This window comes from Streptomyces sp. NPDC044033 (genome assembly GCF_056434425.1).
Window position 1 is genome coordinate 57672 of the sequence record NZ_JBWKFF010000006.1, and the last position, 56575, is coordinate 114246.

General features: G+C 69.7%; 52 protein-coding genes and 1 pseudogene (2 of these 53 only partly in view). 29 read left to right on the forward strand and 24 right to left on the reverse strand.

Going from position 1 to position 56575, the window contains the following annotated elements; all coding sequences use genetic code 11:
- Window positions 1-1814: pseudogene (locus AC07AB_RS13325) on the forward strand (RHS repeat-associated core domain-containing protein) (it extends 1452 nt beyond the left edge of the window).
- 447 nt (window positions 1815-2261) lie between these two features.
- Window positions 2262-3179, forward strand: coding sequence for a recombinase family protein (locus tag AC07AB_RS13330; RefSeq protein WP_478564816.1), 918 nt, complete (start codon window positions 2262-2264; stop codon window positions 3177-3179).
- A 150-nt stretch (window positions 3180-3329) separates the two neighbouring features.
- Here the strand turns inward: AC07AB_RS13330 and AC07AB_RS13335 are convergent, their stop codons facing one another.
- Window positions 3330-4139 (reverse strand): SGNH/GDSL hydrolase family protein, encoded by an 810-nt coding sequence (locus tag AC07AB_RS13335; RefSeq protein WP_478564819.1) that lies wholly within the window; start codon window positions 4137-4139, stop codon window positions 3330-3332.
- Between the two features lie 221 nt (window positions 4140-4360).
- Window positions 4361-5782 (reverse strand): tetratricopeptide repeat protein, encoded by a 1422-nt coding sequence (locus AC07AB_RS13340; protein WP_478564822.1) that lies wholly within the window; start codon window positions 5780-5782, stop codon window positions 4361-4363.
- Window positions 5783-5935: 153 nt separating this feature from the next.
- On the opposite strand from AC07AB_RS13340, the gene AC07AB_RS13345 reads away from it, so the two are divergent.
- From AC07AB_RS13345 to AC07AB_RS13375, 7 genes are all read left to right on the forward strand, one after another.
- Window positions 5936-7936 (forward strand): M6 family metalloprotease domain-containing protein, encoded by a 2001-nt coding sequence (locus tag AC07AB_RS13345; protein WP_478564825.1) that lies wholly within the window; start codon window positions 5936-5938, stop codon window positions 7934-7936.
- Between the two features lie 387 nt (window positions 7937-8323).
- A complete protein-coding gene (locus AC07AB_RS13350; RefSeq protein WP_478564828.1) occupies window positions 8324-9085 on the forward strand; it encodes a DeoR/GlpR family DNA-binding transcription regulator in 762 nt (253 codons plus the stop codon).
- 64 nt (window positions 9086-9149) lie between these two features.
- Window positions 9150-10514, forward strand: coding sequence for an ABC transporter substrate-binding protein (locus tag AC07AB_RS13355; RefSeq protein ID WP_478564831.1), 1365 nt, complete (start codon window positions 9150-9152; stop codon window positions 10512-10514).
- An 8-nt stretch (window positions 10515-10522) separates the two neighbouring features.
- The gene (locus tag AC07AB_RS13360) at window positions 10523-11479 is read left to right on the forward strand and encodes a carbohydrate ABC transporter permease (RefSeq protein WP_478565433.1); all 957 of its coding nucleotides are present in this window, start codon (window positions 10523-10525) and stop codon (window positions 11477-11479) included.
- Complete coding sequence (locus tag AC07AB_RS13365; protein WP_478564834.1) at window positions 11476-12339, forward strand: carbohydrate ABC transporter permease; 864 nt, start codon at window positions 11476-11478, stop codon at window positions 12337-12339. The genes AC07AB_RS13360 and AC07AB_RS13365 overlap by 4 nt, the downstream gene beginning before the upstream one ends.
- Window positions 12336-13325 carry a zinc-dependent alcohol dehydrogenase family protein gene (locus AC07AB_RS13370; RefSeq protein ID WP_478564837.1) on the forward strand — a complete coding sequence of 330 codons (990 nt, stop codon included), beginning with the start codon at window positions 12336-12338 and terminating at the stop codon, window positions 13323-13325. The genes AC07AB_RS13365 and AC07AB_RS13370 overlap by 4 nt, the downstream gene beginning before the upstream one ends.
- A 391-nt stretch (window positions 13326-13716) precedes the next feature.
- Entirely contained in the window at window positions 13717-14196 is a 480-nt protein-coding gene (locus tag AC07AB_RS13375; RefSeq protein ID WP_478564840.1) for a lamin tail domain-containing protein, read from the forward strand.
- A 78-nt stretch (window positions 14197-14274) separates the two neighbouring features.
- On the opposite strand, the gene AC07AB_RS13380 is transcribed toward AC07AB_RS13375, so the two are convergent.
- Window positions 14275-14655: a hypothetical protein gene (locus tag AC07AB_RS13380; RefSeq protein ID WP_478564841.1), complete on the reverse strand. Its 381-nt coding sequence runs from the start codon at window positions 14653-14655 to the stop codon at window positions 14275-14277.
- 468 nt (window positions 14656-15123) lie between these two features.
- On the opposite strand from AC07AB_RS13380, the gene AC07AB_RS13385 reads away from it, so the two are divergent.
- Window positions 15124-15702 carry a TetR family transcriptional regulator C-terminal domain-containing protein gene (locus AC07AB_RS13385; protein WP_478564844.1) on the forward strand — a complete coding sequence of 193 codons (579 nt, stop codon included), beginning with the start codon at window positions 15124-15126 and terminating at the stop codon, window positions 15700-15702.
- A gap of 62 nt (window positions 15703-15764) precedes the next feature.
- Here the strand turns inward: AC07AB_RS13385 and AC07AB_RS13390 are convergent, their stop codons facing one another.
- The 3 genes from AC07AB_RS13390 to AC07AB_RS13400 all read right to left on the reverse strand — a co-directional run bounded on the left by AC07AB_RS13390 (window position 15765) and on the right by AC07AB_RS13400 (window position 18641).
- Window positions 15765-16271: a DUF1877 family protein gene (locus tag AC07AB_RS13390; protein WP_478564847.1), complete on the reverse strand. Its 507-nt coding sequence runs from the start codon at window positions 16269-16271 to the stop codon at window positions 15765-15767.
- A gap of 43 nt (window positions 16272-16314) precedes the next feature.
- Entirely contained in the window at window positions 16315-17850 is a 1536-nt protein-coding gene (locus AC07AB_RS13395) for a N,N-dimethylformamidase beta subunit family domain-containing protein (protein WP_478564850.1), read from the reverse strand.
- A gap of 215 nt (window positions 17851-18065) precedes the next feature.
- Window positions 18066-18641 carry a DinB family protein gene (locus AC07AB_RS13400; protein ID WP_478564853.1) on the reverse strand — a complete coding sequence of 192 codons (576 nt, stop codon included), beginning with the start codon at window positions 18639-18641 and terminating at the stop codon, window positions 18066-18068.
- A gap of 717 nt (window positions 18642-19358) precedes the next feature.
- Between AC07AB_RS13400 and AC07AB_RS13405 the strand changes: the two genes are divergently transcribed.
- The 7 genes from AC07AB_RS13405 to AC07AB_RS13435 all read left to right on the forward strand — a co-directional run bounded on the left by AC07AB_RS13405 (window position 19359) and on the right by AC07AB_RS13435 (window position 26442).
- Window positions 19359-20651, forward strand: coding sequence for a KamA family radical SAM protein (locus tag AC07AB_RS13405; protein WP_478564856.1), 1293 nt, complete (start codon window positions 19359-19361; stop codon window positions 20649-20651).
- A gap of 5 nt (window positions 20652-20656) precedes the next feature.
- Window positions 20657-21517, forward strand: coding sequence for an N-acyl homoserine lactonase family protein (locus tag AC07AB_RS13410; protein ID WP_478564859.1), 861 nt, complete (start codon window positions 20657-20659; stop codon window positions 21515-21517).
- Window positions 21514-23448: an FAD/NAD(P)-binding protein gene (locus tag AC07AB_RS13415; RefSeq protein ID WP_478564862.1), complete on the forward strand. Its 1935-nt coding sequence runs from the start codon at window positions 21514-21516 to the stop codon at window positions 23446-23448. Before AC07AB_RS13410 ends, AC07AB_RS13415 begins: the two co-directional genes overlap by 4 nt.
- A gap of 16 nt (window positions 23449-23464) precedes the next feature.
- Window positions 23465-23917 carry a cupin domain-containing protein gene (locus AC07AB_RS13420; RefSeq protein WP_478564865.1) on the forward strand — a complete coding sequence of 151 codons (453 nt, stop codon included), beginning with the start codon at window positions 23465-23467 and terminating at the stop codon, window positions 23915-23917.
- A gap of 55 nt (window positions 23918-23972) precedes the next feature.
- Window positions 23973-24374 (forward strand): VOC family protein, encoded by a 402-nt coding sequence (locus AC07AB_RS13425; protein ID WP_478564868.1) that lies wholly within the window; start codon window positions 23973-23975, stop codon window positions 24372-24374.
- Window positions 24375-24627: 253 nt separating this feature from the next.
- Window positions 24628-25959, forward strand: a complete 1332-nt coding sequence (locus tag AC07AB_RS13430; protein WP_478564871.1) for an MFS transporter — start codon at window positions 24628-24630, stop codon at window positions 25957-25959.
- A gap of 108 nt (window positions 25960-26067) precedes the next feature.
- The gene (locus tag AC07AB_RS13435; RefSeq protein WP_478564874.1) at window positions 26068-26442 is read left to right on the forward strand and encodes a cupin domain-containing protein; all 375 of its coding nucleotides are present in this window, start codon (window positions 26068-26070) and stop codon (window positions 26440-26442) included.
- Between the two features lie 288 nt (window positions 26443-26730).
- On the opposite strand, the gene AC07AB_RS13440 is transcribed toward AC07AB_RS13435, so the two are convergent.
- Window positions 26731-27090: a hypothetical protein gene (locus tag AC07AB_RS13440; protein ID WP_478564877.1), complete on the reverse strand. Its 360-nt coding sequence runs from the start codon at window positions 27088-27090 to the stop codon at window positions 26731-26733.
- 167 nt (window positions 27091-27257) lie between these two features.
- Window positions 27258-27710, reverse strand: a complete 453-nt coding sequence (locus AC07AB_RS13445) for a MarR family winged helix-turn-helix transcriptional regulator (RefSeq protein ID WP_478564879.1) — start codon at window positions 27708-27710, stop codon at window positions 27258-27260.
- 108 nt (window positions 27711-27818) lie between these two features.
- Here AC07AB_RS13445 and AC07AB_RS13450 point away from each other — a divergent pair, with 108 nt between their 5' ends.
- Complete coding sequence (locus tag AC07AB_RS13450) at window positions 27819-28439, forward strand: UbiX family flavin prenyltransferase (protein WP_478565436.1); 621 nt, start codon at window positions 27819-27821, stop codon at window positions 28437-28439.
- The gene (locus tag AC07AB_RS13455) at window positions 28436-29959 is read left to right on the forward strand and encodes a UbiD family decarboxylase (protein ID WP_478564882.1); all 1524 of its coding nucleotides are present in this window, start codon (window positions 28436-28438) and stop codon (window positions 29957-29959) included. Before AC07AB_RS13450 ends, AC07AB_RS13455 begins: the two co-directional genes overlap by 4 nt.
- 92 nt (window positions 29960-30051) lie before the next feature.
- Here AC07AB_RS13455 and AC07AB_RS13460 read toward each other — a convergent pair whose 3' ends face one another.
- From AC07AB_RS13460 to AC07AB_RS13475, 4 genes are all read right to left on the reverse strand, one after another.
- Complete coding sequence (locus AC07AB_RS13460; RefSeq protein WP_478564885.1) at window positions 30052-32238, reverse strand: protein kinase family protein; 2187 nt, start codon at window positions 32236-32238, stop codon at window positions 30052-30054.
- A gap of 2 nt (window positions 32239-32240) precedes the next feature.
- Window positions 32241-33098: a hypothetical protein gene (locus AC07AB_RS13465; protein ID WP_478564888.1), complete on the reverse strand. Its 858-nt coding sequence runs from the start codon at window positions 33096-33098 to the stop codon at window positions 32241-32243.
- On the reverse strand, window positions 33095-33979 hold the full coding sequence (locus AC07AB_RS13470) for a vWA domain-containing protein (protein WP_478564891.1): 885 nt from the start codon (window positions 33977-33979) through the stop codon (window positions 33095-33097). Before AC07AB_RS13470 ends, AC07AB_RS13465 begins: the two co-directional genes overlap by 4 nt.
- A 268-nt stretch (window positions 33980-34247) precedes the next feature.
- Window positions 34248-35093, reverse strand: coding sequence for a recombinase family protein (locus AC07AB_RS13475; protein WP_478564894.1), 846 nt, complete (start codon window positions 35091-35093; stop codon window positions 34248-34250).
- 197 nt (window positions 35094-35290) lie between these two features.
- Here AC07AB_RS13475 and AC07AB_RS13480 point away from each other — a divergent pair, with 197 nt between their 5' ends.
- The gene (locus AC07AB_RS13480) at window positions 35291-36586 is read left to right on the forward strand and encodes a GNAT family N-acetyltransferase (protein ID WP_478564897.1); all 1296 of its coding nucleotides are present in this window, start codon (window positions 35291-35293) and stop codon (window positions 36584-36586) included.
- 247 nt (window positions 36587-36833) lie between these two features.
- On the opposite strand, the gene AC07AB_RS13485 is transcribed toward AC07AB_RS13480, so the two are convergent.
- The 4 genes from AC07AB_RS13485 to AC07AB_RS13500 all read right to left on the reverse strand — a co-directional run bounded on the left by AC07AB_RS13485 (window position 36834) and on the right by AC07AB_RS13500 (window position 39537).
- Window positions 36834-37472, reverse strand: coding sequence for a glyoxalase (locus tag AC07AB_RS13485; protein ID WP_478564900.1), 639 nt, complete (start codon window positions 37470-37472; stop codon window positions 36834-36836).
- 5 nt (window positions 37473-37477) lie between these two features.
- Entirely contained in the window at window positions 37478-37999 is a 522-nt protein-coding gene (locus tag AC07AB_RS13490) for a helix-turn-helix transcriptional regulator (protein WP_478564902.1), read from the reverse strand.
- 309 nt (window positions 38000-38308) lie between these two features.
- Window positions 38309-38719: a VOC family protein gene (locus AC07AB_RS13495; protein ID WP_478564905.1), complete on the reverse strand. Its 411-nt coding sequence runs from the start codon at window positions 38717-38719 to the stop codon at window positions 38309-38311.
- Window positions 38720-38997: 278 nt separating this feature from the next.
- Window positions 38998-39537 carry a CGNR zinc finger domain-containing protein gene (locus AC07AB_RS13500; RefSeq protein WP_478564908.1) on the reverse strand — a complete coding sequence of 180 codons (540 nt, stop codon included), beginning with the start codon at window positions 39535-39537 and terminating at the stop codon, window positions 38998-39000.
- A 43-nt stretch (window positions 39538-39580) separates the two neighbouring features.
- On the opposite strand from AC07AB_RS13500, the gene AC07AB_RS13505 reads away from it, so the two are divergent.
- Complete coding sequence (locus AC07AB_RS13505) at window positions 39581-40462, forward strand: alpha/beta fold hydrolase (protein ID WP_478564911.1); 882 nt, start codon at window positions 39581-39583, stop codon at window positions 40460-40462.
- 276 nt (window positions 40463-40738) lie between these two features.
- Here AC07AB_RS13505 and AC07AB_RS13510 read toward each other — a convergent pair whose 3' ends face one another.
- Window positions 40739-41215, reverse strand: a complete 477-nt coding sequence (locus tag AC07AB_RS13510) for a MarR family winged helix-turn-helix transcriptional regulator (RefSeq protein ID WP_478564914.1) — start codon at window positions 41213-41215, stop codon at window positions 40739-40741.
- A 68-nt stretch (window positions 41216-41283) separates the two neighbouring features.
- Here AC07AB_RS13510 and AC07AB_RS13515 point away from each other — a divergent pair, with 68 nt between their 5' ends.
- On the forward strand, window positions 41284-42207 hold the full coding sequence (locus tag AC07AB_RS13515; protein ID WP_478564917.1) for an alpha/beta hydrolase: 924 nt from the start codon (window positions 41284-41286) through the stop codon (window positions 42205-42207).
- 687 nt (window positions 42208-42894) lie between these two features.
- The gene (locus AC07AB_RS13520) at window positions 42895-43641 is read left to right on the forward strand and encodes an alpha/beta fold hydrolase (RefSeq protein WP_478564920.1); all 747 of its coding nucleotides are present in this window, start codon (window positions 42895-42897) and stop codon (window positions 43639-43641) included.
- 79 nt (window positions 43642-43720) lie between these two features.
- Here AC07AB_RS13520 and AC07AB_RS13525 read toward each other — a convergent pair whose 3' ends face one another.
- Window positions 43721-43981 (reverse strand): DUF5133 domain-containing protein, encoded by a 261-nt coding sequence (locus AC07AB_RS13525; RefSeq protein WP_478564923.1) that lies wholly within the window; start codon window positions 43979-43981, stop codon window positions 43721-43723.
- 344 nt (window positions 43982-44325) lie between these two features.
- Here AC07AB_RS13525 and AC07AB_RS13530 point away from each other — a divergent pair, with 344 nt between their 5' ends.
- On the forward strand, window positions 44326-44541 hold the full coding sequence (locus AC07AB_RS13530; protein ID WP_478564926.1) for a hypothetical protein: 216 nt from the start codon (window positions 44326-44328) through the stop codon (window positions 44539-44541).
- A 44-nt stretch (window positions 44542-44585) separates the two neighbouring features.
- On the opposite strand, the gene AC07AB_RS13535 is transcribed toward AC07AB_RS13530, so the two are convergent.
- Window positions 44586-45596, reverse strand: a complete 1011-nt coding sequence (locus AC07AB_RS13535) for an alpha/beta hydrolase family protein (RefSeq protein ID WP_478564929.1) — start codon at window positions 45594-45596, stop codon at window positions 44586-44588.
- Window positions 45597-45926: 330 nt separating this feature from the next.
- Between AC07AB_RS13535 and AC07AB_RS13540 the strand changes: the two genes are divergently transcribed.
- Both AC07AB_RS13540 and AC07AB_RS13545 read left to right on the forward strand, forming a co-directional pair.
- Window positions 45927-46454, forward strand: a complete 528-nt coding sequence (locus tag AC07AB_RS13540; RefSeq protein WP_478564932.1) for a hypothetical protein — start codon at window positions 45927-45929, stop codon at window positions 46452-46454.
- Window positions 46451-50212, forward strand: coding sequence for a caspase, EACC1-associated type (locus AC07AB_RS13545; RefSeq protein WP_478564934.1), 3762 nt, complete (start codon window positions 46451-46453; stop codon window positions 50210-50212). Before AC07AB_RS13540 ends, AC07AB_RS13545 begins: the two co-directional genes overlap by 4 nt.
- A 29-nt stretch (window positions 50213-50241) precedes the next feature.
- Here the strand turns inward: AC07AB_RS13545 and AC07AB_RS13550 are convergent, their stop codons facing one another.
- Together AC07AB_RS13550 and AC07AB_RS13555 are read right to left on the reverse strand one after the other, a co-directional pair.
- Window positions 50242-51096: an oxidoreductase gene (locus tag AC07AB_RS13550; RefSeq protein WP_478564936.1), complete on the reverse strand. Its 855-nt coding sequence runs from the start codon at window positions 51094-51096 to the stop codon at window positions 50242-50244.
- Window positions 51093-51314 (reverse strand): Atu4866 domain-containing protein, encoded by a 222-nt coding sequence (locus tag AC07AB_RS13555; protein ID WP_478565439.1) that lies wholly within the window; start codon window positions 51312-51314, stop codon window positions 51093-51095. Before AC07AB_RS13555 ends, AC07AB_RS13550 begins: the two co-directional genes overlap by 4 nt.
- Window positions 51315-51542: 228 nt before the next feature.
- Between AC07AB_RS13555 and AC07AB_RS13560 the strand changes: the two genes are divergently transcribed.
- Window positions 51543-52385, forward strand: a complete 843-nt coding sequence (locus tag AC07AB_RS13560; RefSeq protein WP_478564939.1) for a helix-turn-helix transcriptional regulator — start codon at window positions 51543-51545, stop codon at window positions 52383-52385.
- Between the two features lie 272 nt (window positions 52386-52657).
- Here the strand turns inward: AC07AB_RS13560 and AC07AB_RS13565 are convergent, their stop codons facing one another.
- The 3 genes from AC07AB_RS13565 to AC07AB_RS13575 all read right to left on the reverse strand — a co-directional run bounded on the left by AC07AB_RS13565 (window position 52658) and on the right by AC07AB_RS13575 (window position 54478).
- On the reverse strand, window positions 52658-53140 hold the full coding sequence (locus AC07AB_RS13565; protein WP_478564942.1) for a nucleoside deaminase: 483 nt from the start codon (window positions 53138-53140) through the stop codon (window positions 52658-52660).
- A 121-nt stretch (window positions 53141-53261) separates the two neighbouring features.
- Window positions 53262-53732 carry a cyanase gene (gene cynS, locus AC07AB_RS13570; protein ID WP_478564944.1) on the reverse strand — a complete coding sequence of 157 codons (471 nt, stop codon included), beginning with the start codon at window positions 53730-53732 and terminating at the stop codon, window positions 53262-53264.
- A gap of 146 nt (window positions 53733-53878) precedes the next feature.
- Window positions 53879-54478: a carbonic anhydrase gene (locus AC07AB_RS13575; RefSeq protein WP_478564946.1), complete on the reverse strand. Its 600-nt coding sequence runs from the start codon at window positions 54476-54478 to the stop codon at window positions 53879-53881.
- A gap of 125 nt (window positions 54479-54603) precedes the next feature.
- Between AC07AB_RS13575 and cynR the strand changes: the two genes are divergently transcribed.
- Together cynR and AC07AB_RS13585 are read left to right on the forward strand one after the other, a co-directional pair.
- Complete coding sequence (gene cynR, locus AC07AB_RS13580; RefSeq protein ID WP_478564949.1) at window positions 54604-55512, forward strand: transcriptional regulator CynR; 909 nt, start codon at window positions 54604-54606, stop codon at window positions 55510-55512.
- A gap of 742 nt (window positions 55513-56254) precedes the next feature.
- On the forward strand, window positions 56255-56575 hold the 5' portion of the coding sequence (locus AC07AB_RS13585) for a hypothetical protein (RefSeq protein ID WP_478564952.1). The gene runs 120 nt beyond the window's last position; 321 of the gene's 441 nt are visible here — the first part of the coding sequence; it begins with the start codon at window positions 56255-56257; its stop codon lies beyond the right edge, outside the window.

Genomic DNA, 56575 nt, shown 5'->3' on the forward strand with positions numbered 1-56575 from the left:
CCGAGTCCGTGGCGGTGACCGGCACGGGCGGCGGCACGCAGACGTTCACGTACAACAAGGCGACCCCGACCTGCGGTGGGTTCGAGGGCCAGCGCTGCACGGCCAAGGACGCCCGCGGCAAGGTGGCGTCGTTGCACTACGACACCAAGGGCAACCTCGACAAGGTCACCCCGCCCGCCCCGCTGGGTGTCACCACTTTCACCTATGACGACCTGGGTCGGCCCAAGACCGTCACCGACGGCCGCGGCACCCTCGTCGAGACCACCTACGACAACCGTGACCGGGTCAAGCAGGTCAAGACCGGCACCACGACCGTCACCTATCACTACGACGGTGACGGCAACCTGCGCCAGCGCGACGACGCGACGGGCACCATCAAGTACGAGTTCGACCCGCTGTCGCGCGAGACGGTCCGCACCCTGCAAAACGGCGCGCAGACCCAGCTCACCTACACACCCGCGGGCAACGTCGACACCTACCGCGACCCCGCCGGCCTGGTCGACTACACCTACGACGCCGCGAACAACCTCAAGGAACTCAAGGACCAGCAAGGCCGGGTGACGAAGTACGAGTACAACAACAACGACACCCGCAAGAAGACCACCTACCCCGGCAACATCATCCAGGAAGTCACGCTCGACAAGTCCGACCGGCCCACCGCGATCAAGGCGACTTCGGCCAAGGGCACCCTGGTCAACCTCACCTACAGCTACGCCTACACGGTCTCCGGAACCACCAAGGACGGATCGAAGATCCGCTCCCGCACGGACGCCGTCGCCGGTCTGAAGACCGCCTACAGCTACGACAGCGCTGGCCGCTTCTCCTACGCGGAGGAGACGAAGGGCACCACAGTCAACGACTCGTGGCAGTACTGCTACGACGCTGCCGGGAACCTGACCTCGCAGGGCGTGGAGAAGGGCTGCCCGCGCGGCACCACCTACACCATCAACGACGCCAGCCAGATCACCGCGAAGAACAGCTCGTCGACGAACTGGTCCTACGACAAGGCCGGCCACGAAACCGCCGGAGCATCCACTGTCGAGGGCACACGCACGGGCGAGACGTGGAACGGCTTCTCCCAGCTCACCTCCCTCACCGTCGGCGGCAAGACCTATGCCGGCCAGTACGGCTCGACCGACCAGTCCGAGCGCATCAAGCTCGGCGACACGTCCTTCCACAACGGCCCGCTCGGCCTGTCCGCGCAGTCCACGGGGGGCGTCGACATGGGGTTCAACCGGGAAGCCGGGGGCACTCTGAATTCCATGACGACTGGGGGCAAGGCGTACTTCTACCTCACCGACGCCATCGGCTCCGTCGTCGCGCTCGCCGACGAAGCGGGCACGAAGGTAAACACCTACGCCTATAGCCCGCGCGGCGTCACCCGCTCCATCTCCGCGGAGCAGGTGAAGCAGCCCTACCGTTTCGCCGGAGGACACCAAGACCCCACCGGCCTCTACCACTTCGCGGCCCGCTACTACGACCCCAACATCGGCCGCTTCAACAGCCCCGACCCCTCCGGCCAGGAAAAGAACCCCTACCTCTACGCCGAAGGCGACCCCGTCAACCGCATCGACCCCACCGGGCTCTTCAGCTTCAAGGACCTCGGTATCGACACCCTGATCGGAGCGGTTTCCGGTGCTGTGACAGGCTGCGTCGGCGGTGCGGTGACAGCCGCCATCGTCGGGACTGCAGCAGGCCCCGGCGGCACGGCGGTTGGTGCTCTTGGAGGCTGCCTGATCGGAGCAGCCGGGGCCGGTGCTGCCGGTGTGGCTGGCGGGGCAGTCACGTCCACCATGACCCAGCTGCTCAAGTGATCACAGAATCGGAAGCGGAGACTCTGAAATGAGCGCTGGCACTGTGGCTCTGATCGGTGCAGTCATCGGACTCGTCGTCGGTCCTCTGACCGTGATGCTCGTGATCAGGGCCCGGCGACGCCGCTGAAGCAGTGGAGTTGGCAAGGGGTGGGGGAGAACCTGCGGTTCTCCCCCACCCCTGTCGTCGCTCAGTGCGCGACGAGCATGGCAGCAGCCGTGCGTAGCAGTCCCCCACAACCGGCCGGTCGTCCAGACGGGCATCGTTGAACCTGACTCCGTCAGCGCCTGTCGTCAAACGATCGTTTGCCGACAGGCGGTCGACGCGTCCAATGAAGCCCCGCAATCCGGGGGTTCGCGGCGCCGTGAATCCAATCAGATCCGATGGTGATTGCTGACAGGGTTTGACGACAGGTAGGGTCCGATCCTCCGTACGGAAGGGGCCCCTCGGTGGCGAACCTGGTCTACAAGCGAGTCTCGACCGACCAGCAGTCCACCGCCCGGCAGAACCTCGTCCTGGACGAGGCCGGGATCGAGGACCCGGTCGTCTTCGAGGAGGACCCGGGAACCTCCAGCCGCCTCCACCCCCTCCAGCGCCCGAAGTTCCGCGAGCTGCTGACGTACGCACGGCCGGGCGACACCGTGCACATCTCCGAGATGTTCCGCCTCGTACGCGGCACCGGCCACATCCTCGACGTGCTCGATGTCCTCCACCGCGACCAGGTCGCGCTGCGCATCCACGACGGCGCGTTCTCCGCGATGGACCTCACCGCCCGCCACCCGCGCACCGGAGAACTGCTGTCCACCGTGAAGTTCATGGTGCAGACCCTCGCCGCCGCCGGCGAACTTCAGCGCGACCTCCAGCGCGAGCTGACGTACGACGGGCTGCGCGCCGCCGAGGCCAAGGGCAGCAAGGGAGGGTGCCGCCCCGCGGTGGCGGCCGCGAAAACCGACGACGTACGCACCGCGTACCTGGAAGGGCGCTCCATCGCCGCCCTCACCCGCGAGCACCGGGTCAGCCGCGGCGCCATCCGCACGGCCGTCGCCGACCTCCTGCCCGACCACGCCGCCAGCGAGGAGGACGCGCCCGCCCCGGAGCTGCCGGTCACCCTCGACATGCCGGGCAAGGTCGCCGACTACCTCCGCACCACCGATCTGGAGCCCGCCGAGCGTGCCGCGCTCGACCAGGGGACGACCGTACGGCGCGGCCAGGGCTACACCCTGCGCGTCAGCGCCGTCCCCGCCGTGCACCGAGGGCTCCTCGCCCGCTGCCAGCCGCTCGACGGCAGCCAGGACCTTCCCGCGGTCCCGGCCCAGCGCAAGGCCCGCCGCGAGTACGAGAACAGGGTCAGCGCCCTCACACCCTGAACAAGATCGTTCTCACCGCTAACCGCTGTACCGATGTTCCCCGAGGCCGTAGCCGTGGCCGTGGCCGTAGCCGTGGCCAGGGCCGGATCGAAGGCGGCCGCCAATAGCGGCGGGCGCCCTCCCAGTCGACCGGCTATCCGGGCACCGGCCTCATCCGGTGATGCGGTTGAGGGCCGCGAAGTATCCGTCCCGGTGCCCATCGGCATTCGGGTGGTAGGACTCGTTCAGCTTGTTCCACTCAAGGCTGGTCACCCACTCCGACGCGCCGGAGCAGAGCGTGTGCGGGTCGAACACCGGGCGTGCGTCGAGGAAGGTGAAACCGGCTTCCTTGGCGCGCGCCGCGGTGATGTCGGCCAGGGTGTCGGCCGCCGAGTTCAGGGCTTTGCGCTCGGTGTCGCTCAGTCCGAGAATGCCGCAGTCGCCGCCGATCGTGTAGAGGCGCGGGTATCCGACGACAACGACCTTCGCGGCCGGGGCGGCCTTGCGCACGGCGGCGTAGGTATGGGCGAGGGCGGGCGACAGCTTGCCCGTGGCGGCCTGCTTCGCGGCCTCGACCCCGGCCAGGCAGTCCTTGTCGTCCACGGTGAGGATGCAGTGCGTCAGGACGTCGACGAACCCGACGTCGTTCCCGCCGACCTGTAGTGTCACCAGGCTTGTGTCCGAAGTCAGCGATCCGGTCTGCGACTTGTCGACGTCGGCCGTGGTCGCGCCGGAGCACGACGCCTCCACGAATGCGACGGAAGGGTGCGCGGCGTGCCACAGCCGCGAGTAGGCGAGCGGTCCGCGGCGGCAGGCGTCATCGGGGTTGTCGTACTTCCGCGTGCCGACGGCCACCGCGTAGGAATCGCCCAGGGCGACGTACTTCCCCGCCGCGGTGTGTCTCTGCGGGGCGGCGTGCGCCTGGGATGTGGCGGCGGCCATGGCGACGAACGCCAGGAGTGCGGCGAACAGTAACCTCATCGAACGCATGGGAGTGCCTTCTCCGGTGGTGGGGGGATGGGACACCACAGGGATAGCAGCCGACTCGCTCCATGAGTACTCATGTACATGACTAACGGGTCACGATTCGGTCGAGGCGCAGAGGCGGGTGGGGCGGGCAGGAGAGGCGGGGCGCCCGTAACGCATGAGACATACGGCGCGTACGGGGCGCGCGCGGGAGCCGCCTCGAACCGCCCCGCTCCTCAGCCCGCCAACGCCGCCGCCCCCGAAGAAGCCTGTTCCGCCGCCCGTACGCGGGCGGCTGCCGCCTCCGCGGCCCTGCCCATCCGGTCGGCGAGGCGGGCCTGGGCCAGCCAGTTGTACGGGCAGACCGGGCGCAGGTGGATGCGCTCGCTGACCAGGGTGCGGGCCATGCCCGCGCGCCCGGCGCGCAGGGCCGCCTCCAGCAGGGTCTTCTGCACCGCGTCCCGCTGCGCGTGGCTGCCGCCGAAGTCGTTCAGGCGGTGGCGGACGGGGGACAGCAGGTCGACCGCGTGCCCGTACCGCCGCTGCCCGTAGGCGATCAGGGCCCGGCACACGGGCAGTCCGATCCGCTCGGTCATGGCGTGGTTGGTCACGCCGGGCCGTGCGTCGGCGAGCCAGGCTTCCCGGTCCCGTACGAGGCGTTCGGCGTCGGCTACGCGGTCCGCGCCGACGTACGCCATGACGGCGTGCACGTCGTTGAAGGCGTAGTGGGGCGCGTCTTGGCGGGCCGCCCAGGCGTCGGCGAGCGCCGCCCAGCGGGGGCCGGCGTCGTGGTCGGCCAGCAGCAGCCGCCACAGCAGGGCGGAGGCGTCGAGGAGCTCCATCGCCAGCCCCTGCGAACGGTCGTTGTGCAGCACGGCGTCGTAGACCTCCAGCACCCGCCGGGTGTCGCCGGACTCCAGGGCGAAGAGGCAGTAGTGCCACCAGTTGTGCACGTTCAGGTAGTTGCCGGCCGCCCAGTCGTCGGTACGGGCGTCCAGATAGCGGATGCCCTCCGCGAACTGGCCCTGCATCTCGTAGGTGTGCACGACCGCGTGGATGCCCCATACGTCGCGCGGGTCGCGCTCGACGGCCGCGAGGGCGGTCTGCTGCGCGCGGCTGTAGTGGCCGGTCTCCTCCAGCCCGAACGCGTACATGCCCAGCACCTGCCCGTACTGCGGGTCGCCCTCGGACCACGCGGACAGCGCGCCGCCGACGCGGTCGCGCAGCCGGGCCGCGTCGCCGGTGAAGAAGTCGATCTGGTGGCCGGCGGCCAGCGCGAGGACGTCCAGCGGGTATTCCACGGTGATCTCGCCGAGCAGCGCTCCGGCCCGGTGCAGGTCACCGGCCAGCCAGGCGGTGGCGGCGGCGAGGTGCATGCGCTCGCGCGCGGTCGCCGCGTCGGGGCGGGCGGCCTCCTGATACCGGGCGAAGGCGTCCCGGGAGGCGGCGGCGTCCTTCTCCTCGGTGCCCAGCAGCCCGAGGTAGGCCGCGAGGACGTTGCCCATGACGGAGTGGGGCGAGGCGTCCAGGAGCGCCCGCGACTCGTCGGCCACTTCGCCGCGGAAGAGGAGCAGCGCCCCCAGCGCGTTCTCGTAGTGGGCCAGGGCCCGCGGGCCGGTGTGCGACATCGCGTGGCCGTGCCGGTCGGTGTCCGTCATGGTCCCCTTCGACTCCTCGCGACCCTCTGGTGTCCCCTCCGCCCCCGCCTTACCTTGGCAGCGGCAGGAATCGCCGTCCGTTCGCTTGTCATGTCCTTGTTGAAGATTACCGACAAGAGGTGTGTCTTGTTCCTCCCCCGCAGACGGGCCCGTATGCGCGGCGGCCCCATCCGCCGCCCGGGCATCGTCTTCCTCCTCCTCGGGCTCCTGGCAGCGCTCGCCGCCGGCCCCGCGCGAGCCCACCCCGACCCCGCTCCCCCGGACCGGTCGCCGCTCGCCCGCCCCATCGACCCCCAGAACTGGCGCAACCCCGACGACATGACCTGGGCCGACTACCGGGCAGTCCCGGGCGCCCACTGGGCCGATCCGGGCGCCGCGCCGACCCGGCGCACGTTCAAGGGCGCTCTCGTCCTGCTGGACTACCCCGACGAGGAGTTCACGGTCAGCAAGCCGGCCGGGTCGACCCTGTTCGGCAATCCGCAGCGCACCGCCTCCAACGTGCCGCGCGCCCAACTGCCGCGCTTCTACCAGGACTTCCTCAACAAGCCCGGCAAGCTCAACCACGGCCACACCATCAACGAGTACTGGATGGAGGACTCCGGCGGCCGCATCGGCGTCGACCTGACCGGCTTCGGCACGTACCGGATGCCGTTCAAGTCCTACCAGTACGGCATCGAGAAGTCGATGAACCCCGGCGCCTGCCCGGTGGGCGACGCCTGCGGCAAGGACATCCGGGCCGACGGCAAGAGCGCCTGGACCGCCGACGTGGGCGCCGACCGCACCAAGGAGTTCGACTTCGTCTTCTACCTCACCGCCGGCCAGGACGAGTCCGCGGCCTGGCAGGAGTTCGGCCAGATGAAGTTCGCGGACCCCAAGGACGTACCGGCCGCCTGGGGACCGCCGTCGCCGATCGCCGGCGGCGGCAACGCGGCCGCCACCCGCTACGTGCCGTGGACCTCCTGGCAGGCCGCCGCCCGCATCTGGCCCAACGCCGAGGACGGCTCCTCCACCCAGGCCGAGAGCTCCGGAATGGCCGTGTACGCGCATGAGTTCAGCCATATCCTCGGCATCGCGGACAACTACAACAACCCCTACGGCTCGCCGCCCCGACGCGCGTACACCGGCATCTGGAGCATGCTCTCGCGGGGCTCCTTCAACGGCCCCGGCGGCCCGCACACCCGCTGGCGGATCCCGGCGACCGAGGGCGCGACGATGGGCTCCCAGCACGTGCTGCGCGACAAACTCAAGCTCGGCATCGTCGACGAGAAGAACGTCCTGCGCCTGGACCGGGACGCCCTGGCGGCCTCCGGCCCCGCCGTCGCCCGGGTCACCGCGCGCTCCGCGCCGCCCGGCGACGAGGGGCTGTCCGGCGTCAACATCACCATGGGCGGCGACCGCGCGCCGGCCTGCTCCCCGGCGACGGACCCGCTGTGCGACGGCGGCGGCTACGACAACTACACCGTCGAGGTCGTCGACCGGATGGGCATGGACTCCTTCACCCCGGACCACGGCGTCCTGCTCTCCAAGACCAAGGACAAGGACCGGGCCCCCTTCGCGTGGGTGATCGACGCCCACCCCGAGGACATCGGCATGGTGGACTTCAAGCGCCCCGACGGCACCCAGCAGAAGATCACCATCGGCGACTACCGGCAGCTGAGCGACGCCCTCTTCCACGCCGGCGCGGACTCCGGCAGCAGCTACGAGTACGTGGACAAGGCCAACCGGCTGCACTTCTACGTCCTCGACCTCAAGCGCGACGCGTCCGGCGTGCTCAGCTACACCGTGGCCGTCAAGTCCCTGGACGGCGCGGGCCCGCAGCGCCGCGGCCTGGGTCTGCGCCGGGGCACCGCGCACGGCTCCCCCGCCAAGGGCCGCGCCGTGTGCACGTTCCCGCTGACCAACACCGGCGGCGCGGGCAGCGCCCCGCACCTGTCCTCCGACGTCTACCGGCTCTCGGCCACCAGCGCCGCCCGCGGCTGGTCCGCCTGGCTGCCCAACCGCCTCACCACCGCCGAGGCGGGGAAGACCGTCACCGTCCCGGTCTCCGTGGCCGCCCGGCCGGACGCCGCGCGGCACGGCCGCGTCATTCTCGACGCCCGCTCGGAGAGCGACCCGAAGAAGAGGGTACGGGCTGACTGCGCCCTCACCCGGTAGGGCCCGGCGAGGGGCCCGGAGCCCGGACGGGCTCGCCACCGCACCTCCCGCCCGTCCGCCTCCGACGACCCCGCACCCCGCACTCCACAGCACGAGAAGACGGCGCCCCGGAACCGGACACCACGGCCCCGGGGCGCCGGCACGCCGGGCAGCCGCGCATGCCCGAACGGGCGGCAAACGGGCTCACGTTGGCTCAAGCGGGGCCGCCGCTTCACTCGCCGGAACCATCGCCGCACCGCTGACCAGTGGTGATGCCCACCGGAAAACGGGCGCAAGCGGGCCCCATCATCCTCACGGACACCCTGTTCACGGTCCCCCCGGCGCTTGTACAAACAAGCCAGGTGCCCGATCGGGCACCGCTCACAGCAGATCGCAGGGAAGAGTGCCGTGAACACCGAGGAACGCCGACGAGGGATCCTCCAACTCGCTCGGCGGACCGGAGGCGTCGATGTCACCGGTCTGGCCGCCGACTTCAAGGTGGCCAAGGAGACGATCCGCCGGGACCTGCACGTACTGGAGGAACACGGGCTGGTCCGGCGTACGCACGGCGGGGCCTATCCGGTCGAGAGCTCCGGCTTCGAGACCACCCTCGCCGTCCGCACCACCCAGCTCGTGCCGCAGAAGACCCGGATAGCCGCTGCCGCCGCCCGGCTCCTCAGCGACGCGGAGACCGTGTTCATCGACGAGGGCTTCACCCCTCAGCTGATCGCCGGGGCGCTGCCCCGCGACCGGCCGCTGACCGTGGTCACCGCTTCGCTGGCCGTCGCACAGGCCCTGGCCGACGCCGACAAGGCCACGGTCCTGCTGCTCGGCGGCCGGCTGCGCGGCGGCACGATGGCGACCGTCGATCACTGGGCCACCCGGATGCTCGCCGGATTCGTCATCGACCTGGCCTACATCGGCGCCAACGGGATCTCGCGGGAGCACGGCCTGACCACGCCCGACCCGGCCGTCAGCGAGGTGAAGGCGCAGGCGGTGCGCGGCTCCCGGCGACGGGTGTTCGCGGGTGTGCACACCAAGTTCGGCGCCGTCAGCTTCTGCCGGTTCGCCGACGTCGGCGACGTCGAGGCCATCGTGACCGACAGCGGTCTGCCGCCGGCCGAGGCCCAGCGCTACACCCTGCTGGGCCCTCAGGTCATCCGGGTGTGACCACCCACCGTCCACAGCACCGCCCTTCACCTCTCCTACCCGCGCCCGAATGCCAGGAGGCTCCATGCCCCTTCAGCACCGACGCCGGGGCCGCGGCACACGCATACGCGTGGCCGCCGTCACGGCCGCCCTCCTCGCCACGAGCACCGCGTGCGCCGGAGCGGGCGGCACCGGCTCCGGCGGCGACACCATCAACGTGCTCATGGTGAACAACCCGCAGATGATCGAGTTGCAGAAGCTCACCGCGGCCCATTTCACGAAGGAGACCGGCATCAAGGTCAACTTCACGGTGCTGCCGGAGAACGACGTACGCGACAAGATCAGCCAGGACTTCTCCAACCAGGCCGGCCAGTACGACGTCGCCACCATCAGCAACTACGAGGTCCCGTTCTTCGCGAAGAACGACTGGCTGCACCCCCTCGACAGCTACGTCGCCAAGGACGCCGCCTTCGACCAGAAGGACATCCTCCGCCCCCTCACCCAGTCCCTCACCGCCGAGGACGGCAAGCTCTACGCCGAGCCCTTCTACGGCGAATCGTCGTTCCTCATGTACCGCAAGGACGTCTTCGCCCAGAAGGGGCTGAAGATGCCCGGCCACCCGACGTGGCAGCAGGTCGCCGACCTGGCGGCCCGCGCCGACGGCGCCCGCAGCGGCATGAAGGGCATCTGCCTGCGCGGCCTGCCCGGCTGGGGCGAGGTCATCGCCCCGCTGACCACCGTCGTCAACACCATGGGCGGCACCTGGTTCGACAAGGACTGGAAGGCGCGGCTGTCCTCCCCGGAGTTCAAGAAGGCGACGAAGTTCTATGTGGACCTGGTGCGCTCCCACGGCGAGGCCGGCGCCGCGCAGTCCGGCTTCGCCGAGTGCCTCAACAACCTCACCCAGGGCAAGACGGCCATGTGGTACGACGCCACCTCCGCCGCCGGTTCCCTGGAGGCCGCCGACTCCCCCGTGAAGGGGAAGATCGGCTACGTACCGGCGCCGGTCGACCGTACGAAGAGCTCGGGCTGGCTCTACACCTGGGCCTGGGGCATGGAAAAGGCGTCCAGGAACACCGACCGCGCCTGGAAGTTCATCTCCTGGGCCTCCGGCAAGAAGTACGAGGAGCTGGTCGGCGCCAAGAGCGGCTGGGCCAACGTACCGGCGGGCCGGCGCGCCTCCACCTACGCGCGACCCCCGTACGTCAAGGCCGCGTCGGCCTTCTCGGACGTCACGCTGCAAGCCATCCGCTCCGCCCGGCCGAACGACCCCGGCGTCCAGCCGCGGCCCGCGCCCGGCATCCAGTTCGTCGGCATCCCCCAGTTCACCGACCTCGGCATGAAGGTCTCGCAGGAGATCAGCGCCGCCATCGCCGGCCGCAAGTCCGTCGACGAGGCCCTCAAGAAGTCGCAGGCGCTGGCCGAGAAGACCGGAGGGAAATACCGGTGACCACTGCCGTGAACGACTCCCCGCGGACCGTCGGCGACCCGCCGCGCCCGCCCGCCCCCGTCCGCCGCGGCGGACGGCGCGCCTGGGCGAGGCGCGCCCCGCTGCTGCCCGCCCTGGTGTTCCTGATCGTGGTCACCCAGCTGCCGTTCGTGGCGACCCTGGTGATCTCGCTCTTCAACTGGAACGCGCTCGCCCCCGACGCCCGGCGCTTCGCCGGGTTCGACAACTACGTGACCGCCGCGACCGACGCCGATCTGCGCCAGTCGGTCCTCACCACGATCCTGCTGACCGCGACCGTGGTCATCGTCTCCGTGGTGGTCGGGCTGCTGCTCGCGCTGCTGCTGGACCGCAAGTTCCGCGGCCGGGGCTTCGTGCGCACCATGCTCATCACCCCGTTCCTGCTCGTGCCCGTCTCCGCCGCCCTGCTGTGGAAGCACGCGCTCTACAACCCCGAGTACGGGCTGCTGAACGGCGCCTGGACCTGGGTCGCCGGGCTCTTCGGGGACTCCTCGCCGGCGCAGCCCGACTGGGTGTCCAGCATGCCGCTGGTCGCCGTCGAGACCGCGCTGGTGTGGCAGTGGACACCGTTCATGATGCTGATCCTGCTGGCCGGGCTGCAGAGCCGGCCCGCCGAGATGATGGAGGCGGCCCGGCTGGACGGCGCGAACGCCTGGCAGATGTTCCGCTATCTGACCCTGCCGCATCTGCGCCGCTACCTGGAGCTCGGCATCCTCCTCGGCTCCGTCTACGTCGTGCAGAACTTCGACGCGGTGTTCACCATCACCTCCGGGGGGCTGGGCACCGCCAACCTCCCGTACACCATCTACCAGACCTTCTACGGAGCCCACGAGTACGGGATGGCCTCCGCCGCCGGGGTGTTCGTCGTGATCGGCACGATCGTGATCGCGACCTTCGCGCTGCGCGTGGTCTCGTCCCTCTTCCGCGAAGGAGGGAACCAGGCATGACCACCCTCGCCACGTCCCTGCCGCCCATGGCCCGCCGCGCCCGGCGCCGCTCCGCAGCGCTCGGCCTGCTGGCCTGGCTGGCGGGCATCATGTTCTGCCTGCCCGTCCTGTGGATGCTGCTCACCTCGCTGCACTCCGAGCCGGACGCGGCCACCAACCCGCCGTCGCTCACGGCGTCGCTCACCCTGGACGGCTACCGGAAGTTCTTCGGCGCCGGAGGCGGCGCCGACCCCGCGCCCGCCCTGCTCAACTCGGCCACGGCGAGCCTGATGTCGACCCTCCTCGTCCTCGTCCTGGCGCTTCCCGCCGCGTACGCCCTCTCCATCCGCCCGGTCCGCAAGTGGACGGACGCGATGTTCTTCTTCCTGTCCACCAAGATGCTGCCGGTGGTGGCCGGGCTGCTGCCGATCTACCTGTTCGCGAAGAACGCCGGGCTGCTGGACAACGTCTGGCTGCTCGTCATCCTCTACACCTCGATGAACCTGCCCATCGCCGTCTGGATGCTGCAGTCCTTCCTCGCCGACATTCCCGTCTCGGTCATCGAGGCGGCCCATATGGACGGGGCCGGGCTGCCGACGGTCCTCGTGCGCATCGTCGCCCCGCTGGCCGGTCCCGGCATCGCGGCGACCTCGCTGATCTGCTTCATCTTCAGCTGGAACGAGATGCTCTTCGCCCGGGTCCTGACCGGGGTGGTCGCCCAGACGTCCCCGGTATTCCTGACCAGTCTCGTCACGAGCCAGGGCCTCTTCCTCGCCCAGCTCTGTGCCGCGTCGGTCGTCGTGTCCCTGCCGGTGCTCGTCGCCGGCTTCGCCGCCCAGGACAAGCTCGTCCAGGGCCTTTCGCTAGGAGCGGTCAAATGAAAGCTGCGCTCATCGAGGCGCCCGGCAAGGTATCCATCACGCAGCTCCCCGACCCCGCTCCGGGGCCGCGCGAGGTGGTCGTCGACGTCGCCGCGTGCGGGCTGTGCGGCACCGATCTGCACATCCTCCAGGGCGAGTTCGCCCCGGTGCTGCCCGTGGTGCCCGGTCACGAGTTCGCGGGCGAGGTGGTCGGCCTCGGTAGCGAGGTGACGGAGCTGTCCCTCGGCGACCGGGTGGCAGTGGACCCGTCGCTGTACTGCCACGAGTGCAAGTACTGCCGGGCCGGGCGCGGGAACCTCTGCGACCGGTGGGGAGCGATCGGCGTCACGGTCGCGGGCGGCGCCGCCGAGTACGCGGTCGCCCCCGTCGCGAACTGCGTGAAGCTGCCCGACCATGTGGACGTACGGGACGCCCCCCTCATCGAGCCGCTGTCCTGCGCGGTGCGCGGCTACGACGTGCTGCGCAGCACCCTCGGCGCGGAGGTGCTGATCTACGGCTCCGGCACCATGGGGCTGATGATGCTGGAGCTGGCCAAGCGGACCGGGGCCGTCAGCGTCGACGTCCTCGACGTCAACCCCGAGCGGCTGGCCACCGCGCGGTCGCTGGGCGTCTCGGCGGCGGCCGCGCACGCCGACGAGCTGGACCGGCCGCGGGGCTGGAACCTCGTGGTCGACGCCACCGGCAACGCCGCCGCGATCCAGGACGGGCTGGGCCGCGTCGCGAAGGGCGGCACCTTCCTCCAGTTCGGGGTCGCCGACTACGCGACGACCGCGGTCATCGAGCCGTACAAGATCTACAACCAGGAGATCACCATCACCGGTTCGATGGCCGTCCTGCACAGTTACGAGCGCGCGGCGGCCCTCTTCGCCGGCGGCGTCCTGGACCCGTCCGTCTTCATCAGCGACCGGCTGCCGCTGGAGGAGTACGCGCAGGCCCTGGACCGTTTCAAGGCGGGGCAGGGCCGGAAGATCGTCGTGGTGCCGTAGCCCTGAGCGGTTCCGTTCGCCGGGCTCCCGCCGCCCCCTGCTCCGGCAAGTGCCTCGCCCCCGCCGTCACCCCCACCCCGTCGTCGCCACGGGACGTACCGGTTCAGCAGCGTCGCGCCGCTGGAGCGGCCGGGGCGTGGGCGGGGCGTGGGCGGGGCGCCGGCGGGGCAAGCGGGCCGTGGACGGGGATGGTGAGCGCGAGGCGGCCGGGTGCGCGCCGAGGCGTGTACGCCCGGCGCGCAACGGGTGTGCAAATGTCCGCATTTCGTAAAGAGCAACAGCTTCTTCAACCACGGCACTCACGGTGCGCCACAGTGAAGCTCGCCCGGCGACAGGCCAGGCATCAGGTAACAGCAGCCCCAGGACAAAGGGCTGTTCGCAGGAGGTTCACGTGATCCGTTTCGCACCGCGTCTCGCCACCGCTGTACTGGGTTCGGCCGCCATGGCCGCCGCCATGGCACTGCCGGCCTCGGCCACCGGCCATCACACGCCGGGGAAGCACCGTTCGCCGATCATGCTGGGCGCCGTCCAGGCCGACAGCCCCGGGCACGACGACCACTCCGACCGCAGCCTGAACGCGGAATGGGTCACCGTCAAAAACACCGGCAAGCGTCCGGTCGACCTCAAGGGCTGGACCCTCACGAGCGACTGCACCCACAAGGTCTACCACTTCCGCCACCTGATGCTGGGCGGCCACAAGAGCGTCCGCGTCCACACCGGCCGCGGTCACGACACCGCACGCGACGTCTTCCAGAACAGCCGCGAGTACGCGTGGGACGACCACAACGACACCGCCACCCTGCGCAACAACCACCACCACACCGTTGACACCAAGCGCTGGGGCCACAGCCACCACCACAACCACCGCTGACCCGGGGCCCCGACGCCCCGCGACGGTGCGCCACAACCGCCGGGTTGTGGCGCACCGCCATGTTTCCGCCCGGGCGGCTCAGGACACCAGCCACGCCTGGTTCTGCTTGCGGTTGCACGGAGCGGTGTGGACGTCCGGCGTACCCGTGTCGTTCTGCAGGCAGTACGCCTGCGCATAACCCAACCTGATCGTCCCGTTGGGGCTGCCGGTCGCCGACACCAGCCACGCCTGATTCTGCTTGCCGTTACACGGAGCGGTATGGACATTCGGCGTACCCGTGTCGTTCTGCAGGCAGTACGCCTGCGCATAACCCAACCTGATCGTCCCGTTGCGATCTCCCGCCTCCGCCGAGGCGTTGCCGGGCGCGAGGGCGGCGCAGGTCAGGCCGACGGCGGCCAGCGCCGATGCCACGACGCGGATCTTCGGGAACGAACGCGGAACGCGGATACCGTCGAACACAAGCGACTCCTCGGGATGTGTGCTGGGGCCGCGCGGCTCTGTCAGCCTCGGCCTCGACGCCGGCGCGGACGCCGACGGCGGGACCGTGCCCACCCGGCCTCCCCCATAGGCACACTTCCCTCTCAAACCACCCCTGCGGGTAGCAACCGCTACCGCTCCGCGCTCGGGGGCCGGTCGGCCCCATGGCGCTTCCCCGCCTCCCGCAGGGCGTCGACCGCCTCGCGGCCGATCCGCTCGGCGAGCTGCTCTCCCAGGCGTTCGAGGTCCGCGCCGGCCTGAGGTGCACGCGTTCGCCCTCGCGGGTTCGATCCGCCCGTAGAGCCGGTCGTCCCGGAGCCCCACGCGTTCGCCACCGTCCCCGACCGGTACGACGTACGTACGCTTCCTCCCCGATCACCAGTGGCGGACTCGGTGGCGGGCCCGAGCGCCGCCATTCCCGGTGTAACGAATGGTAGGTACACTTGCTCCATGAGCAAGAAGGAGGCACTGACCCAGGCCACCGCCGAACTGCTGCGGGAGAGGGGATACACCGGCACGAGCCCGGCCATGATCCTTGAACGCGCGCACGCGGGCCAGGGCAGCATGTACCACCACTTCTCCGGCAAGGCGGAGCTGGCGGCAGCGGCCATGACGCACATGAGCGACCAGATCCGCTCCGGCGTCGAGAAGGCCCTGACCGGCGAGGAATCGGCCGTCGCCCGCGTCAACGCCTTCCTCGACCTGGAACGCGACCCGCTGGCGGGCTGCCCCATCGGGCGCCAGGTGCAGGACTACGACGTCGTCTCCGACGCCGACCTGCGCGCGCCGACCTCGAACTTCTTCACCTGGCTCGACGAACACCTCTCAGCGGTGCTCGCGGACGGCGTACGCACGGGTGAACTGCGCCCCGACACCGACCCGGAGGCGATGGCCTCGCTGATCATCGCGTCGGTACAGGGCGGCTACATCCTGGCCCGCGCCCACCAGAACCCGGAGGCGTTCCACCGCGCGATCACCGGCGCCAAGCGAGTCGTAGCCGACCTCGCAACCACCTCCGTCCAGGGCTGACGGACTCGCCGGGCCACTGCCCGACGGCCGTCGGACTCTTCCAGCGACCCTCCTGCCCGCACTCAGTCCCACCACGACACGACGGACATCCCCCGCCCCGCCGCGCCCAGGTAGAAGTCCTTCAGGGCCCTGAAGTGGTTGGTGAGGTAGATCAGCGAATCACCCATGGACCGGTCACCAACGAGGCTCTCGTGACGGTCGTCGGCGACCGCGGCCAGTACCTGCTCCCAGGCCAGCTCGGCGAGGCCGGCTGCGACGCCGGCCACCGAATCGGGAGTCAGAGCCGTGGGGCGGGGCCCGAATCCACCCGTGGCTTCCGGATGGTGCAGCATCGAGACGTCGACGTCCGGATCACCGTCCAAGGCACGGTTGAGCACTTCAAGAACGCGCGAGTCCACTCCGGCGAGCTCACAGGCATCGATGAGGAGACGCGGGGCCCATTCGAGGTCGATCCAGTCGTCGGCGGGCGGGTCCCATTCCGGGTCGGCGTCGGCGTTCGCCACCGCCGAGATGCGGCATCGGTCGAGGTACGCCTCGCTCACCCGGGCGAGCTGTTGGGTAACGGCCATACGGGCAGTATCCCTGTGAAGCTACGGGCCGAGGCGACGGCCTTCAGGACAGCAGGGTGATCACGTTGTTGGTGATGGCGCGTACCCGCGGGTCCAGGGGCAGCAGCCGGGGCCAGTCGGTGGTGGCCGCGGTGAAGACCGTGCCGCCCTGGGTGTAGAGGCCGAAGGTCGCGGCGCGGGCCGGGGCGGGGTCTTCGCGGGTGGCGGTGTGCCAGCCGGCGGCCGGGGTCTGGGGGAGGTCGGCTGTGCCGAGGATGGTGAAGTCGGCGGGTGTGCCGTCCTTGCCGGTCGCGACCGCCCTCCCCAGGGCGTCGCGCGTGTAGGCGGCGCCGTCGCATTCGTAGCCCACCAGGCAGTGTTCCGCGCCGAGGACGTCGCCGTCGTGCAGCTCGGTGTCCGCGAATATCTTGTGGTCGGTGCCCTGGACCGTGAAGCCCAGCGGTGCCCGGCGGCCTTCCCAGTGGCCGCCTGCGTTGCGGTAGCTGACGCCGGTCAGGGTGTTCTCGGGCTCCGTCTCCCACCAGTGGTCGGGGGCGCCCCGCATCTGGTCGACGTCGGCGCCGCGAGGGGCGCCGGGCGGGTACTTGGCGCAGCGTATGGCCGTGCCGTCATCGGTCACCGCGACCCGCCACCAGCAGGTGTTCGCCCCGAATATCGCGACGTTGCCGCCCCGGTCGCGGAAGGCGGTGACGTTGTCGCGGACGCGCGCGCTCCAGTACTCGTCGTGGCCGACGGAGAGCAGCAGTTGGTAGCGGTCGGAGAGGCCGGGCGACTCGTGCAGGTCGAGGTCGGTGCAGTAGTCGGCGGTGAGGCCGGCGCTTTCGAGCCAGGCGATGAAGGGGGCGTCCCAGTGCGCGAAGGTCTGACGGGGCGTGCGCGGGTCGTGGGGGTCCGGGCGGCCCTTGACCGGCCCGCCGATTCCGCCGCCGGGGCGCCGCAGCGTGACGGCCAGGGTGCCGGTGTGCGGGGCGGGGTCGTCCGCGTGGACCGGGCCGTACAGGCTGCCGCCGCCGCTGATGTTGTACGCGTGGTAGGTGAAGACCGGCACCTTGTACAGGATGTTCGTGGTCCGGGCGGGCTCGCGGGCCGTCACCACGAACAGCAGTCGTGAGTGGCGGGCGTCCAGATCCTCGGCGCGGGCCGGGGCTTCGGTGTACCAGCCTTCTCTGTACCCGCCTTCTCTGTACGGGCCCCCTCTGTACGGGCCTTCTCCGCACGGGCCATTCCTGTCCGGGTCCTCTCCGCACGGGTCCTCGCTGAACGGGCCTTCGCCGTACGGGCTCAGTACCGCGACGTACACGCCCGACGGCCACTCCTGCGGTACGGCGAAGTCATGGCCGGGCCAGCGCCAGTCCTCGTCCTGCCGGCCGGGAGGCGCGTAGCCGCCGGGTCCGTGCGTGGTGCCCATGTGGCGGATCGTGGCACCGCAGCGGAAGAAGTCGGCCCGGAACATCTTGGCTCGCGTCGATACGTGCAGCCGCAGGCTGTCCCCGGCTCGTACGCTCGGTGAGCCGGGGTACCCGTCGACGGAGAGACCGGCGGGACCGGCGGGGACGACAACGTGTGGTGCGTCGGACACGCGCTTCTCCTATAAGGCGGGCGGGCAACGGCCTCGGCGGTAAGAGGAGTTCGGGCTTCCCTTTCCGCAGTATGCGGAGTCATGATCGCCAGGGGAAGCCTGCGCCGCCGATCGCTGGAGCCCGCCGCCATGGAGCGTCACGGAGACCACGTCGGTTTCCGAAGCTCGGTCACCGGTGACCAGTCACCGAAACTCGGTCACCGGTCACCGGAAAGTCATATACAGCGCGGTACGGCTCCGTCCTGCCAGCGGTAGAGGTCGCGCAGCAGGGAAATCTCGGCGCCGTGATGGATCAGCTCCCTGTTGACGTGCAGGACCCTGTTCTCCATGGGATACGGCTCGGGACCCACCGTGGGCGGATTGTCCAGGTCAGCGTCCGAGAGCTTGCGGACCCCCGTGTTCCATCTCTCATACATCTCATCGAGCTGTTTCAGCGCCTCGTCAGCGGTCCCCGCGTAGGCGAATGTCTCGGAGTCGACGTCCTGGCCGCCGAAGTACCATCCGACCCGATAACCCAGGCACGAGACGATGATGTGCGCCAGCCGCCAGGCAATCGTGGTCACCGGCGCCGGCGCCGGCTGCGGGCCAGGGCCAGGGGACGCGGAGTCCATCGCCCATTCCCCCGAACCTGCCGACATCGGTTCGGTCAACGTGCCACGTGGGCGGAGGCTCCAGCAGCCACGCACCGGCTCCCAGAAGTACTCCTCATCGGCAAGACCGTGCAGCCGCGGCCGCAGGTTCTTGTGCCAGTGCCAGTCCAGCTGGTCCGCGATTCGCTCGCTTCTTGTCATTTCCGAACGTTACATACAACGGAGACCTGGCTGCGACCCTCACGGACGCCGTCGCCGGCCGTGGGCCGCGAGAGCATACCGAACCGGGAGATGACGCCGGGGGCCGATGTGCCCTTCGGGCCGCGCCGCCGCGAGCGGTTGTTTGACCTTGACCGCCCGGCTGGCCGGGTTGGGTTGCAGCCTGCCGCCGAGCCGGCACCCCGCACTCCCCCGCGCCCTGATCCGCCGTAAGCGCCTCAAGAAAACCCGGCCCGCTCAAGATCGTATTGCGAGCCTCAAGGCGCCTGGAATGCATTCATACACGGGCCGCATGGACAGCGCCACAGACACATTTCTCACGCATCGACTACTCGGCTAATCTTCAGGCGTGGCAAGGCGGTTGATACCGCCGAGCCGGGTTCCGCCTGCTCTGCCCGCTCTATCTGTTCCACCTGTACCGCGTGATCACCGAGAAGCGGAAATACGCGGGAGCCTCCGCCCGCACGCAGTCAATTCCGCAGACCGGCCGGACGAACCTCTCCGGCCGACGACTTGCCGCGATCTCGATGCCCGCTTTGATGCCCGCTTTGATGCTCACTTTGACGCCCGCTTCGATGCCCGCTCTGGCGCCCACTTTCCGCCATATCTACAGGGGAATTTCGCATGGGTAATTTCAGTCCTGCCAAGTACAAACCCTACAATCGCTCGTCGATCAAGCGAGTGCCGCAGTGGGAACACATGCCACCCGACCTCCGCGAGGCCGTCGAAGTGGTGACCCATGTCCTCCCGTTCAGGACCAACCAATACGTACTCGACGAACTCATCGACTGGGACCGCATCCCTGACGACCCGATCTTCCGGCTCAACTTCCCGCACCGCTCGATGCTGGACCCGGACGACTACACCACCCTGCGCGACCTGCTGCGGTCCGGCGACAAGCAGCGGCTGGCCAAGCAGATCCATGCGGTCCGCAGCCGGATGAATCCGCACCCGGCCGGCCAGTTGACGCACAACGTGCCGGAACTGGACGGCGAGGTCGTCCCCGGAATCCAGCACAAATACGCGCAGACCGTGCTCTTCTTCCCGAGCGCGGGCCAGACCTGCCACGCCTACTGCACGTTCTGCTTCCGCTGGCCGCAGTTCGTCGGGGAGGAGGACCTGCACTTCGCGGCCCGGGACGCCGAGGGGCTGACCGCCTACCTCAAGCAGCACCCCGAGGTCACCGACGTACTGATCACCGGCGGCGACCCCCTGATCATGCGAACCGCCAACCTGGAGCGCTACCTCGAACCGCTGCTCTCCCCCGAACTGGCCCATGTCCAGAACATCAGGATCGGCACGAAGGCCGTGGGCTATTGGCCGCAGCGTTTCGTCAGCGATGTGGACGCCGATGACCTGCTGCGCCTGTTCGAGCGCATCGTGGGCGCCGGAAAGCATCTCGCGCTGATGGGCCATTACAACCATCCCGCAGAACTGCGGCCGGCCATCGCGCAGCACGCTCTGCGGCGCATCGCCGGCACCGGCGCCGTGGTCCGTATGCAATCGCCCGTGCTGCGGCACATCAATGACAACCCTGATGCCTGGCACGAGCTGTGGACGCAGGGCGTGAAGCTGGGCGCCATCCCGTACTACATGTTCGTCGAGCGCGATACCGGCGCACGTTCCTATTTCGAATTGCCGCTGGCCGAGGCGTACGACATCTTCCGAGCGGCTTACGGGTCCGTCTCCGGCCTGTCCCGTACCGTACGCGGCCCGTCGATGAGCGCGTTCCCGGGCAAGGTCCTCATCGACGGCGTGCCGACGATCCGCGGCGAAAAGGTATTCGCCCTGCAATTGCTGCAAGCGCGCCAGGGCGGCCTTGTACGCCTGCCCTTCTATGCGAAGTTCGACCCCGCCGCCACCTGGTTCGACCAGCTCGTACCGGCCTTCGGTGAGCGCAAATTCTTCTTCGAGGAGGGGCTTACCGCCGCCGACCAGACCCTTCTCGGCAAGCCGCTGCTCGGCGAACCGCTCGATCTCGCGGGGGTGTGAGCCCCATGGCCGAGGAATCACATCCGACCTACGAAGTGCTGGCCCTCCGGTTCGGCACGCACGCCGACCGGCCCGCGAGGGACAACTTCCTTTTCGATGACGGGCAGTTCGCCCCGGGCACCGCCATGCCCATGGACTTCTATCTCTGGGCGATCCGCGACGACCGGCACTTCCTGCTGGTGGACACCGGATTCTCCGAGGAGATGGCGGTGCGTCGCGGGCGTACGCTGTTCCGCTGCCCAGTCGACGCGCTGTCCGACCTCGGAGTCGCGGCCGCCGACGTCTCGGACGTCGTGATCACACACATGCACTATGACCACGCGGGAAACCTGGACCGCTTCCCCAACGCCCGCGTCCATCTCCAGGAGGACGAACTCCGGTTCTGCACCGGTCCCGCCATGCGCCACCACGCCGTGCGCAAGCCCTTCGAGCCGGCCAATGTGAAATCGGCCGTCCAGGGGCTGTTCGAGGAGCGGCTGACGCTGCACCGCGGAGAGGCCGAGATCATCCCCGACGTCACGGTGCACCCCGTGCCGGGCCATACTCCGGGCACCCAGGTGGTCCGGGTCCCCACCGCGCGCGGCTGGGTCGTACTGGCCGGCGACGCCACCCACTTGTGGGCCAATATCCGGCTGCGCAGCCCCTTCCCCATCCTCGATCACCTCGCGCCGATGATGGAGGGGTACACCACGATCGAGGCCCTGGCGGACGGCGAGGACCACATCATCCCCGGCCACGACCCCCAGGTGGCCCGGCGGTTCCCCCCGCTCGCCGGGGCGCCCGACTGGGTCCGCCTCCACGAGCCGCCCGTACCCGACGGCGCGGCGGACGCCGCCGCGGCGACGGTGGGCGGGGCCGCGCGATGACGGACCTCCAGGTCTCCATCGTCGGCGTGGGGCCGCGCGGCCTCAGCGTTCTGCGGCGGTTGTCCGACCTCGCCGACCAGCTGCCCGAGGGGTACGCGCTGGATGTGCACCTCATCGACCCGGGCGAGCCGGGCCAGGGCACGCACTCCGCACGCCAGCCCGCCCATCTGCTGACCAACACCGTCGCCAGCCAGGTGACGATGTTCGCCGACGGCCGGGGCCCCTCGTTCACCGAGTGGGCGGCGCAGAGCGGATACCGCGCGTTCGGCACGGAGTTCCATCCGACCGGAGACGACGCGGGCGAGCCGGTCGGGGAGCACGCCTATCTGCCGCGGCAGACCCTCGGCACCTATCTGAGCTGGGTGTTCGACCGTACGGTACGGTCCCTGCCGCCTCGGGTCCGCGTCGTGCACCACCGCGACCGGGCCGTCGACATCGAGGCGCGGGAGGGCGGGCGCTTCGCCGTGCACCTGGCGAAGGGCCACGCTGTCCCCAGCGACTACGTCTTCCTCGCCACCGGGCACTGCGAGCGGATTCCCACTGAAGAGGACCGTGCGTACGCGGAGTTCGCCCGGGAGAACAGCGGCCGCAACGCCGGGCTGGTGTACTGCCCCACCCCCTATCCGGTCGACCGGCTCCAGGAAATCGCTCCGGGCTCGACCGTAGCGGTCCAGGGTTTCGGGCTGACCGCGCACGACGTCATCTCAGAACTCACGGTCGGCCGCGGCGGGCGGTTCCTCGGGGACGGAAAGGACATGGAATACCGTCCGTCCGGACGCGAGCCCGAGATCCGGCTGTTCTCACGCCAGTGCCTGCCGTTCAGCGCGCGCGGAGTGAACCAGAAGGGCATCACCGGTCAGCACCGGCCGCGATTCTTCACCACAGAGGCGGTGAACCGCCTCCAGGAACGGGCGGTTCTCCATCGGAACGACCCCCGTCTCGACTTCGTGGACGAAGTGCTTCCGCTGCTGCTGCACGAAATGGGAGACGCCTTTCGCGCAGCGCGGGAACAGCTCGCCTCGCCCGGCATGGAATCCGTGCCTCCTGAAGAGCCCGTGTCCGACCCTGATTCCGCACCCCCCGAAGAGTACGAGCTCACGCCGGCCGACCGGAGCGCGATCGAGGAGATCCTCGACCCGCTGCGCGGCCGGGAGTTCGCGAATCAGGACGCGTTCGCGAAATTCTTCGCGGACTACGTCGTGAACGACCTGGAGCACGCGGAACTCGGCAACCTGACGAGCCCCGTGAAGGCCGCCACCGACGTGATCCGCGACACCCGGGCCGCGCTGCGCGAGGCCGTCGAATTCGCCGGGCTCACACCCGCGTCCCACCGGGTGTTCAACGCGACGTACGTACCGGTCATGAACCGGATCTCGTTCGGGCCGCCGCGACACCGCAACCATCAACTCCTCGCGCTGTTCCGGGCGGGGGTCGTGGGGCTGGCCGGCGGTCCGGGGTGCCGGGTGGTGCTGGACCGGGACGCGGCGCGGTTCGCGATCCGGACCGACTACCCGGAAGGTACGCACACCAGCCACGCCGATGCTCTGGTCATCGCCCGGCTCGACGCGTTCCACGCCGAGCGCGACAGATCGCCGCTGATCAGGAACCTGCTGGAGCACGGGCTGGTCCGCCCGTACGCGAACGGCCCGTTCCGGCCCGGCGGCATCGACATCGACGAGCGGGGCCGGCCGATCGGAGCGGACGGCGAGCCGCTCGGCACCGCCTGGGCAGTCGGCTACCCCGTCGAGGGGCCGCGGTTCTATACCCACGCACTGCCCCGGCAGAGAATGCCCTCGCAGTTCAACCGCGATGCCGATATCTCCGTACGGGACATGATCGAGCATATCCGCCAAAGCCGCCGCCACCATGACGACGCCGTTCGGGAGGAAGAACATGCCGGTGCAGATCGGAAGTCAGTTTCCGTACCCTGAATTTCGCAGAAACCATGTGCGGAGCCGGCCGAATCCGGTCTTATGGCAGTGGAAGACCCTGGCCGAGGAACTCGAAGCGGCCGAGCACACGGAGTACGGCACGCTGACGCTGGCCGCTCCGGGCGGTGGCCATGAGATCGTCCCGGGCACTTCGATGACCTTTCAGGCCGTCCGGCACGGCGACCGCACCACCCCGCACGCGCATTCCTGGTGGCACCTCTATTTCGTGCGGTCCGGGTCGGGCACGGTGGTATTCGACGAGTTGGCGGAGGGCGCTTCCGGTGAGCCCGTTCAGGGAGAAGTCCGGGACCCGGTCGAACTGGGCGAGGGCGACGTCATGCTGATACCGGCCTGGTCCACGCACCACTTCGAGAACCGGGCGGCGGACAAGGATCTGCTCCTCCTCAACATGTCGAATCTGCCTCAACAGGCGGGCCTGCACAACAACTTCTCCAGAGAGCACGCGTAAACACGCGCAACCACGCGCAACCACGCGACAGACACCGGCGGCATCGGAGGCGTACATGTTCAAGCGGATTGACCACATCGGCATCGTGGTCGGCGACATCACCAAGGCGAGGGGGTTCCTCGAAAGCCTGGGGATGCGGCTGGAGCGGGCCCAGGAGGTTCCCGAGCGGAACGTGAAGATCGCGTTCTATCAGTGCGGGGACGGCAGGATCGAGCTCATCGAGCCCACCACCGAGGAGTCCCGGCGGCGCCGGCTGGGCGAGGGCAACGAGGCCCGGATCGAGCACGTCGGTGTCGAGGTCGACGACGTGCCGCAGATCATGCAGGCGGTCCTGGCCCTCGGCGTGGGCCTCACCACGAGCGAGCCCGTCGCGGTCGGCCCGAACCTCAACGCGTGGACGCGGCCCGATACGTCCAACGGAATCCAGTTCCAACTGGTCCAGCGGGACGCGGTCTAGCGGCTCGCGGGGGAGCCGGGGCCCGCCTCACCTCTCCCCGGCTCCCCCGCGGTTGCGGACTGTACATACTAGTAGTTACAGTTCGAGGGTGGATTCCTTGAAGACTTCTGCGGCAAACGAGTCGGCGCGAACCGGGACCGAAGCAGGAACTGGGCCCGAAGCAGGGACCGGGCCCAAGGCCTCGGCACCCCGGGCCCCTTCCGGAGGGCACGGGAGACGGTCGGGCTGGCTGCTGGCCTCCCTGCTCGGCGGCATGTTCCTCGGGAACGTGGACATCGCGGTGGTGAACGTCGCCATCCCCTCGATCCGCGATCACCTGCACGCGTCAAGCGGCCAAATCGAACTCATCGTTTCCGGGTACACGCTCGCGTACGCCATGCTGCTGATCACCGGCGCCCGGCTGGGCCAGATCCGCGGCCGGCGGTGGACATACCTGCTCGGGCTCACCGTCTTCACCCTGTCCTCGCTCGCCTGCGGCCTCGCGCCCAACGGCGACACCCTGGTGGGCGCCCGCGTCGTCCAGGGGATCGGCGCGGCCCTCATGGTCTCGCAAGTCCTGACGGGTATTCAGGTGCACTTCGAGGGCACCGCCCGCCGACGGGCCTTGGGCGCGTACACCGGTGTCCTGGGGGTCAGTTCGGTCGTAGGGCAGGCGCTGGGCGGCATCCTGGTGTCGGCCGACATCATGGGCACCGGCTGGCGGCCCATCTTCCTCATCAACGTGCCGATCGGCATCCTCCTGCTGGTCACCTCGTTCGCCTTCCTGCCCAAGGACGAGGTCTCGGGTGAGAAGAAGCTCGACATGCGCGGCGTCGGGCTGCTGTCGCTCGGACTTTTCCTGCTGGTGATGCCGCTGGTGCTGGGCCAGGACGCGGGCTGGCCGCTGTGGGCCTGGGTGTGCCTCGCCGCGTCCCTGCCGGTGTTCGCCCTGTTCGCCAGGGTGGAGCGGGGTATCGCACGGCGCGCAGGCGACCCTTTGATGAACGTCGCGCTCCTCGCCCGTAAGCAGGTCGCTCTGGCGCTCGTCTCCCAAGCCGCCACCCGGGCCGGCTACTTCGCGATCCTGTTCGTCCTCGCGCTCTATCTCCAGCAGGGTCTCGGCAAGAGCGCGGTCTACTCGGGCCTGGTGCCCATCGCGTGGGTGGCGACGTTCGCGCTGGTCGGCCCGGTCCTCGGCCGAGTGGGGGCACGCGTCCGCAGGCTCGCCGCCCCGGTGGGCGGCCTGCTGATGGCCATCGCCTTCGCCGCCATGGGGGCCGGCGCGCAGGGCACCGTCTGGCTGATCGTCCTCCTCGGCATCGGCGGCGTCGGCTACGGCGCGGCGTTCAGCGGGACCCTGGCCCACCTGACCGAATCCGTCGAGGAGCGGTACGCGCCGGACGTGAGCGGCCTGTTCAACACGACGCTCCAGGTCGGCGGCACGCTGGGCGTGGCGGTCTTCGGCACCGTGTACCTGGACCTCGTCGCGCGGAGCGGAACACCGCAGAGCGCGTTCAGTACGACGAACGCCGTCCTGGCCGCCGTGTCGGTCGCCGCCTCCGCGCTGATCCTGCTGGCCGGAAGGGCCGAGCGGAACACGCGCTGAGCGTGCTTCGCCGCCTCCCGGCCCGGCAGTTCCCAACAACAGCCAAACCCGCCCCAATGCCACCCTCGCACCAATACCACCACAGACAGCCAATAGGGAGTTCACGCCATGGACGTCAACCGTCACCCCGGAGACGCGATCAAGGGCCCCGAGGACCGGTTCCTCGGCGATGTGTGGCTGTGGCCGCGCATCGGCGCCACGGCCAACACCGAGGTGCGCAATGTGCTGTTCACACCGGGGTCCCACAGCGCTTGGCACCGGCACCCCGCCGGCCAGGTCCTGCACGTCACCGAAGGCGTGGGGTTCGTCCAGGCCCGGGGCGCCGAGCGCCAGGAGATACGGGCCGGTGACACGGTGATCTGCCACCCCGGCGAGGAGCACTGGCACGGAGCCACGCCGGGCACCTTCATGACGCACATCGCCGTCACGGACGGCCCCACCGATTGGAAGGAACACGTGACGGACGAGGAGTATCAGGGCTGATCTCCCTCCCGGGAGGGTCAGTTCGACAATTCGCGAAGTCATTTGACGAAGACGTTCAACGAGCCATTCGGCGGACGAATTCGGCGAAGGAATCCGGTCGACGAGGGCTCCGGACACCGCTCCGGGGCCCTCGGTCGTACGTCCCGGCCGCCCAGTGGACCGCTCAACCCCCTCGCGAATCCCCCGGGTCGTCGTGCATGAGAGCTGTCCGACGCACCCCGGACGACGCGGGCCCGGTACACCCCGCGGATCGATGTGCGAGCGCGCCGATCGAGAGCCGGCCCGGCGTCATGGCGCGTTCCGGAGTGCGGCGGCGAGATCGTGGAGATGCCGCGAGACAGGACCGACGGTCAGCAGGCCACTCGCCGCACCGCCCAGTTCCGCCGCCGCGGGGGACAGCGCGCTGACGGCTCGTTCCCTCGTGGCCCGGTCGGACACGGCGATCGCCGCCTGTGCCGCCAGGCACCACAGCGTCTCGAACAACAGGCCGGCGGGAGGGTCGGGCAGCCGGCGCACCCTCGGCGCGGTCTCGGCGCGGGAGCCTTGCGCGAGGAGCACCAAAGGGCCGGCCCACGGACGGACCTGCCCGACCACCAGCGCACCAGGCGGGCCCGCCTCCCCGACGGTGTACGGGCGTCCCCCGGCCATCGTCGATCTGATGGGCGCCGCCCGAGGGCGTGACTCGCGGTACGTATCCCGGCGCGCGAGGTGGTGCACGGCAGCCGTGTACGCGGCGGGGTCCGGCCGTAACGCCTCGGCGCCCTAGCCGTAGCAGTCGGCGCGCTCCGTGCGCTCCGGCCGGGCGGAGGACCCGGCTAGCGCTCAGCCCCTTGAACCGCCCGGCGCAGCAGCCCCAGGAACCGCTCCCGCTCCTCATCGGAGAACGTGGCAAGCATCTGCTCGTTCACGCCGAGGACCGCGGGGGCCAGCCGGACGGCCAGTTCGCGCCCCTCCTCGGTGATACGCACCAGCTTGCGCCGCCGGTCGCTCTCGTCCTTGGCGAGGTCCACCAGGCCGCGCCGGCGCAGCCGTTCGAGCAGCGGGGCGGCGGTCGACTTGTCGAGATGGGCCAGCGCGCCGAGCGTGCCCTGATCCGTGACGCCCCGCTCGCACAGCAGGCTCAACACCGTGAACTGCGGCCCGGTGAGATCCGAGTCCACCTGCTCGTACCAGAGCCGGGTGTGCACTTGGTTCAGCTGTCGCGCCAAGGGGCCGACCCCGCCGATCGCGTCGAGCAGAGCGCGGGAGTCCGAGTTCCCGTGCGCCATCGTTCCCACCTCCACTGCGGTTGATTAGGACGTACACGTACTATAGCTTGGAGAAATAGGACGTAGACGGAATAACTCTGCGTGACGAAATGAAGGGAGGCCGACATGGTGCGTCTGATCGTCGCGATGACCGGAGCCACCGGCGCGCCCATCGGGGTGCGTCTGCTCAAGGCGCTGGGGGAACTGGACGTCGAGACGCATCTCGTCGTCAGCCGCTGGGCACGGGCCACGATCGCCCAGGAGACCGGCTGTTCGCTGCGCGATGTACGGGCGCTGGCGTCGGTGTGCCACAGCCCGGACGACCAGGGGGCGTCGATCTCCAGCGGATCGTTCCCGGTGGACGGCATGATCGTCGCGCCGTGCAGCATGAAGACGCTGGCCGCCATCAACACGGGGTACGGAGAGGGGCTCATCGCACGCGCCGCCGACGTGACGCTCAAGGAGCGGCGTCCGCTCGTGCTGGTGGCCCGGGAGACGCCGCTGTCGGCCGTACATCTGAAGAACATGTACGAGCTGGCGCGGATGGGCGCCGTGGTGATGCCGCCGGTCCCCGCGTTCTACAACCAGCCGTCGACCATCGATGACCTGGTCGACCACATCGTCGCGCGCGTCCTCGACCAGTTCGGCCTCGATATGCCGAACGCCAAACGCTGGCAGGGCATGGGACCGACCACCCGCCAGGAAGACAGCGACGCCACCGCCGCGCTCACAGGAGGGACCCACAAATGACACAACGGACGCCCCGGACGCACCCGCCGCAAAGCGGCGCCGCCCTCAACTTCCGCGACTTCGTAGCGGACTTGCTGGACAGCGGCGACGCGGTCGACATCCGCGAGCCGGTCAGCCCGACGCTTGAGGCCGGGGCCGTCACCCGGCGCGCCTACGACACGAGGAGCCCCGCGCCGCTGTTCAGCACCTTGACGGAAGGCGCTCCGGGCTGCCGCATCCTCGGCGCGCCCGCCGGGCTGAGCGCGTCCCCGGCGGCCCCGTTCGCAAGACTGGCGGCCCACTTCGGGCTCCCCCGCGACACCACGCCGAGCGAGTTGCTGGAGAAGCTGATCTCCGCGATGAAGGCGGAGCCCGTCGCCTCGCGCGTAGTGGAGACCGGCCCCTGCAAGGAGAACATCCTCACCGGCGACGACGTCGACCTGGAACGCTTCCCGGTGCCGCTCCTGCACGAACACGACGGAGGCAGGTACTTCGGAACGTACGGCTTCCACGTCGTACGCACCCCGGACGAGCGGTGGACGAGCTGGTCGGTGAGCCGCGCCATGCTGCACGGGCGGAACACCCTGGTCGGCCCGGCCATGCCGCAGCAGCACCTGGGCATGATCCACCAGATGTGGCGCGAGAGGGGCGAGCGCACCCCCTGGGCCATGGTCCTCGGCGCCCCGCCGGCAGCCCTGGCCGCGGCCGGCATGCCCCTGCCTGCCGAGGTGAACGAGGACGGCTACGTAGGCGCGCTGGCAGGCAGCCCCGTCGAGGTGGTCCGCACCGAGACCAACGGCCTCTACGTCCCGGCCAACGCGGAGATCGTGGTCGAGGGCTACATCAGCCCTGACGAGACGGCCCCCGAGGGCCCGATGGGCGAATATCACGGCTACGCGTTCGCCGGGAGCAGGCCGCAGCCCGTCTTCCACGTGGAAGCGGTGACGTTCCGCGACGACCCCATCCTGCCGATCTGCGTGGCGGGCGTACCCCCGGAGGAGAACCACACCATCTGGGGCACCATGATCTCGGCCGTCAGCCTGGACCTGCTCCGTTCCAGCGGGCTGCCCGTCACCCTGGCCTGGTGCTCCTACGAGGCCGCCACCTGCTGGATCGTCGTCTCCATCGACATCCGGCGCCTCGCGGAACTGAGCATGACCGAACGTCAGCTCGCCGACGCGGTGGCCGAGGTGCTCTTCAACTCCCACACGGGTTGGCTGGTGCCGAAGGTGATCCTGGTGGCCGACGACATCGACATCACCGACATCGACCAGGTGGTATGGGCTATGGCCACCCGCCACCACCCGGCGACGGGCCAGTACCTCTACCCGCAGGCCCCGGGCATCCCCATGGTCCCGTACCTCACAGAGGAAGAGGCACGCACCGGCCGCGGCGGCAAATCCATCACGAGCTGCCTGCTGCCGGAGCAGTTCGAGGGCGAGACCAGGGGCATCACCGCGTCCTTCCACAACTCGTTCCCGGCCGACATCCGGCGCCGGGTGACCGAGAACTGGGCTGGGTACGGGTTCCCGACGGGGTAAGCCTCAAGCCGACGGCGGTACGGTCGCTGCGACGCCATCGCGCGGGCCCTGACCCGACCGAGCCGCGCCACTGCCCGCCGCCGGACTCAGCGTCAGCGGCCGATGTAGAGGAACCGTACGTAGCACCCGAAAGACAGCCCGCGGCGCTGGAGGCCGGCGGCCTCCAGGGAGGCGCTCAGTGTCCCGTGGAGCACCTTGTTCTGCTGGAGCGCGACCGTACGCCGGCCAAACTCCTGCCGCTGGTGCCGGGCTCGGTCACCTGCCAGCGTGTTCTCCTGGGCGAGCCGTTCTTGGCCCTCGGTCAAGTGCCTCCGCGCCTGATCGCGCAAGGAATCAGTACCGTTTTCCACGACCTTTCGCTGGTCGATGAGTTGAGCCCGGCGGCGGGTGATGCCCTGCTCGATCTGCTGTCGCTCCGCCGTGTTGAGGGCAGTCGGCTGCCGGGCGACGGCGGACGCGATCAAGTCTTCGCGCCACCTGTCGAGAGCGATGGCCTTGGCCTCGCCGATTCCCTGGACGTTGATGACTCGGCCGTTGGTCAGTACGAGTACTGCTCCTGTGCTGTTGTAGGAGCTGTTCTGCACCGGCCGGTACCCCGTGAAGTCAGCCGCTGTTCGAATGCCCGCCGCGGCAAGCCGAGCGGCAAGTGTCGAGCCGATCCCGTGTGGCGGAGACTGAGCGATCAGCCGGCGGCCCATCTGATCCCGGACATAGGCCGATTGTTTGTCGACGAGCGCTTTGGACAAGGCTTTTCGGAGTTCTTCCGAGAGGCCGTGAAGCCCCTTCTCGATGTCGCGCAGCTTGCGGACCTTGCGCTTCTCGGCCTCCTTGAGCGCATTGTGGTACTGGGCTGTGAGCTTGTCCTGGTCCCGCGGGTAGGCGGTGGCCCGCTTCGTCTCCGCCGCGTCGAACTTCGCCTTGTCCTTGTGCAGTTTCTCCGCTGCCTTGGCGGGGTCTCCAAGCTGGGCCAATTCGTTGGTCAACTTGGCCAGGGCGGCCCGCGACCGGGCCGTCTCCACCCGGCGGCTCCGGGCGAAGGCGATGATCGCGGCGGCGAGGATGACGGGCGCGACGGCTCCGATCAGGGGAACCGGGAGCCCACCGATGACCATCAAGGCTGTCACGGCCAACAACAGTGGCCCGAGTACGGCCGTGACGACGTCCAACGGCGTCCGGATGCGGAAGCCGTCCGATGAAGTGGCGGTGGGCGGGGAAAACGGCGGCGCGGTCTGCGGGGGAACATGCCCGGCCATCCAGCCGGGCAGCCCGCCTCCAGTACCCGGTGACGCGGCGGCCGGTGAGGGAGCCGATGCCGCAGCAGTCTTCGGCGCGGCTTTGCGCTGTTTCGGAACCGCGTGAGCGAGCGGAGGAAGGAAGTCCAGTGGCTGGAAGGCCAAGGACCTCACCTGGTCGGCCAGGCCGCTCACCGTTCCGTCCGGATGGCTGAGGAGCGTCTGCAGCCCTGTGGAGCCGCCCGGGTTCCTGAAGTCTTCCTCTGTGAGCAGCAGAAACTCACCGCTGGGCTCGTGGAGCCGATGCCACAGAGCGGAATCGGTGGCGATTGCCTTGAGCGACATGAAGATGACCCAGGCGGAGAACCGGTCCAGCTCCACCCCGAAATCGTCGTTGCCGCGCATGGGCGACTGGTAGTTGCGGTGGCCCCGTTCGGTGCCACCGAGACCCGCCAGAGCCGGCACGAACATGCCGTCGTAGTCGACCAGGCGCAAGGTGTCATCCCTCGCGACCAGCAAGTTCCCGTGCTGGAGGTCACCGTGGGCGATCTCGTGTTCCGACAGATCGCGGATCAGAGCCTCGAACCGGTCGGCCAGACGGCCGACCGCGAACTGGTCGGTGTGGTTGTCGTCGAGCCAGGAAGAGAGGGTGACCGCCTCGATCCACTCCATCTTCAGAACCGGGTAGCGCTCTTGGCCGACGCCGATCGCGTCGGGAAGGTACTCGAAGCCGAGCTTCCACGGCTGGGAGAGCCCGGCCGAATCCAGCTGCGCGAGACGGCTGCTGATCGCCTGGTAGCGGAGTTCCTGATCAGGCACGTGGCGGGTGAAACACTTGACCGCGTACCGCTGGCCCGACGTGGCCGAGGTCAGCGAGAACACGCTGGCGAAGGCACCGGAGATGGGGCGGGGCAGGCCGAGCTTGGTCAACTCCGGCCTCGCGCCCTTGAGCTCAGGGTGCTCGAAACACAGCTGCGTATGCTGCAGAGCCTCCGCATAGGCGGCGCCACTGGGGAATTGCCGCTGCGGCCCGGTCGGCGAGTTCACGTTTACCGCCCCTCGAAATCGATCCGTACGACAGCGACATCGTCGTTGCGCAGCTGGCGACAGCTCCGCAGACCGTTCAGCCAGTCCACGAACCCGCTCAGATCATCGGGACCGGAGAATTCCAGCAGTTGACGTACGGCGATGTCCTGGTCGGGGGCCGATAGAAACCACGCGGCCAGGGCGTCCGTCATCAGGAGCAGTCGGTCACCGGGCCGGCATCGGCCTTCGGTGAACCGGGTCCGGCAGGCCAGCAGTGCCGCATCGTGATTACGGCTGCCGAAGAGGTCGGGAACTGTGCCGAACTCGTCGGCGTCGCCCACCGGGAATGCCTGCACCAGCCGCTCGTCGCGCAAGTGGAACAGACAGCTGTCGCCCAGGGCCGCTGCCCGCCAGCGCCACGCCGGTTCAACCGTGTCGGCGTCGTCGGTGCCAGGACCCGGGTCCGGGTCGACGCGCACGGTGAGCAGAGTCGCGTAGGCGCCTTCGGCGAGCTTGGTGTGCTCGTACCACTTCAACGGGCGCCCTTCCACAACGCGTGCTTGGGTGTACCGCGCGAGCCATGGATCCCACTGAGCCACCGCCGACGACGCGAACTCCTCGAAGGCGGTGCCGCCGGCCAGCAGGTCCGGCCACTCCATGGCATGCTCGGCCGCCGAGCGGGACAGCAGCCGGGCCCAGTCCTTCGCCAGGGCGCTCTCCGTCGCCCCGTCACAGACGCCCGCGGTGAGGGGTTCTCTCAGCATGTAGTCGTGCGAGCGGCTGGGAAGCACGACGACGGCGTCTTCGCATTCCGCCTCCGTGCTCCCATCCTTGGGAGCAACGAGGTGGGTGACGTACACGCAGGAGGGCCGCTCCGTCACCGCAGTTCGGTGGCGCGCGTGCCGATGTCGAGGAACTGTACGACCGTGGCGATGTCCGCGTTGTAGACGAAGCCCCGGGTCGCCTCGCTGACCCGTTGGCCCTGCGAGGCGGCGTACGAACGCATATGGCTGGGCAGGGGGCTCGACATGGCGAAGAGCGTGCGCGCGTAGCTGTCGGGGAGACCGTCAGCGGTGTCGGGGAAGGCGGTGGGGGTGCCACCCGCGGCGGATACGTGCAGGTTGAACAGGAGCGCCGCGCCGTCGGCTGTGGCGTGCGAGGTAATGGCCTCGGCGGCCGCGGTCGGGTCGCCATCGGTCGACTCACCGTCCGTCAAGTTGATGACGATGGGCGGGAAACTCGCCGGGTAGCGCTCGGTCCAGCCGGCGACGAGGCTCTCGGCGTACTGAAGGGCGCGGTTCATCGGCGTTCCGCCGTGCGCGACCGGGTCCATCCACAGCGGGAAGTTGACCACGGTCTCGACCAGACCACCGGCGCCGTCGGACACCTTCTTGCTCCGCTCGTCGACGCGGGCCGGGTTGTCCGCCACCTCACTGAGGGGAACGATGTCCCGGCCGCCGAGCGACCCCGCGAACGCCGAGCCGACGGTGGCGCCATAGCCGACTACCGCGACGTGGAAGTAGTCACGTACGCCTTCTTCCTTCGCGCACTTGACCGAGAGTTCGGTGAGGAGCCGGTTGATGGAGTCGGAAACGACATCGGCCTTCTGCTTGGGGTCTTCACCGCCGATGGGGTCACTCATGGAGGTCGACTGATCGACGAGGAAGATGATGCTCGTCGGATTGCTGCGGCTGATCTCTGCCGTATACGGCATGTTGCGCTCCTGGCGGACTGCGAAGAAGTCGGTTACGGAGGAGCTCATACGACATGCCGACGTGCCGGACGGTCAGCGCGCACGCAGAACCACCGAGTCCCCCATCCGTATCCTAATGCGACGACCTCGGTCTACGGACGGGCAGACCACGAGAGCCCTCAGCCGAAGTCCCGCACGATAACCGGCAGTCGGGCTCGCCCGGCTCACCGGCGAGGACCGCCGTCTCGCGTCCGGGCCCTGCTGCCCGGCACTCGCACACACGGCGACTCGTGGCTTGACCGGCGCACGCGTGACGTGCACCAAATCCTGCTGGAATTCATGAGCGACTCCGTACGGTCGCCTGACGAGTTGCCGAGTCCGACGTGAGGAATGCCGACCATCGCCTGGCACCGGGCTTGCAGGTCGTACAGGGATGAGGCGGGCCGGGGCAGGAGTTCGGGTGAGAGTAGTCGCGGTACAGAAAGTGCCGTTGAGATTGATCTTGCTGAAGTTGGCCTACCTCGTCGGCGCTTCGCGCTGACGGGGCGCGGTGCCAGCGAGCGGCTCGCGCAGGTCCGGGGTGTGGTTGTAGAGGGGTGCCCGGCGAGACGCCCAGCAGCTTGGCGATCGAGGTGATCGAGCGGCCGGGGTCGGGCAGTAGATCGCGTGCGGCGCGGATGACTTCCTCGGTGGCGACGCTCGGGCGCCCGCCGACCCGGTCGCGCTCGCGGGCGGCGGCCAGGCCCTCGTTGGTACCGATGACGATGAGTTCGCGGATGAACTCGGCGAGCGCGGCGAAGACGTGGAAGACGAGCCGGCCGCCGGGGGCGGTGGTGTCCGGGTTCCGTGCGGCGAGGTGAAGCCGATCCCGCGCTCGCGCAGTTCGGCGACCATGTTGATGAGGCCCTGGAGGCTGCGGCCGTAGTTGGTCCAGGCTCGGGACGGCGAGGGTGTCGCCGGGGTCGAGGAAGGCGTGGCACGCCTTCAGTTCGGGTCGGAGCGCGTTCTTGCCGGACTTCTTGTCCGCGAAGATCTTCCGGCACCCGGCGGCGGCGAGCACGTCGAGCTGCCACTCCAGCTTCTGCCCGCTGGTCGGGACTCGCGCGTATCCGATCTTGATCTCGGTGCGGACGAGTGGTTCGGCGCCAAGGAGGCCCGGCTCGGCCGGTTCGAGGGCGGTCATGGCCACGGATCATGTCAAAAAACGGTGGTTCGGGGTTATTGAATGCCCAGGCATTTGAAGGGGTCTTTGAAGGCTCTGCGGGGTCCGGGCGGCCTCGCAGAGCGATCTTCAGAAATCGAAGGTTTCTTGAAGGCCGACAGCTCGGCGATCAAGTAATCAGTTGTCTGTAGACGATGGTTGTGGGTGCAATGTTCGCCATGGTTACTCAGGTGCGCCCACCACAGCGAGATGAAATGAACGCGTACTACCGGGCCTTGCCCTTCGCGAACGGGTTGCCGCAGTGGGAGCCGGCTGATGCCGCGGGGCACGGTGGTCCGGAGCCGTGGCCCCCGCAGCGCACTCCGGCGACCACCGAGCAGTTGGAGGAGTGGGCAGAAGCTGACGTCCAGGACGAGTCTTTCCATCCGATCGCGACATTCGCAGACGGCGCGTGCGTCGGCGCATCGGCCGCCATCTCCTTCGACGTGACGGTTCCTGGCGGGGGTACGGTCAAGATGGCCGGTGTTACTTCTACCGGGGTGATCGCTACACACCGCCGACACGGTTATCTGCGGCGGATGATGCAGGCCATGTTCGATGCGGCCCTGGACCGAGGCGAGCCGTTGGCGATGCTCAGCGCCAGCGAGGGCAGCATCTACGGCCGATTCGGGTTCTCGCCGGCGACATACCGCACGCGGTGGGAGCTGGCCCGTCACGAAGCCGTGCTCCGTCCGGCAGCGCCCGATCCGGGTTCGCTGGAGCTGGTCGACGCCACGCAGGCCAGGCAGTTCTGGCCTGTGGTGCACGCGAAGGTACGGGCAAGCCGCGTGGGTGAGCTCACCCCCCTGCCCGGGCGCTGGGACAGGCTGTCCGACGACGCGGACGGCACGAACGGACCGCTGCGATATCTCGCCCACCGCGACCAGCACGGCGGAGTAGACGGCATCGCCAACTTTCGACTGCCGTGGTCCCCGACAGCCGTCAACGCGGGAATCCTGGTTGTCGAGGCGCTGGAGGCGACGAACCCGACGGCCTATCGCGCACTGTGGAGCCTGTTGGTCGACTTCGACCTCACCAAAACCATCGTGGCGCCTGGCCGTCCGCGCGACGAACCACTGCGGTGGATGCTCGCGAACCCGCGGGCGATGCGCATCACCCGCCAGTCCGACAACCTGTGGGCGCGCCTTCTCGACGTCCCCCGCGCCCTGACGCAACGCTCGTACGACACGGCCGGCGAGGTGACTTTCACCGTCGATGACGACCAAATGTGCCCGGCAAACAACCGGACATGGCTTCTTCGCGCAGACGGTACTTCGGTGACATGCGTTGCCACCGACCAGCAGGCGGATCTGACCATCACAATCTCGGCACTCAGCTCGCTCTACTTCGGGGGCATGTCGGCGCATGACCTGACCTACGCGGGCCGCATCACTCCGCACGCCGACGGCGTGATCGCGCAGCTAACCCGGCTGTTCCGCATCGACCCCGAACCGCACAACTCCTTCGGCTTCTGAGGCAGCTATCGACTGCCAGGCACATCAGACCCCTCGGCCACTGTGCAGCCACTCAGCACGCGGTCAGTCGGCTCTCGTCGTCTTCGGCCGCGTCCGGGTCCGGGAAGAGGCGCAGACCCTGGCCTGGCGCCCCCGATAGATGCGCTAACAGACCATGATCAATCTCAGCGGCACTTTCCGTACGGCAACTGCTCACACCCGGAGTTCAAGACCGGGAGCCAGGAGAGTGCTGACGGCGCGGGGCGAGCTACGCGGCGGCCTCCCAGGCGAAGCCGTCCGGGTCGGTGAAGGGGCCGACGGTGCTGCCGAGGACGATGCGGTGCGAGCCGGTGCCGTCGGCGGGGACGCCGAGGTCCTTGGCGAGGCCGCGGCGCCTGTACAGCGCCAGCTTGACGGGGCTGGACCCGCTGGAGGCGAACTCGGCGTACTTGCCGCCGAAGCTCCTGGCCACGGTCAGGCCCCGGCCGACGTAGAACTGTTTGCCGGCCTTCACGTCCTCGACGCCGAGCAGGAGGACGATCTCGTCGATCTCGCGGGAGGCCGGGCCGGTGTCCTTCTTCGCCGGGGTCGCGACCTTCCAGATCGTCCCGTCCGGGGCCTCGACGACGCCGCCGTAGCCCCACAGCGACTTCGCGGCGGGCTTCAGCACCGTGGCACCGGCGTCCACCGCGGCGGCGAGGAAGCTGTCGACGGTGGCCGGGCGGGACACCGTGAGCGCCAGGGTGAAGCCGCGGAATCCGGTGGAGTGCGCCTCGGACGCCCGTAGGCGTAGGTGCGCGTCCACTCCGAAGGCGGCGGAGAAGCGCTGGGCGGCCTCCGGGTCGGCCACCTCAAGGGTGACGGTCGCGATGGAGACAGTGGATGCGGTGGATGCGGTGGATGTCATGACCGTCACGCTAGGGGCCGCTCGGCTGCCGGGGCTTCTCGATTCCTGACCGGTCTTGTCACCTGCTTCGCGACACACGCCGGCATCCCCTCCACCGTGACCGCGGGCCCCGCGCCACCGGCCGTACTCGCGGCATCGGCGGGGTCGGCCGCCGCATCCGCCGCGCGGCGCCGGAAAGCGCCGGGCGACATGCCGACCAGCTCGGTGAAGCGAGTGGTGAACGTGCCCAACGACGCGCAGCCGACGGCGAAGCAGACCTCGGTGACGCTGAGGTCGCCCCGCCGCAGCAACGCTGTCGCGCGCTCGATGCGACGCGTCATCAGGTACGCGTACGGCGACTCGCCGTACGCGGCCCGGAACTGGCGGCTGAGATGCCCGGCGGACACGTTCACGCCGCGGGCGAGCGCCTCCACGTTCAGCGGCTGCGCGTACTCCCTGTCGATCCGGTCGCGGACGCGGCGCAACCGGGCGAGATCAGTGAGGCGCTGCGCATCGGCGCGTGCGCGCCGCCACTCGGGCCGGCACATGGGAGCACTCCCCCTTTCCTTTCTCTTCCATCTTCCTCGCATCGACGCCTACGAGCCGCCTGGGCCGCCTGGGCCGCCTGGGCCGCCTGGGCCGCCTGGGCCGCCTGGGCCGCCTGGGCCGCCTGGGCCGCCTGGAGCGCCTGCCGGGACAGGCGCTCCAGGCGATCGGCGACGAGGACCGGCCCGCCGGAGCCGAGGACGCGGCCTTGGCGGGCGGCCGACGAGGCGGGTGCCTCTGCGGTGGTGCGCCGCGTTCCTCTCAGGTGGTCGCGGTGCCGGTGACTACGGCCGCTGCGACGCCCGCACGGCTCAGCGGAGCTCCTGGATGCGGATCAGGTTGCCGGCGGGGTCGCGGAAGGCGCAGTCACGGATACCGTACGGCTGCTCTGTCGGCTCCTGGACGACCTCGGTGTCACCGGCCTGTACGTTCTCGAATGTGGCGTCGAGGTCAGGGGTGGCCAGCAGGATCCAGCCGTAGGTGCCCTTGGCCATCATTTCGGCGATGGTCCGGCGCTCGTCCTCGGTGACTCCCGGGTCGGCGACCGGCGGCGCCAGGAGAAGGGACGTGTCGGGCTGGCCGACCGGGCCGACCGTGATCCAGCGCATCTTGCCCTGCCCGACGTCGCCGCGGACCTCGAAGCCGAGGACGTCGCGGTAGAAGGCGAGCGACGCGTCCGGGTCGTCGTGCGGCAGGAAGCTCGTATGAATGGTGATGTCCATGGCGAGCAGGCTAGAACCGGCCCGCGTCCCGCGCTTCTCGATTCCTGATCGATCCGGCCGCGTTCAGACGTTCACGTGCACTGTTCGCGGGGCCCCCGTGCGTTCCGCGTGGCACTCGGGCCCGGCGCGGGCAAGGTCGTCTGGTTCATCGAGCCACCGCACTGGGCGCCTCCGGCAGGTGTGAGGTGACCACGCCATACGTGTGACGCTGGACGTACCGGAGCCGCGCCCGCGCTTGCTCGCGGTCGTACGGTCGTACGCGGCTTCCGCTCGGGCCGTCACTCCTCGACGCGCCGCTTGCGCGCGTGGGTCCGCGCCTTCATCCGGTTGCCGCAGGCTGCCATGGAACACCACCGGGCAGTCCCGGGCCGGCTGTGATCGATGAGGAACAGGTTGCACTCCTCATTCGCACAGGCCCGCAGCCGTCGCGGCAGTTCCGTGGTGACGCGCGACCACGCGAGTACGACGCGGGCCGCGAGTTCCTCATCGGGCGCTGCCTCCAGTTGCCAGGACACGCCCGCGGGCGAGACGGCAGGGCGAAGCCGCGCCCGGTCGAGCGCGGCGGCAAGGCCGCTGACATCTGAGGACGCCCCCCGGATCAGCAGGTGCAGCGCGTCACGTACCTGGCGCAGGCGGTCGCACTCCTCCTTCGTGCCACGCCCTCCGAGCGCCCGCACCCAGTCCGCCGCCCCCTGTGCGCGCAGGGCGTCCGCGGGGCGCCCGTCGATCACCGGGGCGCTGTTGACCACGGTGAGCAGCAGTTCCTCGTCCTCGACCACGGCCCGCCCTCCCTTGACACGCCATATGGCGCTGTGCATGATCAGCATATCCTAACCCTTTAAATTGATTTAAGAGGTTACTGTGGCTGCCGTTCATCACCGGACCGTGGACGTCGACGGCTTGACCGTCTTCTACCGGGAGGCGGGCCCGTCGGACGCCCCCGTCCTCCTGCTGCTGCACGGCTATCCGACGAGTTCCCACATGTTCCGGCGCCTGATCCCGGCGCTGGCCGGCCCGTACCGGGTGATCGCGCCCGACCACATCGGCTTCGGCCGCTCGTCGGCGCCCGACGTGGCGGACTTCGCCTACACCTTCGACGCCCTCGCCGAGGTGACCCGCGGCTTCCTGGCCAACCTCGGCGTGCACCGCTACGCGATCTACGTGCAGGACTACGGCGCGCCTATCGGCTGGCGACTCGCGCTGGCGTCCCCGGAAGCGGTTCTCGCCGTCGTCTCGCAGAACGGCAACGCCTACGAAGAAGGGTTCGTGCCGGCCTTCTGGGAACCCATCTGGGCCTACGGGGCGCAGCGCGGCCCGGAGAACGAGGCGCGGCTACGGCCCGCCCTGGGCCGGGAAGCCGTCGAGTGGCAGTACACCCACGGCGTCCCCGACCCCAGCCTGATCGACCCCGACGCCTGGGAGCACGACCTGGCGCTTCTTGCCCGCCCAGGCGTCGACCGCGCCCAACTCGCCCTGTTCGGCGACTACTCCAGCAACCGGGCCCTGTACCCGGCGGTGCACGACTGGCTGCGGTCGAGCCGTGTCCCCGTCCTCGCGATCTGGGGCCGCAACGACGAGATCTTCGCGCCGGCCGGCGCGGAGGCGTTCCGACGCGACGCCCCGGACGCGGAGATCGCCCTGCTCGACGGCGGGCACTTCCTCCTGGAGAGCCACCCCGACGCGGCCGCCGCCGCCATCATCCGATTCCGCCCGCACGTACTCGGCGCGCCAGTCGGCGGTTGACGGTATGTCAGCCTCCGGCGCTACGAGCGCGGGGCGGCGGCCGCTTCGCGGTGCGCCGAGCCCGTAGCACCGACGGCCGGGACCCGGACACCGCGGACCGCTCGGGCACCGGCCGCGCCCCTCGCCGCCGCGACGGTCCGGGAGCCGGTCAGCCGGAGCCGAGCGGCGTACGCGGGCGAGTATCGCCGCTCTCCCCCGGTCACCACCGGTTCACCGCCGACGGCGACGGCTGACAGCGCCTGGGCGTTGGGGTTGGGGTTGGGGCGGGAATACGCGTCAGCCTGTGGGCGTACCGATCTGGTCGCGCTCCAGGACGGAACGCAGCTCCGAGAGAGCCTGCGCGGCGGCCGTCACAGAGGAGGCTTTGAGCGCATCCGCGGTCAGCTCGGCCAACCGCTCGGTGAAGGTCCCCTCTGCCGCGTCGGCCAGCTTCAGGCCGTCGTCGGTCAGGGCCAGCAGTGAGGACCGGCGATCGGATGGATTCGGCTGCCGGACGGCCCACCCCTGCTTTTCCAGACGGTCGACGGACTTGCTGGCCGCCCCGATGCCGATGGCGAATTCGGCGGCGAGGTCCGCCACGCGGGCCCCGGGGTGGTCGCGCAGATAGCGCAGGGCCTCGAACTGTGAGGTGACGATCGCGTGCCGCTCACGGAGACGGTCGTTGAGGGCGTTGTACAGACGTGTCTCGCATCGGACCAGGTCGGCGAAGAAGCCCGGGAGGTCGACCGCGTCACGGTTCGATGTAGATGCCATGACATATAGTCTACTTTAGATGCCTCGGCATATAGTTCGCTGGAAGCTACTTACGGCGGGAGAAGAAGATGAGCAAGGAACAGCGCGCACAGGTCGACGCACTGCTGCGGCAGCCGCGGCCGGAGGGCCCCCAGTCGGTGGAGGCGATCCGAGCCGGATTCAAGGTGCTGATGGCCCAGATGATCGTGCCCGGCAGCATCCGCACCGCGCCGACAACGCTCGGCAACCGACCCGCATTGCATGTCGAGCCGGACAACGGGCCGCGCGCCGCGACGGTCCTGTACTTCCACGGCGGCGGCTGGGTGTACGGCTCCCCCGAAACCGCGCTGTCGCTGACCGGACACCTCGTCGCCAAGACCGGCTTCGGGGCGTACTCGCTGGACTACCGGCTTGCCCCCGAGCACCCGTTCCCGGCCGCGATCGACGACACACTGAGCGCCTACCGCGCTCTCCTCGACAGCGGTCAGGACCCTTCGGCCATCGTGTTCGCCGGGGACTCGGCCGGCGGCGGCCTCGCCATCACGACCTGCCTGGCCGCCCGCGACGCGGGCCTCCCGCTGCCCGCCGCCATCGTGATGTTCTCCCCGGCCCTCGACTCCACCCGCACGGGCGAGAGCATGGACACCAAGGAAGGCATCGACCCGATCCTGACCCGCGAGTCCATGGAACACACCGGAGCCATGTACCTCGACGGACAGGACCCGCACCAGCCCCTGCTCAGCCCGGCCGTCCTCGCCGACCTGACCGGCTTCCCCCCGATGCTCATCCAGGTTGGCACCAACGAGGTCCTGCTGGACGACTCCACCCGCCTGGCCGCCCGCGCCCGCGCGGCCGGAGTGGACGTCATCCTCGACATCACCGCCGACGCGCCCCACGTGTTCCAGGCTTTCGCCGGCGTTCTCGACGAGGCCGACCAGGCGCTGGACCGCGCGGCCCTGTTCCTCACGCAGCACGTCCGCACTTGCGACGCAGCAGCCGCGTCAGTCGAGTAAGCCTCGGAGCCGTCCGGCCTTGCGGCAGGCTGGGCGCTCCGAACTTCGCAGTGAACGGACGGCAACACGAGTCGACCGTCCGCAGCGGCGGAACGGGCCGTGGTGGCGGACGAGAACCTCTGTGTCAGGCCGGTTCTTGCGGGCGAGGGTGCATGGTGGCGGCGCCCCGGGTGGGCTGGTCCGGACGCGCCCCCAGCGAAGCAACCACCGCGAAACGGCGAAACCTCAGGACGCGAACCGTGCTGACCGGCTGCGACGGGCCGCGCCGCCAGGCGTACGGGGGGTTTCCCCGCCCCTCCGCGGGGCCTCACCGACACCGCTCATCAGCGTGGCAGCCGGTTGTTCCCAACGCCGCGCGCGCCGAAGGATGGTGATGGCCCAACCACGACCGGACGCCGAAGGACACTCATGAGACTCCCTCCTCTGCCCGGTGGGCGCACGCAACTGCCCGGTGGGCGCACGCAACGCGTGCTGCCGGCCTTCGTCTTACTGACGGTCGCGGCCGTCAGCCTCACGGCTTGCGACGACGGAGATCGCGATGCGTCGTCCACCAGGGCGGCAGCCTCGTCCGGCCCCGCGGACACAGCCTCGCCGAGCCCGCCTGCACCGACGGCGTCCGCCCCTCCCGGCCCGGCTTCGTCCGCGGTCCCCTCGGGGTCCGGGAAGACGGCCGACTCGACGCTCCGCATGATCGACAACGGAGGCCACCGACTGGCCTTCCACGTCACCCCGGGCCGTCTGCCTGCCATCGTCCTGGACGCCGGCGGCGGCGAGGACTCCTCGCAGTGGAAGAACATCGTTGGCGAACTGCACGCGGCCACCTGGTCCCAGATCATCACCTACGACCGGGCCGGCATGGGAGCCAGTGACGAAGTACCCGGTCCGTGGAAGGTCGAGAACGCCGTCGATGACCTGGGGACGGGGCTGAGAAAACTGGGCGTCACCAAGAACGTGATCCTGGTGTCCCACTCTCAGGCCGGGGAGGTCGCGACCTACTTCGCCCGCGCGCATCCGCAGCTGGTCTCGGGCGCGGTGCTCGTCGACGCGAGCCTTCCGCCCCTGTACACGGACGAGGAGATCGCCCGTCTCGTCGCCGCGGCCAAGCCGCAGGTCGACGCCGCCAAGCGAGACCCCTCGACCAAGGCGAACCGCCAGCTGATCGCCACCGCGGAGAGCTACACGCCGATGCACAGGGCCTACCACAAGGCCGCCTGGCCCCACTCGGTGCCCGCGCGCGTCATCGTGTCGGAGAAGACCCCCTTCGACGGCTCCCCGCAGGATGTCCAGCGGTGGCGCGACGCCGCTGCCGAGTTCGTCGAGGCGGCTCCCAACCGGACGCTCGTCACCGCCGGGGGCAGCTCGCACGAGGTTCCCAAGGACCGGCCCGACCTCGTTCTCCGGGAGATCGAGAAGATGGTCGCCAGACACGGGTAGCCGCCGCCGATCGCCCCGCCGGGCGTGCGGACGGCCCCGGCGCAGGCTCCGTCGCGGCCGTCCGCATGCTGCCGGGCCGTCAGGCCCCGAGGGCCGCCGACCGCGTCGCGCCGGTGGAACAGAGCACCGAGTCGTCTTCGGGCCGGGCCCCGGGCAGCTGGAAACGGGCGGCGATGATGGCGGTGTCGATGTCGCGGGTGCCGGTGGAGACGCAGAGCGTGTAGGCGACGTCGTCCATCCGCTGCCGGATGTCGCGGCTGCCGTGTCCGGCGCGCAGGGCCGTGAGGGCCTCGTATTCACCGAGGAGGTTGTCCAGTACCGCGGGGTGGGCCATGAGCATGCTGGTCTCTCCTTCTTTCCGGCTTCTTTCCGGCCTTCCAGCCTTTCCGCGAGCGCGGGTATCCGCATGCGGTGAGGACATTCCCGCACCGCCCCCTCTGTACCGGCTGCCCCCGGAGGCCCGGCGGAAAACTGACCACGGTCCTCCCTTTCCCGCCCCCGGTGATCGCCTCCACCAACGCCGACCGCCCCCGCGCGGCGCCGACGAACCCGGTGAACCCGCTCCGGTCCGCGACCCCATGCCGACCGGCTGACCACTCATGGCCCGGCGGGCCGTGGCGTCGACGTCCATCAACGGTTTCGAACGGTCCGAGCCGCACCCCACAGGAACCGAGGAGAGACAGCGTGAACTTCAGCCTGACATCACCGATCGTGGTCGCCGCGGATCTGGAGAGCGAGAGTTCGTTCTGGAACCGGCTGCTCGGCGGCTCGATCGCGAGGACGGCAACGCATCATTTCCTGCGGATCGTCGGCTTCCCCATGATCGTGATCGGAGCCTGCCCCGGGGAGCTCACCGACCGGAGGGTGGCGGACCTCGGCTCTGGCGACCGCGAGTTCTGAGTCTGAGCTTCGGCCGTCGGCACCGCCCTGAACGCCGACGGGGGCTACGGCCGCTGGAACTTCACTTCCGGGAACCGCGGTGACGGCCCGTCCAGCAGGGGAACGTGCCGTCCGCGCAGGTGCGTGTCGACGAACGCGGCGACGTAGGCGCGGGTGAGCCTGTCGGCGCGGTCACCGTCGAGTTCCTGGAGCGGAATGCCGAACTGCTTGGCCAGGGGCGCCAGATCGGTGAAGGACAGGTGCTCCATCCCGTCGACGCTCAGCCACCGCTTCCAGTCGGTGAGCTGATTCCAGGTCTTGTCCCACGTGGCGTCCTCGCCGCCGGGCACGTGGCTGGGCTGGCCCAGCATCAGAAAAGGCCGGTCCACGGGCAGGTCGTTCTGGTACCGGAAGTTGCCGTCCATATTGACCGCGGCCTTGATACGCGCGTCCCGCAGCACGGCCGGGATCGTGCTGAAACCTCCGGCGGAGTGTCCGACCATGGCGGTGCGGCCGGTGTCGATGGGCGGGCCGCCCTTCCACGCCGGGTGGGTGCCGCTGAGTTCGTCGAGTACGAACGAGACGTCCGCGGCCCGGGTGTCTCCCGTCTTCTGGTAGTCCGGGGCGCCGCAGATCACGCAGGAGGTGGTGTGCCCATCGGGGAAGGAGATGCCGTAGGCCTCGTAGTTGTGCCCGATCGCGGCGACGGCGTAGCCGCGGCTGGCCAGTTCCTCGGCCAGACCTGTCTGCGTGGCGCGCGGCATTCCGTAACCCGGCGACAGAAGGACCAAGGGCAGCCCGCCGGGGCGCCTGACCGGCGCGGCGCCGACGGTGGAGTGGGTCACGACCGTGGTCATCACGGTCGGTGGGAGCGGTATGTCATTGGACTGCACGTACAGCTTGGACTCGTCCGCGGTCATGTAGGGCGCGGGGGTTGCGGAGGGCGTTCTCGCTGGATACCAGAGGGTGACCATCAGTTCACGCTTCTCCTGCGGCACCCACGGATCGGCTCTGTCCCGGTCCACCAGATGCAGAGTGGTGCTGCCTATGCGGTGCGCTCCGGTGGGTTCGGGCAAGGCGGGCGTGCCCTGGGCGGGGGCCACCGGTGGGGCATCGGATTGAGCGGAGGCGGACGTGGCAGCCGGGCCGAGGAGAGCGAGGGCGGCTGACACAGCGAGTAGAAGGATGCGCTTCATATGGGCTTCGTCCTGTCGGTGTACTGCCGCGGTGAGCACGTAGGTCCGGCAGGGCGCCGCGACGCCGCGCGGGGAGCCCTGCACGCCAACTGCTCGTGGAGCAGAGCACGTTAAGCGAAGACACTTCCGAGGCGCTAGGACACGGTGTTCGCCGGCCGAGGCGACCGGGATTGGGATCGTCCCGTCCCTCTGCGCGAGGATGGTTCCGTCATGGCCATGCGCCTCCTCCAGCCCGTAGCGACCGTTCGCCCCGGAGTAACAGGAGTCGTTGTGGTCCCTCAGCAGGTCGCGATCCACAGCGAGGAGCACGAGATGCAGCAAGAGAGCCGGCAGCCCGAGCGGTGGCGGCTGGTGGTGCCGACCGCCGGCGACACACTGCGGCAGGAGCGGCTCACCCGTGACCTCCACTCCACGTTGAATGGCGTAGACGAATTCAGCTGCGGCTTCGTCGACGCCGACAACACGGCGGCAGACGGACAGAAGGGGGCGGGGGCCGGCGACGTGGCGCTCTGGGCGACCGTGGCCACCACAACGTCCCGCGCTGCCGCACAGATCCTCACCACCCTGATCAAGGAGTGGTGTGCCAAGGAGCGCCATCGGAAGGTCGAGCTCACGTACGGGGACCGTTCGGTCATCGTTCCGAGCCGCCCGGACCCTGATCAGGAACGCATGGTGAACGACTTCCTGGACCGCGTGACGGCAGACGAGAACAACCGCGCGGACGGTGACGCGCCGTGACCGGCCTCCCGCGCCGTCGGGCTCTTCTGATCGGCAACGAACGGTACGACGACGATCGCTTCGGCCCGCTGCCGTCCGCGCACGCCGATGTGTGGGGGCTGGAACAGGTTCTGCGCAACCCCAACATCGGCTGCTTCGCGTCCATCGACTCCCACAGGGATCTGAACGCCGATGACATGCGCCAGGCCGTCAGCGACTTCCTCCTGGAAAAGTGCGACGAGGACGAGCTGGCCTTCGTGTACGTATCCGGACACGGCACCCGTCTGGTGCGCTCCGGCGGGGAGTTCTATTTCGTCGCCACGGACACGAATTACGACCGTGTCGCCGAGACCGGCGTCAGCGCCGGGTTCGTCAACGAACAACTCGAACAGTGCGTGGCCCAGCAGAAGGTCGTGATGATCGACTGCTGTCGCAGCGGTGGCTTCGCCGTGGGCCTGCGCACGTCGGACCCCAAGGGCGCCGCCTCAGCCGCTCGGCCGGAAGAGGACAAGCTCCTCACGAGCCGTGGCGCCTACGTCCTGTCGTCTTCGCGAGCCGGTGAGGACTCCTACGCCGACCGGAACACCACCGAGGAGATTCAGCCCTCCGCCTTCACCGGCGAGGTGATCGAAGCCCTGCGCACCGGCAAAGTGGGCAAGAACGGCACGGGCAGGGTCACGGTCAACGACCTCTTCGAGTACGTCAACCGACGCATGAAGGCGCAGGGCGGACGTCAGGTCCCCACGCACTCGTCGTACGGCGTCGACGACAGGATCATCTTGGCGGACTGCCCGCTCGGACGGCCGCCCCAGCTTGTGCCCCTGAGACGCAAGCCATCCGACGCCGCCGATCAGGCATCAGGAACCCCCGCACCGAAGTCCCCGCGTGCGCAGCCCACGTGGGGTGGCTTGCTGGAGTACTACCGGCGGTGCGTGCTGTCCGAGGACACCAAGACGCCGCTGATGCCGGTCGGCGGGCGTGACGCGTCATACGTCTGCCTCTCCGGGGCGGAGCGGTTCCTGTCCGGCGAGGTGGACGAGGACGGCTGTGTCCCGGTGCCGGCGGAGGCCGGGGACCTGATCAAGTCCACCGTCGAGGAGGAAGCCGAACTGTGGGCCGGGTACCCGGCCGTCGTCCTCAACGGGCCCCGGGAGGGGCGCCCTTGGCGTCATCCGAAGTTCGCGCCCCTGCTCATGCGCCGTGTCGAGGTCGTACAGCAGGACGGGACGGTACGCCTCAAGCCGTACGGCCCCGTCCAACCACACCCGCAATTGGCCAAGGAGTGGCTCAGCGACGAGGACGCCGCCGAGCTCGCCGCCACCTTCCAGCCCACGTGGCACCGGGGGCAGCACGATCGGATGGCCGTCGAGGTACGCAATCTGCTCGCCCAGGACTTCGAGCTGCCCTGCGTGCAGGAGCCTCGTCCCCACAGCCTCGATCCTGAGATCGACATCCGCACTCCCGGTCACGGAGCCCGAAACACCGCTGTCCTGTTCAGCGCCCTGCCCGACACCAACTTCACCAGGAAACTCCTCAAGGACTTCGACGACATCGACGGCCGCCGGACAGCCATCGAAACGACGGCGCTGGCCGTGCTCTCCCCAGACCCGTCGGAGCGCGAGCAGGCGCTCTCGCACGTCGACCAGCCCCCAGCGCGCATGGTGACCCCGCTGTTGTGCAACGAAGGGCAGGCGGCGGTCATCGACTCCGCCATGACCCGCCGTCTCACCGTGGCCACCGGCCCGCCCGGCACGGGCAAGAGCCAGCTCGTAGCCAACCTCGTGGCCACCGCGGTCGCGAACGGTCAGTCCGTCCTGGTGGCCTCCACCAACAACGAAGCCGTCGACGAAGTCTGGCAGCGCTGCGAGAAGCTCGTCCCGAGCAGCCTCGTCCGTACCGGCTCTCGGACGAAGGCCAAGGACTACACCCAGACCGAGGCCGACGCCCTGCACGTCCTGCGTACCGCGACACAGCCCGCCGGCACCTCGGCCACGGCGGCCATGGACACGGATATCGCGAGCGACGACCTCGCGAAGGCACGTCAAGCGCTCGCGGAAGCGGCGACGGCGGAACGGCAGCTGCTCGTGGCGGGCGAGGCGCGGGTGTCGCACGCGAACGGGCTCGGCCTGCCACTCGCCGAAGTGATCCGCGCCCTGTCGGACACACCGGATCTGGAGCCCTTGGCCCGCAAGGCCCAGCGCCTCGCACACGCCCGCGTGTTGGGAAACTGGCGGCGCGAGAGGTTTCTGCGTACACGCCGCCTGCGTACGCAGGACCGTGACCCAGCGGACAGTTGCCGTGCTCTCGCCGACTTCATCCGCGCCGAGGTCACCTGGCGCCACGGACACGGCTTCGCGGCGGACATCCGCGACGACGATCTGGCCGCGCGGCTGAACTCAGCGGAACAGACCGTCCGAACCGCCTCGCTCATCCACTTCGACACGGCGGTGCAGGGCGCTGCCGCCCGCGGACGGCAGCGCATCATCGGCCTCCTCACCGCCGGAGAGGGAGGCCGGAGCGACTGGCCGGCTCTTCGCGAGGTCCTGGGCCGCGCCCACGGCCGGCGCGAGCGGGCGGCGGTCCCCGCCTGGGCCGTCACCAGCCTCTCGGCCCGGCGATTCCCGATCGAACCCGCCCTCTTCGACGTGGTCGTCATCGACGAGGCGAGCCAGTGCGCCATCCCCCATGTGATTCCGCTGCTCTTCCGCGCGCGGCGCGCGCTCGTCATCGGCGACGCCCGACAGCTCACCCACATCGCCGAGATCGGCCCGGAACGCGAGGCCCTCATCCGGCGCGATACGGGTCTGCACGCGGACTGGCTGGAGAAGCACCGCCTGGCCTACCGACGGCACTCCGCATTCCACGCAGCCGCCCAGTCAGCCAACGGCACCCTTCTCCTCGACGAACACTTCCGCTGCCACCCGGATATCGCGGAGCTGTCCAACAGGCGCTTCTACGATGGCGAGTTGACCGTACTCACCGACATCCGCGACCGGCCCGCGGTGTCACGGCCACCGGTCACCTGGTCCGACATCCCCGGCCATGCCACGCGCCCTCCTCACGGCGCCTCGTGGGTCAACGGGCAGGAGGCCGACCGCGTGCGGGAGTGTGTGCACTACCTGCTGCGCCACCTGCCGCCCGAAGCGACAGTCGGCGTCGTCACCCCCTTCAAGGGCCAGGCGCAAGAACTCCGCAGCCGGCTCGCCGCCTTCGACGAGGACCGTCTCCGCATCGGGACGGTGCACACGTTCCAGGGCGGCGAGCGCGACGCCATGGTCTTCTCCCTCGTCGCGGCGGAGGGAATCAGCAGCGGCGCCGTCAGCTGGGTCGAACGCCAGCTCAACCTCTGGAACGTGGCCATCACCCGGGCCCGTAGCCATCTCATCGTGGTCGGCGACGCCGCGTACTGGCGGGCGCGCAAGGGCATCGCCACCGACCTACTGGCAGCAGCCGAGGAGACCGCGCGGACGGACGGTGACGCGACCCCGACAGATCAGCTCAAGCGCCTCTACCGGGAGCTGTGCCAACGGCCCGGCAGCACGGTCGCTCTCGGGCAACGGGTCAACGGGCACCCCGTGGAGGCGGTCGTGCGTGATCCCGAGGGGAACTCGACCGCGGTCCTCCTCGACACCGGCCCGCGGAGCGGCGACGACGCGGCGCGCCATCTGCGTCTCATGTTGCGCCGCACGCAGTTGGTGAGCAGCGGGCAGGGGGCAGGCGACGCCGACCGCTTCCCCGCGTGGAAGCTCTATGACATCTCTCGCGGTGGAGGGCTCTAGGCTCGCGTCGGGGTTGCGGGCGCGGCGGCCTACGGCACGTCGTCGGCCGGGGTGTGGTCGGTGGAGCGGGCGAGGTCTTCCCAGGTGTCGAGGTCGCGGTCGACCGCCTCGCGTCCGGTCCGTACCAGGCGCAGGGCGTCGGACCCGAGGACGAGGTGGGCCGGCGGGTTCGGTTCGTCGAGGATGCGCAGGAGGGCGGCGGCCGCTTTGGCGGGGTCGCCGAGCTGCTGCCCGCTGGCGGTCTGCCGGGCGGTGCGGATGGGCTCGAACAGCTCGTCGTAGTCGGGGATGGAACGCGGCGCGCGGACCATGGAGCGGCCCGCCCAGTCGGTGCGGAAGGAGCCCGGCTCGATGGCGGTGACGTGGATCCCGAAGCCGGAGACCTCCTTGCCGACGGTTTCGAGGATGCCTTCCAGGGCGTACTTGCTGCCGCAGTACGCGGAGACGCCGGGGAACGTGGCCAGACCGCCCATGGAGGTGACGGCCAGGATGTGTCCGCGGCGCCGTTCGCGCATGAACGGCAGGACGGCCCTCACGGTGGCGGCGGCACCGAAGACGTTGACGTCGAACTGGGTGCGCAGGTCGGCCAGGGACGTCTCCTCGAAGGTGCCTTCCAGGCCGTATCCGGCGTTCGCGATCAGTACGTCGACGGGGCCCACGGACCGCTCCGCCTCGCCGACCACGGCGAGGACCGCCGCGTCGTCGGTGACGTCGAGGAGGCGGGCGTGGGCGCGCTCGGGGTGGAGAGCGGTGAACGCTTTCGCGTCGGCGTCCTTACGGACGGTGCCGACGACGGTGTGGCCGGCGTCCAGGGCGGCCGTGGCGAAGGCGCGGCCGAGCCCGCTGCTGACGCCGGTGATGAGAAAGACCCTGGTGGGTGTCATGCCTGGTTCTCCTTGTAGAGGACGAGGTGCTCGTGGAAGAGCACGCCGTCGCGGATGTCTCCGGTGGCGGTGAAGCCGGTGTCGTCGACGTAGTCGAGGTGGCTGCCGGCCACGGTGTAGCGGCCGGTGTAGGCGCTGCGGCGGGTGCCGCGTGCCTCGTCGTAGCGGCCGTCGGGCAGCAGCTCCTGTCGGATGTGTCCGTCCGCGGTGACCCACATCCCGACCACGTCGACGTCCCCGACCACGTCCCCGGCCACGTCCACGTCACCGGTCCTTCGCCCGGCGGCTTCCTCCGGCGGGCCCGACTGGTTCCTCACCATGCGCTCCTTCTCGTTCGCGGGTGCTGATCACCAGCCTGGGCGGCCCGGGGGAAGGGGGCCAGGACGAGTCGTGCCTGGGTACGGCGCACCCAGGCACGCGGGTGGAGTGCGGCTTAGCCTGAAGAGGTGACCAGCAACGACCTCGGAGATTTCCTGCGCGCTCACCGCGCCCGCCTGCGCCCCGACGCTGTCGGGCTCGTCTCCTACGGCGCCCGCCGGGTGGCAGGGCTGCGGCGGGAGGAGGTCGCCGTCCTGGCCGGCATGAACAGCGACTACTACGCCCGCCTCGAACAGGGCCGCGAGCGCAGCCCCTCCCCGCAGATCCTCGATTCCATCAGCAGCGCGCTGCGGATGGACGACGAAGCGCGGGAGCACATGTTCCGGCTGGCCGGCACCGTACCGGAAGGTGAGCGGCCGCAGCCGAGAGAAGCGGTGAGTACTGCTCTGCGGCAGCTGCTGGACGGATACCCGAGCGCCGCGGCATTCGTCCTGAACCCGGCCACCGACTTCCTGGCCTCGAACGCTTTGGCCGACGCGCTGTTCTCACCGTTCGAGAACATGGACAACATGGCCCGCATGACGTTCCTCGACCCGGCGGCCCGGGGCTTCTTCACGCAGTGGGGGCGGGCGGCGGAGGCAGTCGTGGCCGGGCTGCGCCACGCCACGGGCCTCGATCCGCACTATCGGCGCCTGCACGACCTCGTCGGCTCCCTGACCGAGGAGAGCGAGGAGTTCGCCGCCCTGTGGTCCTCCCACGCCGTCCACGGCAAGCGCCGCGACGCCAAGGACCTTGTCCACCCCGACGTCGGGCCTCTCGCCCTGACCTACCAGACCTTCGACGTCCGCGAAGCTCCGGGCCAGCAGCTGGTGATCTACCACGCCGAACCGGGGAGCCCCAGTGCCCAGGCGCTGTCCCTGCTCGGCAGCCTGCACGCCACACACCACCAGCGGTCCGCCACCGAGCAGTGACCCCCCTGCATCGGCTGTTACGCACGTGAGCTCTGCCCGGTGGCGGCCGGGGCCAACCAACGGCGGGCCAGAGTGCCGGGGAGTGCGCGCCGCCTGCTCCCCGGCACGGCACGGCACGTACTCGCGCGAGGCGTCACCGCGTCCGGCCTCCCGCATACGCGCGTCCGCCGACGTGCTCCGGTCGTACGGGGCGGCTTCGGCGCCGCCACGGTCGACGCGGGCCGGGACAGCGCCCTCCGCGTCGTCCGCAGGCTCCCCCCCTCAGCGCCCCATCAGCTCACGCGGCGCTCGTCGCCGTTGCGCTCGTTCCAGAGCCGGTACACCTCGACCGCCGCGTCACGCGGCTCGTAGCGCATCGGCAGGCGGCGCTCGGTGTAGTCCTTGGCGAACTCGCCGTAGAAGCTGTCGAGCTCGAAGTACTTGCGGTCGTCCACGTAGTACGGCTCGTAGGCGTCGCGGGTGGTGAGGAAGACGACTTCGTCCGGCGAGCAGTAGTAGAGCGAGCCCAGACACATCGGGCAGGGGTGAGCGAGGACGTAGATGGTGGTGCCGGTCAGGTGCTCGGTGCCCAGTTTCGTGCACGCCTCGCGGATGGCGAGGATCTCGGCGTGGGCGGTGGGGTCGCCGGTCTGGGCGACCTTGTTCGGCGACTCCGCGAGGATCCGGCCGTCCTTGACGATGACGGTCGCGAACGGCCGGCCGCCCTCGGCGACGTTCTGTCGGGCGATGTCGATGGTGTGCTGCTCGAAATCCATGAAGGTCCTCCAACGGGATGGGAGATGCGGGGTGTGCCGGAGAGCGAGGGAATGGGGGCTGTGGCGAGGCCACCGGGCACTGCGGCCTCGCCACAGCGGTGTGCTGTCCCGCTCAGTTGTCTTAGAAGGGCTTGGTGGGCAGGTACTTGCCGTCCAGGGTGATGACGGCGCGCTCGCCGCCCTCGGGGTCGGCGATCTTCTTCACGTCGAGCTTGAAGTTGATGGCCGAGATGATGCCGTCACCGAACTGCTCGTGGACCAGTGCCTTGAGCGTGGTGCCGTAGACCTGGAGCATTTCGTAGAAGCGGTAGATCGTCGGGTCCGTGGGGATGCCGCCCTCGATGGAGCCGCGGGTGGGGATGGTCTGCAGCAGCATCACCGCGTCGTCGTCCAGGCCGAGGAGCTCGGCGACGGCCTTGGCGGACCGCTCCGGCAGTGCGTGCTGCCCGAGGACGGCGGCGGTGACGAAGGCGACGGACAACTCGGCGGCGTCCGCGAGCTGCTGCCAGGTGAGGTCCTTGCGGGTCTTGGCCTCGACCGCGGCGATCGCGAGCTGCTGACGGGCGCTGTTGTCGAACTGGGCGTGCACCATGAGAAGGGGTTTCCTTTCGGGGATCGGATAACGGATATCGGACGTCGGGTGTCGGATATCCGATGGAGGGCACCGTCCGTCGGAAAAAGGGACGGTGAATTCGAGGGTCCGGGGCGCGACGGCGCGACAGACGGGAAAAGAGCAGGTCAGGCCGCGAGAGCTGTGTGACCGACGGTGTCGAGTTCCTTGACGGTGCCGGTCGGAATGTCGAACACCCAGCCGTGGAGCCGCACGCCGCCTTCGGCGAGGGCGCGGGCCACCGCGGGGTGGGTGGCCAGGTTGGCCAGCTGCGCGGCGACGTTCTCGCGTACGAGCGCGGCGACCTCGCTCTCGCCGGGACCTGCGGCGGCGCGGGCCCGTGAGGCATCGGCGTGCCGGAGCCAGTCGGCGACAGCCGGGGCGCCGGTCAGGTCATGGCCTTCGGCCAGGGCGGTCATGGCGCCGCAGGCGGAGTGCCCGCAGACGATGATGTCCCGCACGCCCAGGACGGCGACCGCGTACTCGATGCTGGCGGCCACCCCGTCGGCGCCGGGGGTGTGGGCGGGGACGAGGTTGCCCGCGGTGCGGATGACGAACAGTTCGCCGGGGTCCGACTGGGTGACCAGCTCCGGGACGACGCGCGCGTCGGAGCAGCCGATGAACAGCGTGCCGGGTTGATGCGTGGTGGCCAGGCGGGCGAAGAGTCCAGCCTTGGCGGGGAAGACCTCCCGCTCGAAGCGGTCGACTCCCTCGGCGAGATGACGCATGGCCGTAGCTCCCTTCGGTCGGGCCGGCCGGTTGGGCCGACGTCATTCACCTTGCACGACCAGGTGCTATAGAGTCCAAGACGCAATATCTCTAGAAGTTATTGTTGCGACCTATAGTTGACTTCATGAAGCCGGAGCTGCGTCACTTGCGCTATCTGCTCGCCGTCGCCGAGCACGCCAATTTCTCCCGTGCGGCCGAGGAGCTGCGGATCTCCCAGCCCACGCTGTCCCAGCAGGTCAGGCAGTTGGAGAAGGCCGTCGGGGTGCAGTTGCTGGACCGCACCGGCCGCACTGTGCGCCTCACGGACGCCGGCCGGACGTACGCCCACTACGCCCAGCGCGCGCTACGGGACCTCGCGGCCGGTGAGCGGGCCGTGCTGGACGTGCAGGACCTCTCCCGCGGGCACCTCCGCCTCGCTGTCACCCCCACCTTCACCGCCTACCTCACCGGCCCCCTCATCGCCGACTTCTACACCCGCCACCCCGGCATCACCTTCAACGTGCGCGAGACGTCCCAGGACCGCGTCGAGGCCGACCTCCTCGCCGACCGCCTCGACCTGGGCATCGCCTTCACCGGGACCCACCTCCCGGGCATCGAGGCCACCGCGCTGTTCACCGAGACCCTCAGCCTCGTCGTCGGCCCCCATCACCCCGACGTCGAGGGGCACGCCGGTCCGCTGCCCGTAGCCGACCTCCGCGAGCGCCATCTGGCGCTGCTCAGCGGCGACTTCGCGACGCGCCGGTACATCGACCAGTACTTCGCCGAACACGACGTACATCCGCGGATCGTGGTGGAGGCCAACTCCATCAACGCCCTCACCGAGATCGTGACCCGTACCCCGCTCGCCACCGTTCTGCCCGACGCCATCACCCACCATCACCCCCACCTGACCCCCGTGCCCCTGTCCCCCGCGCTCCCCTCCCGCACCGTCGCACTCGTCCGTCGCGAAAGCGCCTACCAGAGCGCCGCCGCCCGCGCCTTCACCCAGCAGGCCGCCGACTGGACGCACGGTCACGGTTTCGGCCTCAGCTGATCAAGGTGACGGCGCTCCCCCTCTGAGCGGGCGGGTCGGGTCAGGGCGGGGCAGGCTGTGGTGCGTTGGGGCGCGGTGTACCGGCGGCGGCGGGCCGCCGTCGGCGGAGTCCTCCCGCTCTGCGACGTCCCCGGGTTCACCGAGGTGCCCTGTCGGCACCTTCAGGCGGCCCAGCAGCCGGCCGCAGGCCGGGCGTCGGCATCGGCATCGGCATCGGCGACGACTCGTCAGGATCCGCTCCGCCGCCGGGATGAGGGTCCCAAGTGGCACCACCGGGAGGGGCGGAAAGCGCGCGTGCGGCGCTTCCCGCCCCTCGGCGCTTCGATCTGGCCGCGGGCGCAGACGACTGTGCCGCCTCGCGGGTTCTACGGACAGCACGTACCGGCGAGCGCACTGGGCAGCGCGTACCGGCGAGCGCACCCGGTACGCGCGACCACCGGAGCGCGCCGAGGGGGCTCGCGGCGTGTGGCGGGCGCCCGACACGGCATTCGCCGGACCGAGCCGCCAACCGAAAGAAGGAGGGCAGCCAGGGCGTCCGGCCCACCAGAGTCCCCGTCGATGCCCTGATGGCCCTCGGGCTCACCACCCCGTTGCCTTGGCGGGCCATCAAGGCATCGGCATTCACGCAGGTCAAGGCAGCGGCGACGCCGGCTGCCAGGCGTTGCAGCACTGTCGGCCGGTGTTAAGACGTTGCCGGGGCCCTGATGCGCGGGGTGGCGGCCGGGCAGGCTAGTTTGCTCGGATGAGTCTCCTTGATGATGTGGCCGAACGCGACGGCTGGCGATGCTGGGTGTGTGACGAAGCGGTCGACCCCGACGAGTCGGTGAACGACCCGCGGGGGCCCAGCGTCGACAGCCGGACCGCCGACCGGAAGGCCAAGGTCGCCGAGCGGCTCGCGCACCGCGGATGCAACACCCGCAAGGGCGCGGTCAAGGTGGTCATCGACTGGCCGGACCGCCTGTACGTGGTCGAACCCGCGCCGCTGATCACCGTTGCCGGGAGGCTGGAGCGCAAGGGGGGCCGCGAGATGGTGGGCCGTTGTCCGACCAGGCGGGACGCCCAA

Coding starts and splice junctions, on each gene's coding strand:
- AC07AB_RS13575 (WP_478564946.1), bottom strand. CDS start 54,478: ATGCGTCATCTCGCCGAGGGAGTCGACCGCTTCGAGCGGGAGGTCTTC.
- AC07AB_RS13355 (WP_478564831.1), top strand. CDS start 9,150: ATGCCCCTTCAGCACCGACGCCGGGGCCGCGGCACACGCATACGCGTG.
- AC07AB_RS13410 (WP_478564859.1), top strand. CDS start 20,657: ATGGCCGAGGAATCACATCCGACCTACGAAGTGCTGGCCCTCCGGTTC.
- AC07AB_RS13510 (WP_478564914.1), bottom strand. CDS start 41,215: ATGGCATCTACATCGAACCGTGACGCGGTCGACCTCCCGGGCTTCTTC.
- AC07AB_RS13540 (WP_478564932.1), top strand. CDS start 45,927: ATGGCCATGCGCCTCCTCCAGCCCGTAGCGACCGTTCGCCCCGGAGTA.
- AC07AB_RS13425 (WP_478564868.1), top strand. CDS start 23,973: ATGTTCAAGCGGATTGACCACATCGGCATCGTGGTCGGCGACATCACC.
- AC07AB_RS13370 (WP_478564837.1), top strand. CDS start 12,336: ATGAAAGCTGCGCTCATCGAGGCGCCCGGCAAGGTATCCATCACGCAG.
- AC07AB_RS13445 (WP_478564879.1), bottom strand. CDS start 27,710: ATGGCGCACGGGAACTCGGACTCCCGCGCTCTGCTCGACGCGATCGGC.
- AC07AB_RS13365 (WP_478564834.1), top strand. CDS start 11,476: ATGACCACCCTCGCCACGTCCCTGCCGCCCATGGCCCGCCGCGCCCGG.
- AC07AB_RS13555 (WP_478565439.1), bottom strand. CDS start 51,314: ATGTGGGTCACCGCGGACGGACACATCCGACAGGAGCTGCTGCCCGAC.
- AC07AB_RS13430 (WP_478564871.1), top strand. CDS start 24,628: ATGTTCCTCGGGAACGTGGACATCGCGGTGGTGAACGTCGCCATCCCC.
- AC07AB_RS13490 (WP_478564902.1), bottom strand. CDS start 37,999: ATGTGCCGGCCCGAGTGGCGGCGCGCACGCGCCGATGCGCAGCGCCTC.
- AC07AB_RS13385 (WP_478564844.1), top strand. CDS start 15,124: ATGAGCAAGAAGGAGGCACTGACCCAGGCCACCGCCGAACTGCTGCGG.
- AC07AB_RS13495 (WP_478564905.1), bottom strand. CDS start 38,719: ATGGACATCACCATTCATACGAGCTTCCTGCCGCACGACGACCCGGAC.
- cynR (WP_478564949.1), top strand. CDS start 54,604: ATGAAGCCGGAGCTGCGTCACTTGCGCTATCTGCTCGCCGTCGCCGAG.
- AC07AB_RS13480 (WP_478564897.1), top strand. CDS start 35,291: ATGGTTACTCAGGTGCGCCCACCACAGCGAGATGAAATGAACGCGTAC.
- AC07AB_RS13335 (WP_478564819.1), bottom strand. CDS start 4,139: ATGAGGTTACTGTTCGCCGCACTCCTGGCGTTCGTCGCCATGGCCGCC.
- AC07AB_RS13520 (WP_478564920.1), top strand. CDS start 42,895: ATGATCGACAACGGAGGCCACCGACTGGCCTTCCACGTCACCCCGGGC.
- AC07AB_RS13475 (WP_478564894.1), bottom strand. CDS start 35,093: ATGACCGCCCTCGAACCGGCCGAGCCGGGCCTCCTTGGCGCCGAACCA.
- AC07AB_RS13500 (WP_478564908.1), bottom strand. CDS start 39,537: ATGCACAGCGCCATATGGCGTGTCAAGGGAGGGCGGGCCGTGGTCGAG.
- AC07AB_RS13550 (WP_478564936.1), bottom strand. CDS start 51,096: ATGACACCCACCAGGGTCTTTCTCATCACCGGCGTCAGCAGCGGGCTC.
- AC07AB_RS13525 (WP_478564923.1), bottom strand. CDS start 43,981: ATGCTCATGGCCCACCCCGCGGTACTGGACAACCTCCTCGGTGAATAC.
- AC07AB_RS13340 (WP_478564822.1), bottom strand. CDS start 5,782: ATGACGGACACCGACCGGCACGGCCACGCGATGTCGCACACCGGCCCG.
- cynS (WP_478564944.1), bottom strand. CDS start 53,732: ATGGTGCACGCCCAGTTCGACAACAGCGCCCGTCAGCAGCTCGCGATC.
- AC07AB_RS13390 (WP_478564847.1), bottom strand. CDS start 16,271: ATGGCCGTTACCCAACAGCTCGCCCGGGTGAGCGAGGCGTACCTCGAC.
- AC07AB_RS13440 (WP_478564877.1), bottom strand. CDS start 27,090: ATGGCCGGGGGACGCCCGTACACCGTCGGGGAGGCGGGCCCGCCTGGT.
- AC07AB_RS13345 (WP_478564825.1), top strand. CDS start 5,936: ATGCGCGGCGGCCCCATCCGCCGCCCGGGCATCGTCTTCCTCCTCCTC.
- AC07AB_RS13405 (WP_478564856.1), top strand. CDS start 19,359: ATGCCACCCGACCTCCGCGAGGCCGTCGAAGTGGTGACCCATGTCCTC.
- AC07AB_RS13400 (WP_478564853.1), bottom strand. CDS start 18,641: ATGACAAGAAGCGAGCGAATCGCGGACCAGCTGGACTGGCACTGGCAC.
- AC07AB_RS13415 (WP_478564862.1), top strand. CDS start 21,514: ATGACGGACCTCCAGGTCTCCATCGTCGGCGTGGGGCCGCGCGGCCTC.
- AC07AB_RS13470 (WP_478564891.1), bottom strand. CDS start 33,979: ATGAGCTCCTCCGTAACCGACTTCTTCGCAGTCCGCCAGGAGCGCAAC.
- AC07AB_RS13455 (WP_478564882.1), top strand. CDS start 28,436: ATGACACAACGGACGCCCCGGACGCACCCGCCGCAAAGCGGCGCCGCC.
- AC07AB_RS13515 (WP_478564917.1), top strand. CDS start 41,284: ATGAGCAAGGAACAGCGCGCACAGGTCGACGCACTGCTGCGGCAGCCG.
- AC07AB_RS13565 (WP_478564942.1), bottom strand. CDS start 53,140: ATGGATTTCGAGCAGCACACCATCGACATCGCCCGACAGAACGTCGCC.
- AC07AB_RS13485 (WP_478564900.1), bottom strand. CDS start 37,472: ATGACATCCACCGCATCCACCGCATCCACTGTCTCCATCGCGACCGTC.
- AC07AB_RS13435 (WP_478564874.1), top strand. CDS start 26,068: ATGGACGTCAACCGTCACCCCGGAGACGCGATCAAGGGCCCCGAGGAC.